The organism is Corynebacterium sp. MSK071 (assembly GCF_030232125.1).
Taxonomy (GTDB): Bacteria; Actinomycetota; Actinomycetes; order Mycobacteriales; family Mycobacteriaceae; genus Corynebacterium; species Corynebacterium kefirresidentii.
This window is the reverse complement of sequence record NZ_JASPJA010000003.1, coordinates 209648-254555: the sequence shown is the minus strand read 5'-3', so window position 1 is coordinate 254555 and position 44908 is coordinate 209648. Positions and strand designations below refer to the sequence as shown.

33 protein-coding genes (1 of these 33 only partly in view) are annotated in these 44908 nt (G+C 56.4%); 18 read left to right on the top strand and 15 right to left on the bottom strand.

The features are described from left to right. Positions 1 to 156 precede the first annotated feature (156 nt). Positions 157 to 2589, bottom strand: a complete 2433-nt coding sequence (locus QP990_RS03820; RefSeq protein ID WP_200288982.1) for an AAA family ATPase — start codon at positions 2587 to 2589, stop codon at positions 157 to 159. A 669-nt stretch (positions 2590 to 3258) separates the two neighbouring features. Between QP990_RS03820 and QP990_RS03815 the strand changes: the two genes are divergently transcribed. Next, entirely contained in the window at positions 3259 to 8283 is a 5025-nt protein-coding gene (locus QP990_RS03815) for a DEAD/DEAH box helicase (protein ID WP_284798491.1), read from the top strand. A gap of 240 nt (positions 8284 to 8523) precedes the next feature. Then, entirely contained in the window at positions 8524 to 8763 is a 240-nt protein-coding gene (locus QP990_RS03810; RefSeq protein ID WP_200288979.1) for a hypothetical protein, read from the top strand. Positions 8764 to 9044: 281 nt separating this feature from the next. On the opposite strand, the gene QP990_RS03805 is transcribed toward QP990_RS03810, so the two are convergent. The 8 genes from QP990_RS03805 to QP990_RS03770 form a co-directional block, all read right to left on the bottom strand. Beyond that, complete coding sequence (locus QP990_RS03805) at positions 9045 to 10304, bottom strand: DUF1524 domain-containing protein (protein WP_284798490.1); 1260 nt, start codon at positions 10302 to 10304, stop codon at positions 9045 to 9047. Beyond that, positions 10252 to 10791: a DUF262 domain-containing protein gene (locus QP990_RS03800; protein WP_284798489.1), complete on the bottom strand. Its 540-nt coding sequence runs from the start codon at positions 10789 to 10791 to the stop codon at positions 10252 to 10254. The genes QP990_RS03805 and QP990_RS03800 overlap by 53 nt, the downstream gene beginning before the upstream one ends. A 551-nt stretch (positions 10792 to 11342) precedes the next feature. Beyond that, entirely contained in the window at positions 11343 to 12521 is a 1179-nt protein-coding gene (locus QP990_RS03795; protein WP_204608747.1) for a pyridoxal phosphate-dependent aminotransferase family protein, read from the bottom strand. After that, positions 12518 to 13255, bottom strand: a complete 738-nt coding sequence (locus QP990_RS03790) for a 6-carboxyhexanoate--CoA ligase (RefSeq protein WP_234288184.1) — start codon at positions 13253 to 13255, stop codon at positions 12518 to 12520. Before QP990_RS03790 ends, QP990_RS03795 begins: the two co-directional genes overlap by 4 nt. A gap of 208 nt (positions 13256 to 13463) precedes the next feature. Beyond that, positions 13464 to 14054, bottom strand: coding sequence for a hypothetical protein (locus QP990_RS03785; protein ID WP_284798488.1), 591 nt, complete (start codon positions 14052 to 14054; stop codon positions 13464 to 13466). 124 nt (positions 14055 to 14178) lie between these two features. Next, the gene (locus QP990_RS03780) at positions 14179 to 14757 is read right to left on the bottom strand and encodes a hypothetical protein (protein ID WP_200288975.1); all 579 of its coding nucleotides are present in this window, start codon (positions 14755 to 14757) and stop codon (positions 14179 to 14181) included. 266 nt (positions 14758 to 15023) lie between these two features. Further along, complete coding sequence (locus QP990_RS03775) at positions 15024 to 16790, bottom strand: DEAD/DEAH box helicase (protein WP_284798487.1); 1767 nt, start codon at positions 16788 to 16790, stop codon at positions 15024 to 15026. Further along, the gene (locus QP990_RS03770) at positions 16787 to 17071 is read right to left on the bottom strand and encodes a DUF3039 domain-containing protein (protein WP_049361236.1); all 285 of its coding nucleotides are present in this window, start codon (positions 17069 to 17071) and stop codon (positions 16787 to 16789) included. The genes QP990_RS03775 and QP990_RS03770 overlap by 4 nt, the downstream gene beginning before the upstream one ends. 104 nt (positions 17072 to 17175) lie before the next feature. Between QP990_RS03770 and QP990_RS03765 the strand changes: the two genes are divergently transcribed. From QP990_RS03765 to galE, 9 genes are all read left to right on the top strand, one after another. Further along, on the top strand, positions 17176 to 17550 hold the full coding sequence (locus QP990_RS03765; protein WP_284798486.1) for a DUF3099 domain-containing protein: 375 nt from the start codon (positions 17176 to 17178) through the stop codon (positions 17548 to 17550). 15 nt (positions 17551 to 17565) lie between these two features. Next, complete coding sequence (locus QP990_RS03760) at positions 17566 to 19137, top strand: class I SAM-dependent methyltransferase (RefSeq protein ID WP_284798485.1); 1572 nt, start codon at positions 17566 to 17568, stop codon at positions 19135 to 19137. A 43-nt stretch (positions 19138 to 19180) separates the two neighbouring features. Further along, the gene (gene dtd, locus QP990_RS03755) at positions 19181 to 19624 is read left to right on the top strand and encodes a D-aminoacyl-tRNA deacylase (RefSeq protein WP_239204147.1); all 444 of its coding nucleotides are present in this window, start codon (positions 19181 to 19183) and stop codon (positions 19622 to 19624) included. A gap of 355 nt (positions 19625 to 19979) precedes the next feature. Then, the gene (locus tag QP990_RS03750; protein ID WP_284798484.1) at positions 19980 to 21368 is read left to right on the top strand and encodes an HAAAP family serine/threonine permease; all 1389 of its coding nucleotides are present in this window, start codon (positions 19980 to 19982) and stop codon (positions 21366 to 21368) included. A 46-nt stretch (positions 21369 to 21414) separates the two neighbouring features. Continuing rightward, complete coding sequence (locus QP990_RS03745; protein ID WP_284798483.1) at positions 21415 to 22788, top strand: L-serine ammonia-lyase; 1374 nt, start codon at positions 21415 to 21417, stop codon at positions 22786 to 22788. Positions 22789 to 22934: 146 nt separating this feature from the next. Further along, complete coding sequence (locus QP990_RS03740; RefSeq protein ID WP_023021393.1) at positions 22935 to 23726, top strand: transcriptional regulator; 792 nt, start codon at positions 22935 to 22937, stop codon at positions 23724 to 23726. Between the two features lie 181 nt (positions 23727 to 23907). Continuing rightward, positions 23908 to 24921: a sigma-70 family RNA polymerase sigma factor gene (locus tag QP990_RS03735; RefSeq protein ID WP_023021392.1), complete on the top strand. Its 1014-nt coding sequence runs from the start codon at positions 23908 to 23910 to the stop codon at positions 24919 to 24921. A gap of 223 nt (positions 24922 to 25144) precedes the next feature. Further along, positions 25145 to 25822, top strand: coding sequence for a metal-dependent transcriptional regulator (locus QP990_RS03730; protein WP_239207617.1), 678 nt, complete (start codon positions 25145 to 25147; stop codon positions 25820 to 25822). A 2-nt stretch (positions 25823 to 25824) separates the two neighbouring features. After that, entirely contained in the window at positions 25825 to 26811 is a 987-nt protein-coding gene (galE, locus tag QP990_RS03725; RefSeq protein ID WP_023021390.1) for a UDP-glucose 4-epimerase GalE, read from the top strand. On the opposite strand, the gene QP990_RS03720 is transcribed toward galE, so the two are convergent. Beyond that, positions 26808 to 27908 (bottom strand): DUF4192 domain-containing protein, encoded by a 1101-nt coding sequence (locus QP990_RS03720; RefSeq protein ID WP_284798482.1) that lies wholly within the window; start codon positions 27906 to 27908, stop codon positions 26808 to 26810. The two genes, galE and QP990_RS03720, sit on opposite strands and share 4 nt — an antisense overlap. A 242-nt stretch (positions 27909 to 28150) precedes the next feature. Between QP990_RS03720 and QP990_RS03715 the strand changes: the two genes are divergently transcribed. Both QP990_RS03715 and QP990_RS03710 read left to right on the top strand, forming a co-directional pair. Then, complete coding sequence (locus tag QP990_RS03715; protein WP_239207615.1) at positions 28151 to 29215, top strand: proteasome assembly chaperone family protein; 1065 nt, start codon at positions 28151 to 28153, stop codon at positions 29213 to 29215. Positions 29216 to 29249: 34 nt separating this feature from the next. Further along, positions 29250 to 31793 carry an RNA helicase gene (locus tag QP990_RS03710; RefSeq protein ID WP_284798481.1) on the top strand — a complete coding sequence of 848 codons (2544 nt, stop codon included), beginning with the start codon at positions 29250 to 29252 and terminating at the stop codon, positions 31791 to 31793. Between the two features lie 88 nt (positions 31794 to 31881). Here the strand turns inward: QP990_RS03710 and QP990_RS03705 are convergent, their stop codons facing one another. Both QP990_RS03705 and QP990_RS03700 read right to left on the bottom strand, forming a co-directional pair. Then, positions 31882 to 32406, bottom strand: coding sequence for a carboxymuconolactone decarboxylase family protein (locus QP990_RS03705; protein WP_049361224.1), 525 nt, complete (start codon positions 32404 to 32406; stop codon positions 31882 to 31884). A 97-nt stretch (positions 32407 to 32503) separates the two neighbouring features. Beyond that, positions 32504 to 33097 (bottom strand): peroxiredoxin, encoded by a 594-nt coding sequence (locus QP990_RS03700; RefSeq protein WP_023021385.1) that lies wholly within the window; start codon positions 33095 to 33097, stop codon positions 32504 to 32506. A 160-nt stretch (positions 33098 to 33257) separates the two neighbouring features. On the opposite strand from QP990_RS03700, the gene QP990_RS03695 reads away from it, so the two are divergent. Beyond that, positions 33258 to 34202: a hydrogen peroxide-inducible genes activator gene (locus QP990_RS03695; RefSeq protein WP_200288966.1), complete on the top strand. Its 945-nt coding sequence runs from the start codon at positions 33258 to 33260 to the stop codon at positions 34200 to 34202. An 88-nt stretch (positions 34203 to 34290) separates the two neighbouring features. On the opposite strand, the gene QP990_RS03690 is transcribed toward QP990_RS03695, so the two are convergent. Next, complete coding sequence (locus QP990_RS03690; RefSeq protein WP_023021383.1) at positions 34291 to 35199, bottom strand: hypothetical protein; 909 nt, start codon at positions 35197 to 35199, stop codon at positions 34291 to 34293. A 105-nt stretch (positions 35200 to 35304) separates the two neighbouring features. On the opposite strand from QP990_RS03690, the gene hrpA reads away from it, so the two are divergent. Further along, positions 35305 to 39192, top strand: coding sequence for an ATP-dependent RNA helicase HrpA (hrpA, locus tag QP990_RS03685; RefSeq protein ID WP_284798480.1), 3888 nt, complete (start codon positions 35305 to 35307; stop codon positions 39190 to 39192). On the opposite strand, the gene nrdR is transcribed toward hrpA, so the two are convergent. Next, entirely contained in the window at positions 39189 to 39647 is a 459-nt protein-coding gene (gene nrdR, locus QP990_RS03680; RefSeq protein WP_049361220.1) for a transcriptional regulator NrdR, read from the bottom strand. The genes hrpA and nrdR overlap by 4 nt on opposite strands. 725 nt (positions 39648 to 40372) lie before the next feature. On the opposite strand from nrdR, the gene lexA reads away from it, so the two are divergent. Then, positions 40373 to 41077 carry a transcriptional repressor LexA gene (gene lexA / locus QP990_RS03675; RefSeq protein WP_284798479.1) on the top strand — a complete coding sequence of 235 codons (705 nt, stop codon included), beginning with the start codon at positions 40373 to 40375 and terminating at the stop codon, positions 41075 to 41077. Between the two features lie 355 nt (positions 41078 to 41432). Then, positions 41433 to 42215, top strand: coding sequence for a DeoR/GlpR family DNA-binding transcription regulator (locus QP990_RS03670; protein WP_023021379.1), 783 nt, complete (start codon positions 41433 to 41435; stop codon positions 42213 to 42215). Between the two features lie 21 nt (positions 42216 to 42236). Here QP990_RS03670 and ptsP read toward each other — a convergent pair whose 3' ends face one another. Then, on the bottom strand, positions 42237 to 43925 hold the full coding sequence (gene ptsP, locus QP990_RS03665; RefSeq protein ID WP_023021378.1) for a phosphoenolpyruvate--protein phosphotransferase: 1689 nt from the start codon (positions 43923 to 43925) through the stop codon (positions 42237 to 42239). Between the two features lie 194 nt (positions 43926 to 44119). On the opposite strand from ptsP, the gene QP990_RS03660 reads away from it, so the two are divergent. Beyond that, positions 44120 to 44908, top strand: partial view of a 1-phosphofructokinase family hexose kinase gene (locus QP990_RS03660; RefSeq protein WP_284798478.1) — the 5' portion only. 177 nt of this gene lie beyond the right edge of the window; the window shows 789 of its 966 coding nt (coding positions 1-789); its start codon is at positions 44120 to 44122; its stop codon lies beyond the right edge, outside the window.

Here is a 44908-nt window from a genome sequence, read left to right as displayed (position 1 = left end):
TCCTTAACATCCTTCGGAGTCCAACGCGTCACAACTACCTCCCGGTCGAAGTGGCGCATTCACCCCTTGACAGCACGACCCAGCTGGAGTTCTATGTCTCATTAGTGGATCACGACGGTCCCCGATAGTTGCTCGACGTCATCACAGCCGCATTATTCAACATTCGCCCGGAGCTGATGTTAAGGGCGCTCCAATTTCTGCGATGACCTCGTCATCAAGCAACTTCTTAATCTTGACAAAACCGGCTTCGCCGTTGCTCAGACGCCCAGGAATATGCGCAGGAGAAATGATATGAATCAGACACAGCATTTCCCTTACATATCGTCGAAAATCTGGCTCTGAAAGAGTCGGAAGCAGCATAAAATCAAAGTTGCGAAGCTGAAATTCCGAATGAGAATCCGGGTTTAGAAAATTTCTTCCAGCATAATGATCTAAGAACTGAACATATTGTTCGCCACGTGAAGCGAAATAACTACGCACTGCCGGTGATGCTGCCGCCGTGGTCAACCGCTCGCCCAAATGAAAAGTAGTAAAAGCTTCCCAGACTCGGCGGACTTCGTTGGAAGTGGGCAGCACAATGGAGTTTTCGCCACCGATTGTTGCATCAAACATTCCTCGCAACGACTTCTTATACTGATCGATTCTGTCAAAATGAACGCTTTTTAATGTTCCTTCTTCTAGAGTCCAGCTCAATACTCGATCGTCCACAATATCTTTGAAGCATTGTGACAGATCATTAGCAACCGCGATGTCATGCGTAAGAACCAATAGTTTGGCTTCACTCATCTTCTCGAACATCTTAGAACCAATCTGACGAATCAATGACAACGCGCCATACTTGTTCTTGGAATCGAAGCTCGAAATAGGATCATCGAGCACATATAAGGAGTTTTGTTTCAGATTATCGCCAAATCGGTTATGTCGAGCAGTGCTGACAAAGAAGTAACATAACGCGAGCAGATTTTGCTCACCAGTAGAGAGATTTCCGGGTTGGAGTTCTCGTGAGCGATTTGACACTACATACCCTCCACCAATAACAGACTCCAGTTTAATGGTGTCCTTTCCAAAAGCCAGCTGCAGAAGCGCATTGATCTCTGTTGCTGCGTCTTCCGTATTGCTCAGCTTATGACGAAGCGCACCTAGACTTTCAGCCAGCTCTCTCGTCTTACATTTTGCCGAGGTGTAAGTCTTAGATGCAGCTTCTCGGTCTTCATCGGCTTTCTCATAGGCAATAATTTCAGCAGCAGCCTCAGCTCGCGCAATCTGCATATTAAGCTCGGCCGCTTCTGCTTGAAGCTTAGCAATGTTGTTGAACTGCTTATTATGTCGTTCCACAAGCAGCCCTACAGTTTCCAGAGCTTCATTTCTCTTTTTCCATGCATCGGTGTATTCCAACTCACTGATTGAAAACACGGAGGCAGGGTTGTCGATTTTCGCATCAATCGCTTCATTTATGAGCCGTAACTGGTCCTGATACTGTTCGTGAGCAGCAGCCGCGGACTCCAGTTGTTCGTCACCCGCAGAGGCGATTTCGGGAAGCACTAGACTTTCAAGCTGTTCCTCAACTTTGAGACTCTTCAGCTTCTCAATCGACTTTTGTTGATCGATTCGCTCAACTTGGGCCATCAATGAGGTCGCTAATTGTTGGCGAAAGTCGGAGGAAATATCTTGGAAGCAGTGTGGGCAATGTTCTGCACTAGCCTCAACCAATTCTTCAAAGCGCGCAATTAGGGTTTGCTTTCCCAAACTTGCTTCAAAAACCTTGGCGTCAAGTGCTCTTGCATCGCAATCAAGCTCAGGAGCCGAGATTTCTGATGCTACATTTTCGATCTGTTTTATGTTGATCTGCGGAGGTGCCTGAGGTACTACCCATGAAATTCGGTCAGAGGAATACAGTTTGTTTAGCTGCTCTACGAGGTCGGAAAATTCAACCTCCAACTCCCCTTGAGTCTTACCTTCAGCTTTATCTTTCCCAATTATCTTTTTAATAACTTTTGAACGCAGCTGCGTCGATTTATTGTCCAGTGCGATTAGTGATGTTCGCCCTTGCCAGGACTTCTTTGGTTCCTCGCCTTTGCTTGCTTGAAGTACTTTCTTCAGTGCTTTATACGCCGCATCGCCTTCCTTTTCCTTCGAATTCCAGCTCTCTTCGGCAATCACTTCCGCTTGCCGCGCACGAGCCAAAGCTGCTTCCGTTTCATCGATTTCATCTTGCAGGTTTGCCTGCGGACCTAGGAGGATGATCGGCTCAAGCTGTTCAGTGTCTCTAAACCGGAAATTTCTCTGAATGAAAGCGTCATCGAATACGTAAACGTTCTCTGGTGATTCAACGTCCAATCGACTTCCGCTTTGATCGCAAAACGTAACGTCTGCTCCTGGGGTTGTTAATTTTCTAGCGATTGTTGACTTTCCGCTCCCGTTTTCTGCATAAACAATCGCAGCCCCAGATTTGAAGGTTGTTTTCTTCTTGTTCTTATCTTCTCGTGTGAATAGTGGAAGAAGGACTCGTTTTTCTGGAGCATAATCAAACGACAACGTCAAAGACGACAATTTTGTACAGTCGACTACTGTTTGGTTTACCTCGGCCACGGCAGTACTCCGTCCTACGCTACAAACACTTCTCATTGAATATAGTTAATTGACGAGTCGATGTCTCACTCAACATCACAGCCAATTACACCATGGCCGACCTCTACCACTGGTCCCTACTGCGTGTGGAAATGGCTCTGCTCCTCGTAGCCCGCAAAGTCATGGCCAGTGGCTCCTTCCTCCGGTGCTTCCCACGCGTCCTCACCAGGTTCGTCACCTGGACTGACGAAGTCGCAGGACGCCCCGCCCACATCCGAAGGCAGCTTAACGGATTCCCTTCTCCCCACTGAGGACACCAAACTCAGCGCCCTAGCCCACGCCAAGCCAAAGCAATTTAGCTCGACCAACGCCACAGCGGAGCGCGGCGTCGCCGCACTTCTAATCGCGGTCTCCGAGATCATCGCCGTGCCATTCGTAATCGCCCAGATCCAACGTGACTTCGATTTACGCACCAGCCCCCGCTCTCGCGTACCGATACCCTCCACAACTATCTTTACGATGCCGCCATCCTCTCCGGCCGCCCTTTGAGCACCTACCTCATCTCTCAAACACGGCAGAGCATGATGAGGAATGCAGGGCTCTACTAATGACTCAAGTCATCCACCCCGGCTGTACAACATCGCCACCATTTGGAAGTGGAGAACTCATGTGTAGTCCATAATGGACACCATGCCTGCTTTTGGTGAAGTCCTAACCCAGCTCCGTGAAAATCAGCCTCAAGGCTCGTACGGCATTAAGTTCGAGAAATTAATGGTCAACTACTTCCGAACCGATCCCGTCCTCCAGGAGCAGTTCTCGGAAGTCAGCCGTTGGAGCGATTGGGAGTTCAACGGCGGTATGCAAGACACCGGCATCGACCTCGTTGCCCGGCGCGCCGATGACGACGCGTGGGTTGCCATCCAGTGCAAGTTCTACAAGCCGGATACCTATATTCAGAAGCGTCACCTCGATTCCTTCTTTGAGGCATCCGGACACTCGTTTACTACAGACAAGGGCACAGAATCCTTCGCACAGCGGATCATCATCTCCACGTCGGAGCGATGGTCAAAGAATGCTGAAGCGATGCTGGAGCACCAGCTCATCCCGACCAACCGTATCGGCACGGCAGCGATTGCAGAATCCCCTATCAACTGGGATGTGACCTTCCCGGGTTCTGAGATCGAAATTAACCTCACCCGTCGCGAGGTTTTCTCCCCGCGTCCGCACCAGCAAGAAGCGATCTCGAAGGCTATCGCAGGCTTTGAAACACACGATCGTGGAAAGCTCATCATGGCGTGCGGTACGGGAAAGACGTTTACCGCCCTGCGTCTGGCGGAGCAGTATGCAGAAAACAACGGCGGGCGTGCCCGAGTCCTCTTCCTCGTTCCCTCCATCTCCTTGCTCTCGCAGACGTTAAAAGAATGGACCGCACAGAACCAGGAGCACCTGCCTCTGAAGTCCTACGCAGTCTGTTCGGATACGAAGGTCTCCAAGAAGGCTGAAGACATTGCCTCCTATGACTTGGAGGTTCCGGTCTCTACCAACGGCAAGGACATTGCCGAGCGCACCGCGCAGGGCAAGCGCCGAAAAGGCCTCAATGTCGTCTTCTCCACGTACCAGTCCATTAAAGCCATCCACGAGGCTCAAACGCTCGGCATGGACGACTTCGATCTCGTCATCTGCGATGAAGCTCACCGCACCACCGGCGTCACCCTCGCAGGCGAAGACGCCTCAAACTTCGTGAGAATTCACGACGCAGACTACATAAAGGCAAACAAGCGCCTTTACATGACGGCCACTCCCCGACTCTTTGACGACACCGTAAAGGGCAAAGCCGAAGAGCACTCCGCCGAGCTCGCCTCCATGGATGACGAGGCAGTCTACGGTCCAGAGTTCTACCGTCTCGGTTTCGGCGAAGCCGTGGACAAGGGTCTACTCACCGACTACAAGGTCCTCGTCATGACGGTCGAGGAAGACATCGCCGCCGACGTCCTAGCCGCCAACCCCACCAACGAAATCAACCTCACCACCGCCTCCGCCATGATTGGCGCCTGGAACGGCTTGGCCAAGCGCTCCGGCGCCGAGCAAGACACCAAGTCCGGCTTTGAAGCGAACGCCCACCCCATGCGCCGTACCGTCGCCTTCGCCAAGGACATCAAGGCTTCGAAGACCATCCAGGAGACCTTCCCCACGCTCATCCGCCAGTACCAAGAGCAGCTCAAGGACCACGCGGCGAGCAATGACGTAAGCATGCTTAACATCGATCTTCAGGTCGCCGTTGAGCACGTCGATGGCACTATGAACGCCCTCGAGCGCGGCAACAAGATCTCGTGGCTTGAGTCCTCCATCCCCGAGGACGAGACCCGCATCCTCACAAACGCACGCTGCCTGTCCGAGGGCGTGGACGTCCCCGCCCTCGATAGCGTCATCTTCTTCCACCCGCGCAATTCCATGGTCGACGTCGTCCAGTCCGTCGGCCGCGTCATGCGCAAAGCCGAAAGCAAGGACTACGGCTACATCATCCTGCCCGTCGCCATTCCGCCGGGAGTCTCCCCGTCCCAGGCCCTCAACAACAACACGCGCTTCCGCGTGGTCTGGCAGATCCTCAACGCCTTGCGCGCCCACGATGACCGCTTCAATGCGAAGGTCAACTCGATTGCGCTCAACGAGAAGGTCGAGCTTCCCATCGATGTTCAGCCCGTGCCGAACCCGAAGCCAGATGACAAGCCTGCCGACGACGATCCGGCCACAACCAAGAAGAAGCTCAATGCTTCCGATGACTCCCCAACCGGCCAGTCCGAAAATTCCAGCGAGCAGGAACTCACCGCGGAGCAAATGACGCTGTTCTCCCTCGAGGCCTGGCAAGAGGCCATGTACGTCAAGCTGGTCGACAAGGTCGGCACGCGTACCTACTGGGAAGACTGGGCTGACGATGTCGCCACTATCGCCGAAGCACAAATCGCTCGCATCAAGGCACTCATCAATGCTGCGGACGACACCATCCGCAAGGAATTCGAGGTCTTCATCGAGGGACTACGCGGTAACCTCAACGACTCCATCACCGAGGACGAAGCCATCAGCATGCTCTCACAGCACCTCATCACCGCCCCGGTCTTCAACGCTCTCTTCACCGAGCACGACTTCGCCGCGCACAACCCGGTCGCCCGCGTCATGCAGCGCATGGTCGACGCACTCTCGGACGCCAAGCTCGAATCCGAGACCGAATCCCTCACCAAGTTCTACGAGTCCGTGCGCGTGCGCGCCTCCGAGGTATCCTCCGCATCCGGCAAGCAACAAGTCATCAAGGACCTCTACGAACGATTCTTCCGCAAAGCCTTCAAGAAACAGTCCGAGGCCCTCGGCATCGTTTACACTCCAGTCGAAATCGTCGACTTCATCCTCCGCTCCGCCGATCAAATCTCCCGCTGGCACTTCGGCAAGGGCCTTACCGACAAAGGCGTCCACATCCTCGACCCCTTCACCGGCACCGGCACGTTCATGGTCCGTCTCCTCCAGTCGGGTCTCATCGAACCCGACGACCTCGCCCGCAAGTACGCGACCGAGCTCCACGCCACTGAGATCATGCTACTCGCCTACTACGTCGCCGCAGTCAACATCGAAACGACGTATAACGCACTCCAAGCAGAGCGTGCCCAGCGCAACGAAGAACGAGATCCCGACTACATCCCGTTCGACGGCATCGCACTCGCGGACACTTTCCAGATCCACGAAGAAGGCGACATTCTCGACCTCAAGGTCTTCAAGGAAAATAACGCAGCCATCCAGCGGCAGATTGATGCGCCAATTAACATCATCATCGGCAACCCGCCCTACTCCGTAGGCCAGACGAGCGCGAACGATAACAACGCGAACCTGAAGTACCCGACGCTCGACAAGCGCATCGAGGAAACATTTGCCCGGAACTCCTCAGCCACGAACAAGAACTCTCTCTACGACTCCTATCTTCGTGCATTCCGCTGGTCCATCGACCGAATCGGTACACACGGCGTCATGGCATTCGTGTCCAACGGCGGATGGATCGATGGCAACACCGCCGACGGCGTGCGTCTTTCGCTAGACGACGAACTCAGCGACATTTACGTGTACAACCTTCGCGGTAATGCTCGTACTGCAGGCGACGTTCGCCGACAAGAAGCAGGCAACGTCTTCCGTGACGGCGGACGCACAACTATCGCGATCATCATTGCAGTCAAGCGGGAAATCCCCGACGATGTCTGTATCCACTACCGCGATATTGGCGACTACCTCAGTGCAGACGAAAAACTTGCGATTGTTGATCGCTCCACATTCGACAACATCGATTGGCAAATTATTGACCCCAATATTTACGGAGACTGGCTCAATCAGCGCGATGAAGACTTCGAGACGTGGCCTGTCCTAGGCGACAAGAACTCAGATGACATTCCAGCAATCTTCAAAAATTTCTCTGCAGGTTTAAAGACTGCCCGTGATTCGTGGTGCTATGGGTCAACGCCTTCAGCTGTCACCAGCCAAATGCAGACTTTAATAACGACCTACGATGCTGCGCGCGGCGAGTTTAGGGACTGGATTCAAAGCGCAAGAATTACCAAACCCCGCGAGACTGACGTCAATGCATTCCTTGCCAAACGTCCAGAATATGCTGACCTATCCAAGATCTCCTGGAATCGCAGTCTTAAACAACAGCTGGCGGGCAATAAGATCATCAGCTTTGATGCGAGCCGCATCATGAAATCGCTGTATCGACCTTTCCATGTTCAATTCGCCTATTTCCACCAACCCGTAAATGACATGGTCTATCAACTGCCGCATCTGTTTCCGACTCCTACAAATAGCAATTTTGGCTTCTACATTGTTAATCCCGGCAGCGCAAAACCTTTTTCGGTACTCGCAACCGATAAACTCTTCGACCTATCCATGTGGGGCTCCAATGCAGGCCAATTCTTCCCTCGCTGGACCTGGGAACCCATCGAGGCGCCGGAGGATGAGCTGGACTTTGGGATGGCGGCATCGGAAGGCTCGGAGCCCGGTACGGAAGGAGAAGTCCTCGATGGATACCGACGCGTGGACAACATCACGGACGAGATTCTTGGGATTTACCGCGAGGCGCTGGGCTCGGAGGTGACGAAAGACGACATCTTCTACTTCGTCTACGGACAGCTGCACGACCCCGGGTACCGAGAGAAGTACGCCGCGGACCTGAAGAAGATGCTGCCGCATATCGAAACGCCGACGTCGCGGGCGCGGTTCGACCAGCTGGCTGCCGCCGGCCGGGAGCTCATGGATCTGCACGTGAACTACGAGGACGTGGAGCCGTGGCCGGTCACGGTGGAGGTGAAGGCATCGGCGGACGAGAACGACCGCGAGACCTGGCGCGTGCAGAAGATGAAGTGGGCGAAGAAGAAAGCCCCAGAGACGGGTAAAAACGTCAACGACGTTACGACTCTCGTCTACAACAAGTCCGTGACCGTACGCGATATCCCGGCGGAGACGGACGAGTACATGCTCGGCTCGCGGTCCGCGCTGGCGTGGATTATCGACCGGTACAAGGTAAAGAAGGACAAGGCATCGGGAATCATCAACGACCCCAACGACTGGGCTGACGAGGTGGGAAATCCGCGGTACATCGTGGACCTCATTGCGAAGGTCACGCGTGTGGCGGTGGAGACTGTACGAATCGTGCAAGGAATCAGGGAGGTTGGCGAAGATAAGTAGCCCTGGGGGACGTGCCATCGATTTAACCGGGGTTGAGCCTGCGCCTCAGTACAGCGCGGGCGCTTCCTCTTTTAGTCTCTGAAAGAATCATTTCAAGGCCACCAAATCTGCTCGGCGAGACAGCGTATGTCTCGCACACGCAGGTGGCTGGCCGAGGCTAGCTGTATGTCGTAATGCCAGATAAAATAAGTTCTAACTTTTGACTCAGACCTTCGCCGATTAGGAAAGGTGGACAGAGCCATGAATCGTAAAGATGCAGCACGTAAGCGTCTTCTTGAAAACGCTCAAAAGTCTGCCGCCTCTGTCGAAGGACTTAGCGACAACGAACTTGCTACAGCAGCCTACCGTCGGCTTCTCCGCACAATCGATGCTCAATCTGAGCCCCTTGATCCCGATGCTGCGGAAGCGTTTGCTCATGAAGAATTCGCCACTATGCGAATGGAAAAGAGGATCCGTACCGCCTTGGGAGCAGGTAAGTGACCGAAGAGCTTCAGCAGATAGCAGCACACAGAAAGCTGCATCTGGTTGTTGATACTAACCTCTTCATATCGTCTTTGCTGTCACCTCGCGGCTCCGAGCGCGCACACCTTTCGTCACTTTTGTGACTCCTCCGGAAGAGCCCCTAAACAACGACCACCCCGCCTGACCACATCGGTGGTAAAGACCGAGGGCTCTTACTGGCGGGGCGGAACCTTTGAATTAAGGATACCCAATGGGGTTCTTCACGGATGACCTTGACGAGGTCGTCGAGCGCGATTGTCCTAGTTCTCGATCAAATTCCACTGGTCGAGGTAATCGATGAGCCCATTTATAATGGCGCTCTTTCGCTCGACGATGTTTTCCTCGGTGAAATCTTCCTGCTGGCTTGCGATCGATTGAAGCTCCTGATTCTTCGTTCCGGCCTTCTCGACGCCATTCGCTGTGGTGTAGCCGGTGTAGTAGCGAGTCTTGTCCTCAAAACGGTAGTCAGAAGCCCGAATATTGATATTCTTTTCGAGGAAGGCTTTATTGCCCAGCGACTCAAGCAATCCCTTCGACGAAAGGGAATTCTCCTTATTTGCTCGGGCCCGAGAGTAGATGTGTTCAATCTCGAGCTTCGTATCATTGTCCAGCACGGTCTGACTGGGCTGTTCAAACGCCCACCACAGGACCATGGACTTAGTGATCGGGCGATTGTTGCTGAACGTGAAGGAATTCAACTGCTCAATCAACTGCTGGCGATCAAAGCGATAATTTTCGAAAGTTACCTTTTCGTCGTTAACGATTGAAATCATCGCGGGGAACAGAGGCGTTCGAAGTGCGTTGACACCGGGGCGGTGAACGGCATAAGCAAATATGAAGCCAGTTATAAGAGCAAGGAAGTCGAAGAATTTTTCTTCTTCGAGATTCCCATTCTCGTCACGGTTCTTGAGGAAGTACACGGAGACGATATAGGTCCACATGCTGTTCGGGGCGTAGCTCAAGACATACAGGCGTTTATTGACGCGTTCCGAAAACTCTTCTTGCTGGTCGACTCTGTCCCAGAAGGCAACGAGGGATTCAAGGTCTTCAAGCGATTCTTCTTTCTTCAACAACGCATAGGAATCACGTTCATAGAAGTCACGCAGGCCTTCCGTTGTAGTTGTCCTGATTCCCTTCAATGCTCGCTGGTAATACATGTACCGCGTAAAAAGCTCATCCATGGGATTGTTATTTCCACGGGTATGCGAGAACACACGTGTAGCGGTCTCTTCAAGCGCTTTCCACCGCTCGATAAATCCCTCTTTCTCGTTCTTTGCGGTGAAGTACTTATAGAATTGCGACTTAAAAATATCAGCGTCTGCCAGTGGCAGGCCGCGATCATTCAGTGTCGAGAAAATCCGAAGAGCCGTGTCTTGTGACTCGGCCTCGATGGGCAGAAGAATAACTTTCTTGAGAATTCGGTTAGCCAACCGCGCTGTGTATGACGGATATTCGTTGATGAACCGATCAACACGCCACTCGAAATAGGAGTAGCTTTTTCGCATACGCGCTGTGCGCACCGTCGGGAATTTTCCCCTCGTTGAGGATAAAACGGAATTCATCCTTATCGTCATCAGAAGCTACTTCTGAATCAATGCGCAGCTGATCAGGAATGCGATCACCAAACTCAGTAGTACGCCAAATGCATTGAGCAATCTCGCGGAAGGTGGTTTTCGAGTTCGGATCTTGCATGTACTGGAACTTCTCGTAGAACGCACGCAGCAAAAGCATAAGCGTCGTTAGACGCTGCTGACCATCAATGACTTCCAATTGCCCTGCATCATTGCGGAAAGTAACAATCGGCCCCAGAAAATATTCATCGCTGGGGTCAAACGCGTCTGCGTTACCCTCCGGAATGCAAAACGCTTCAATGTCGTCCCACAACGTTGCGCATTCGTCTTCAGTCCATGCATACGGGCGTTGGTAATCCGGAATGAGAAAGCTCGTCGTAGTGGTTTGATTAATAAGTGCCGAAACGGACTTCTGATCGACGCTGAGTTTAGACATCTAGGTTCCTCTGTGAATTAGATAGCGAAAAGGGAACTTACAGGGCAGAGAAAGTGGTCGCCTGTACTGGACTAAATATAACTTGTCACGGCTACGCCAGGGCGTGACCCCTGCAAAGTAGACAAGGTGAGGGCAGTTATGCCGCCTTGGTCAGTGTAATAGATTGGGCTTCAAAGACATCGGGCGATATCTGTCCGCACCATGAGTGCCGGAGCTGTGTGTTGTATCTGATGCACCACCGAAATACCTCCTGCCGGCATTGCAGCGGATAGGAGAAGACTTTGCGTCGTGCTTTTCGGGCACCGTCCCTCTCGTGAAATCCATGGTGCGTGAGCGCAAGACGCCAGGCTTCACGCAGTTTTCCATCCTCTTCCACGCCGTCTGCGCCATCGCTTTGCCGTAATAGTCGTAGCGCTGCTAACCAAAGAGTTTCTCAACATCTTTACCGCCCCAGGGTTTAGTGCCTCCGGCCATCACATCATCTGGCAGGCAGCACTGATGGAACTAACTCTCATCGTCATGGTTACTTTGTGGTGAGCGCCGCGGTCACACTATTGAGGCGCGGGGCCTACGGCATCGACAATGAGCGCAATATCACCCTCGGAGTAGTCGGCATGAGCTGTAAGTCTTAGCAAAGCCTGTCCGAGCGGTACCGACGGATAGCGGATCGGAGAAACAATTACTCCCCTTTCAGCCGCCTGTGCCGCACGTTCCATAGCTGCGTTCTCAGCGCCTACCGGCAAGACGATAATAGGCGCGGGCGAGTCCACCACTTTCCATCCGTTCGCCCGCAGACGCTGCCGAAGGTTGTGTACGACGCGGGCAAGCCGTTGCACTCGCGAAGGAACGAGAGCTAACGCCGCGCTAATAGCAGCCGCTTGCGATGGCGGCATGGACGTTGAGAAGATATAGCTACGGCAGCGTTGGCGGCATAGCTCGATAAGTGGCTCACTGCCCGCGACGAAAGCGCCCGCCACCCCTAAGGCTTTGCTCGCGGTACCGATATAGATATCCGGCAAGGGCAAATCGAAATGCTCACAAACGCCGCGTCCATTTCTGCCAAGTGTGCCGATCCCGTGCGCATCATCGATCATCAACCAGGCGTTGTAATCCTGAGCAAGTTCCTGAAGCGCATGGAGATTCGCAAGCTCGCCGGACATGGAAAATACGCCGTCACTCACAATCAATCGGCGCTCCGATGCATCGGCAGCAAGCTGCTCTTCTAAGGTTTTCACGTCGAGGTGCGGATAAACAGATGACCGGACCCCTTGGTAGCTCGACTTGGCCAGCCGGATGCCGTCGATGATGCTCGCATGATTATCAGCGTCAGAGAAAATAGAAAGTCTCTCGCCACAATCTCGCGCAGCTGCAGCAAGCGCAGGGATTACTCCCATGTTGGCGTGGTAACCCGAACCGAACACGAGCGCTGCTGGCGCACCGACAAACCCAGCCAGATCACGCTCGAGCGCGACGTGATAGTCACTCGTACCCGTAGTAAGACGCGATCCTCCTGACCCCACCCCGGCACGCAGCGTTGCTTCGTGGGCCGCGTCGGCAAGCGCGCGATTCGTCCCGAGCCCCAGGTAATCAGACGATCCCGCAAGCAGCGTTTCACGTCCATCGACCACGGTGCGCGGACTTTGACTACCGCTAATGACCCTTTCGGTTCTTTCCAGACTACGCTCACACCACGAAGCATTGGAACTGAATGCCCAGTCTTCCAGGCTCATTGCCAAGAACCTTCCACAAGGACAGGCTTTTCACGCAGCCACTGCTCTGTCTCCGGAAGTGCACTAAGTGCGCCTGAATAGAACAAGACACGTCCACCTTGTTTCCCGCCTTCAGCCTTGACGTTGCGCAAAGCCGTATAGGAACCTTCGACCGCGACATAACCGGTGGTGTAGCTCGGGTCATCGGAAATACAGACTTCCGCGACAATGCCCGGCGCAGCAAGAGCCTTGGATGCTAAAGCAACGGCATCAGCCCGATGGTTCTTCGACTCTGCATGAGGGGAATCAGCCCAATCAAATGTTCCCACCCGAACACCACGTTGCCCATGAGTGTCTAGACGCTCACCGGTTTCAGCGCAGACGATGCTCGCACCGCGCATATCGCGGGTGCGGTACAGAAGCTCGATACCTCGGCGGGCTGCGCTCTCGGAAACTCGGTTGTCCTTAGCGAGCACGTCCATCATCACCGTTTGTGCAGACTCCGGGTTCTCACAGTCCCGTGTACTAACCTTCAAGGCACTTACATGAGCAATGTCACTTACTGCAACCACCCTCGTAGCAATGTTGATGGAATCCGGCACGCCCTTCTCGTGCCGCAACGCACGAGTGGCAAGCTCTGAGCTCACGCGAGGAACAAGGTGTGGTTCCACGATGCGTTCAGCACCCGAGATATGCCTGCCCTCAAGGCTTGCACGCATCTTAATGCTCATCAGCACAGTCAAGGTTTCTGCCATACAGGTATCGTAGCCCAGCATCTTGAACACCGTTCAATAATTATCAAAACAGGGTTAATCCCCTCTCCTAGTTCCGCTTGGAAACGCCATTACCGATTCCAAGTGACAGTGCGACTTCCACGTGACACTAAGAACCCCACGTACCTTCCAACCACATATGTGGTCGGGGCTCGTGGGGGTTGCTTAGTGCAGTGTGTTGGGATTTCCCCTACTGCTGTGGTGCGGTGCCCAGGGTGTCCTCCATGCAGGCCTGCTGCTGGGCAGGGTCCTGCATGTTCAGGCACTTGTCGGCGCCAGTGTCACCGAGGATCTTCACGCCGAAGGCCATGATGGCGATGGTGCCGGCCAAGGCGAAGATAGAGGTAACCAGGCCGACGACGGACATCCAGGTGCGGCGCAGCTCCTTCGGGCGCTTGCGGCCGACAACCAGCGCGATGATGGAGACGATGATGCCGATTGGGCCAAGCAGCAGCGGCGGAACAATCAGCAGCAGGGACAGCAGCGCGATGATGCCGATGACCATCGCCCAGATAGCAACTGCGTTCTTCTTTGCCGGCTGGCTGTCGACACCAGCGTAGGCCGGGTAGTCGGCGCCAGCGGCGGTTGCGTTCGTGCCGTAAGCACCGTAGGAGGCGTGGTCGTGAGCGGTGTTGTCTACGCCGTAGTTGTTTGCGTCGTGGGTGTGCTCCTCGTTGGCCTTGGAGGTTGCCTCACCGTAGAAGGGCAGCTTGCCGGTGCTGTCGCTGCTAAATGGGTTATTCGCGTTGTCCGGGTTCTCTGGGTTGTTCGGGGTGGTCATGTGGTTGGCCTCCTTGAGGCAGCCCAAATTGCGTGCTCTTTATCGAATATGTGCGTCTAATAACTTATGCGTTTGTAATCGCTTTCGGCCAGGTTACTTACGGAACCTGTGAAATCACTGGCAACTACCGAGTGGCCGAGTTTGTGGGCGGTCGGGCCGCGGCAAGTCTTGCGCACCTCCACATGGATGGTGCCATGGGTGGACAGATGCGATATTCGGCGTTTGGGAAACGCCTAGTTTGAGTAGAACCGTTCAAGGAATCTTCCATGCAGGCTTGCTTTTGCGCTGGGTCCTCGATGGTCGCGCACATTTCAGGGTCAGGCGTCATCGTCCAACCAATGTGCGTATACAAGTAAATTAAGAAAGCAACGGACAAGATTAAAGCGATAATTGAGGTAATCAAGCCGGCGATGGACATCCAGGCGCGGCGCAGCTCTTTTGGTCGCTTCTTGCCTTTTAGCAATGCGATGATGGAGACGATGATGCCAATCGGCCCCAGCAGCAGCGGTGGAACAACTAGGAGCAAAGACACCAGCGCAATGATGCCGATAACGAGAGCCCACACCGCAATCACGCTTTTCTTTTCGGCCGGGGAATAGCCGTATCCGTCACCGCCACCGGCAAAGGCCGGGTATACCGCGCCTTCGGTACTGTCGGGATTCCTTCCGTTGCTCGGGGTGTGAGGATCGTTCGGGGTGGTCATACGATTGGCCTCCTTGAGTGCAGCCCAAAAGCCTTAATCGTGTTATTGCTAATCGTTCTATTGCTTTTAACTACGTTACCCACGCTGGCTGCGCATTGTACGGCGATCGCTTTCTGGTAGAGCGCAGAAAAGGCCGGGCTGGGTGCACTCCGCGCTAGGAGCGCACCGGGCTAGGAATGCACCGCACGAAAGGTACTGGAGTACTGTCCCAATCCGGCCTTGCTTGACCTTGACTTTGACCATGACCGTCTACCACGTCGCGACACCTACCACTTGCGCAGGTATTCTATGCGCTCGCGTAGCTGGTCGGCGTTGCACAGCGCGGTGGGCGGTCCACCGCAGGCCTTACGGACCTCGGTGTGAATCGCACCGTGCGGGCGCCCTGAGCGCTGCGCGGCAATGGAAACCACCGTGTTGAGCTCCTTGCGCAGCTGGCCTAGCTCGTCGACGACTCCGGTATCGCTTGACTCAGCCTCCGCAGCCTTCTTCCGCGGAGCTGGGGCATACTCCATGCCATAAAGCTTGCGACGGTGAGCTTCCTCGGCCTCAGCGGCGCGTCGCGCCTTTTCCTCCGCTTCGCGGCGGTCCATTTCCTCAGATTGTTTCTTGCGCAGCAGATCCTTGACCTGGTCCGCATCGAGCAGCCCGGGAATACCAAGGAAGTCGGCTTCCTCATCGGTGGTCATATCCCCGGTATTGAACTGAGAACCGTTATACAGCAGGCCCGAGAACTCTGCCTCGGCACCAAGCGACTCATAAGACTTCTCCAGCATGTCCGGTTCGGTCTTCTTCTGATTCGCTTGCTCTAGCAGCTCATCGTCCCAGCCCTCCTTGTCCGGCTTTTCCTCACCCAAAACGTGATCGCGGGACTTTTCCATATTTTCGGCCAAGCCCAGCAAGACAGGCACCGAGGGAAGGAAAACGGACGCCGTCTCACCCGGCATGCGCGAGCGCACGAAACGGCCAATGGCTTGGGCGAAAAATAGTGGGGTCGATGCGGACGTCGCATACACGCCCACTGCTAGGCGCGGGACGTCCACTCCCTCGGACACCATGCGCACAGCCACCATCCACTCATCGGTGGACTCAGAAAACTCCTGAATGCGATCAGAGGAGCCGGGATCATCAGACAAAATCACCGACACCGGAGTATTGGACAGCTGTTTGAGGATCTTGGCGTACGCGCGTGCGGTCGTCGTATCCGACGCCAACACGAGGCCACCGGCATCCGGCATATTGCGCCTCATTTGCATGAGCCGGGTATGCGCTGCCTGCAGCACTGCAGGGATCCATTCGCCCTTGGGGTCCAACGCGGTGCGCCACGCACGGGCGGTTTGCTCCGCATTCATAATGTCACCCAAGCGCGCGGCATGTTCCTCGCCAGCCGAATCCCGCCAGCGGGCCTCGCCGGAGTAAGAGAGGAAGACAACGGGGCGCACGACGCCGTCGGCAAGCGCATCGCCATAGCCATAGGTATGGTCCGAGCGAGAGACCTTGTGTCCCTCCCCGTCATCTACATACTGAACAAAGGGAATGGGCGAGTCATCGGAACGAAACGGCGTACCCGTCAGCGCCAAGCGATGGTTAACGTCATCGTAGGCCTCCTTGACACCATCACCCCAGCTCTTGGCATCACCGGCGTGGTGAATCTCATCCAGGATCACCAAGGTGCGCCGGGCAGAGGCCACCGCGCGGTGCTTGAAGGGGTGCATTCCTACCTGCGCATAGGTCACCACAATGCCATCCATCGAGGGATTGACAGCAGAAGAATTGCTAAACGCAGGATCCAACGCTAAACCTACTCGCGCGGCAGCGCTAGACCACTGGGTCTTGAGGTGTTCGGTAGGCACCACCACGATAACGCGTTCGACCGTGCGGTCCTCCATAAGCTCGGTTGCGATGCGCAGCGCGAAGGTAGTTTTGCCGGCGCCCGGAGTCGCCACCGCCATAAAATCCTGCGGCTTAGTGGCGAGGAATTTATCAAGGGCGGATTGCTGCCAAGCGCGAAGGTTAGTCTTTTTAAAAGTCCTCACTTGCGGCGCAGACCCTTATACACACGCTCACAATCGGGGCACACCGGAGAACCCGGCTTTGCCTGCTTGGTCACCGGGAAGGTCTCGCCGCACAAGGCAACGACATACTTGCCGTTGACCGCGGAATCGAGGATGTGATCCTTTTTGACGTAATGGAAGAACTTCGGCGTGTCATTATCCGTCGTCGAAGTGTCTTCACGAATATCTGGCCGTTCAATTGTCTTCGTAGTCGTAGTCACGCCCTCTATTTTGCCGCATCGGCATCGAACTTTGCGAGTCATGCGTCTACCCTTGGAGAACATGGACACCTCATGCACGCCAGCCACTGCGCCCCTTTCCCCATATCGAGGGATGACTACCGCGCGCGAGGGGAGCCGAGTTTAGGTTGTTTGGCAAAAAAGAGCGCTACCTCATCACAGATGCCAAGCTCACGCCTGGCCAGGACCGTAAGCGCCGCGAAATTCAGTACGGAATCTTCCAGTTCTTGCGCGTTCCTTCCTTGCTCATCGCCGGCTTTTTCCTCTATATGCATTGGTGGCTGCTAGCCGCAATCGTTGTGGGCGTGACTTTTCCCCTCCCGTGGATCGCCGTGGTAATTGGCAACGGCCGGGGAGAAAAGAAAGACAAGCGCGAAAAGAACGTGTACAAGCCAGCCATGAACCGGCAGCTTTATAGCCAAGCCCACGCCCCACAGATATCCGGCGGCACCGCCCGGCCCATTGAGGCACACCACGACATCATCGATCACGAAGAAGAGTAAAGGATTCCTGCCCACATGACGACCGCTTTTGGCCCCGACTTTGATGCCCCCGCGCTAGCCAAGCTGGCCCCTGAGCTTTCCGACGTCTTTACCGCCGCAGGTTTTACTACCGATGGCGTAGCCGGGCACCTAGGTCCGGAGGTTACCGAGGCCCTCTTCCGCGGCGAACCCGCACCAGTTGCGCTCGCCGCGCACAGCGAATCTCAGATGGACTTGTTGATCCGCTTTTTCCTCCTGCATCAACACCTGCCGGCCACGCTTTTGGGCGAGGCGGTAGGCGCGCGCCTGGCTACTCAGTTGCTGGATGCCAATGTTGCGCTTGCCGACGCCCATGGCAAGGCCTACATTGCCCTCGATATCCGCCCCCACACCATCGTTGGCGCCAACCGTCTCATCTTCTCCGACGTCGACGCCTCCTTGGTCGACCACGTACCTGGTCCAGACCATGTGCTTGGCGTTGGCGCGGCAAGCCTCTCCCTGCTGCAATCCACGCCAGTAAGCCCAGTGGGCAGCGTTTTAGATCTAGGCACTGGCTCGGGCGTCCAATTGCTGGGGCAGCTCGATTGCGCTGAAAAGATTACCGCCACCGACGTGCATGAGCGTGCGTTGGAATTGGCCGAGGCTACCATTGCCGCTACTGGCGATAGCGAGAAAGTGGAATTGCTCCCTGGGTCATGGTTTGAGCCCGTAGCTGGTCGCCGCTTTGACCGTCTAGTAGCTAACCCGCCTTTTGTTGTAGGCCTTCCCGAAGTGGGCCACGTCTACCGCGATTCCGGATTAAACCTCGACGGAGCCAGTGAATTGGTTGTCTCTCAAGCCACCGATCACCTGACGCCCGGCGGAACCGCTCACCTTCTGGCTGCATGGGTACACACCAGTGGCGAAACATGGCAGCAACGCGTTGCTTCCTGGTTGCCGGATAAAGGGATCGCCGCCTGGGTCATTCAGCGCGACGTTGCCGATCCCGCACTTTATGTGTCCACCTGGCTCGAAGATGAATCCCTCGATATTCGCTCCCCTGAGGGGCAAGAGCGCTCTCGCGCCTGGCTCGAACATTTCCAGGAACACGAAGTAAACGGCATTGGTTTTGGTTTCGTAGCTATTCAACGCATCGGTGACGATGAGCCTGCAGATATCTTGGCCGAAGAAATGCCGCAGGCCTTCAGCGATCCGCTTGGCCCCGAAGTGGAAGAATACTTTGCCCGTGTGGCGTGGCTGCGCGATCTTGTGCCGGGAGAACTGCAGGGAAAGCACTTCCAAGTAAGGCCCGGCTTGGCACGCGAAGATATCAGCACCCCAGATGAAGATTTGGGACAGGGATTCACCCGCGCCGCCTTGCGCCTAACCCGCACAGACGGCCCGCGTTGGAGCCACGAGGTAGATGAACACATTGCCGCAATTGTCGCTGGTCTCAACCCACAGGGTCTGAACCTAGAAGAGACAATTGGGCTGTATGCGGCGGCGCACGGATTCGATGAGGAAGAACTCACCGCCGCTGCCCTCCCCGCAGTCATCGATATGGTCCGCCACGGTCTGCTTATCCCAGCAGATCTCCTCTTGGACACCGGTTCAACGAACCTTAGCTGATACCGCATTTTCAACCCACTGGATAGATAAGGAGAAGTAAGCGGTGCGCGCAGTTTTGACTCGAGTTTCAGAGGCCACAGTAACCGTCGATGGAGAGACCGTCGGGGCCATTGATTGTCCCGATACCGGCGGTCTTCTCGCGCTCGTCGGCGTCTCGCGCGAGGATATGGATGATTGGCAGCCTCGAGCAGAGAAAATGGCGCGCAAAATTGCAGAACTGCGCATTCTTGACGGCGAGGTCTCGGTGATCGATGCCGCAGCTCCGGTACTAGTAGTGAGCCAATTTACTTTGTATGGTCGCACTGCCAAGGGGCGACGCCCTTCATGGGCGGATGCCGCGCCAGGTCCGGAAGCTGAGCCGGTTGTTTCAACGATTATCAACCACCTCAAGGAACGCGGCGTGTCAGTAGAAACAGGCCAATTCGGGGCTAAAATGCGCGTCTCTTCTGTAAATGAAGGCCCTTTCACCGTTTTAGTTGAGACGTAATTTGCGCGCCCTTCTCCCGCCCCAACGATCCTCAAAACGTATTAAGCAGGACTTTCATTAGAGCACTTGTGACTGGTGCCACTCTCGGTGAAATTATATGGAACAAGCCATAAAGAACGGCAGATTGCAAATTTTTCGAGAGTGATAAATGCCCTACCTGTAGTGCAATAATTTATTATCATCCTGCAAGTTTCTGTTCTATACTGAAGGCACAGCGAAGCAAAAGGGCTGGACAAGCAGGATGAGAGAACTTTTCTCAAGGTCCTACTAACGCAAAGTTGAATGAGAATTTTTTCTCAGTCACGGTTGCAGAAGCCCAAACGCTTCGGCCGACCAACTAGATGTAGGAAAGAAAATGTCCCACTCACTCAAGCGGCGCAATTCAGCCCAGCACCCAGAAAACAGGGCAGAAATGCCCGAAACCCCCAAGACAGCCGCACCGGCTCCTGGCATCGACACCCCCTTCGATGGCCAGAAGGGCGCACCGAAGTGGAATAAGGAAGACACCGTATGGATGCTCTCCCTGTTCGGCACCGCCATCGGCGCCGGTGTCCTCTTCCTCCCCATCAACGCCGGTATCGGCGGTATCATCCCGCTGCTCATCATGACGGTCGTAGCACTGCCTATGACCTACTGGGCTCACCGCGGAATGACCCGCTTGGTACTGTCCAGCTCCAAGCCAGACGGTGACCTCACGGACGTCGTCGAAGAGCACTTTGGCAAGAAGGCCGGTGTTCTCATGAACATCCTGTACTTCCTGTCGGTCTACCCCATCCTGCTGGTTTACTCAGTCACCATCACCAACACGGTCAACTCCTTCCTGGAGCACCAGCTCGGCGTTACCCCGCCGTACCGCTGGCTAACCTCTCTCTTGCTCGTTGGTGGACTCATCTTGATTGTCCGCATGGGCAAGGACGTCGTGGTTCACGTCATGTCCTACCTGGTATACCCGTTCATCGGCATCCTGGTTCTCCTTTCCCTTTACCTCATCCCGAAGTGGAACACCGCACTCTTCGATTCCTTTGACCTAAACGTTGCTCGCGAAGCCTCTGGTCACGGCATGGGCGTTACCCTGATGCTCTTGGTTCCGGTTATGGTCTTCTCCTTCAACCACTCCCCGATGATTTCTTCCTTCGCCGTTGACCGCCGCCAGACCTACGGCAAGTTCGCAGAAGCCAAGTCCCGCAAGACCCTGCTCCGCGCTGAGATCCTCATGGTCGTCGTGGTTATGTTCTTCGTCTTCTCCTGCGCCCTGAGCCTCTCCCCGGCTGATATGGCAGAAGCTAAGGCACAAAACATCACCATCTTGTCCTACCTGGCCAACCACTTCGATACCCCACTTATCCAGTGGATTGCTCCTATCATCGCCATGATTGCAGTTGCTAAGTCCTTCCTTGGCCACTACCTCGGCGCAGCCGAAGGCTTCGAGGGCCTCATCGTCAAGGGCAGCAAGAACGCAAGCAAGGATGACGCACAGTCTGCTCACAAGCTCGACACCATCACCCTCATCTTCATGCTGGTTACCGCTTGGCTTGTCGCTTGGGCTGACCCGTCCATCCTGGGCATGATTGAAACCCTGTGTGGTCCAACGATTGCCATCATGCTCTTCATCATCCCGATGGTCGCTATCCACAAGGTTCCTGCTCTCCAGCGCTACAAGGGCAAGGCTTCCAACTACTTCGTCTTCTTCATGGGCCTCGTCGCCCTAGCAACCATCATCTACTCCATCGTCCACGCCTTCTAAGCACCGCCGTAGACGAGAAATTCGCAGAGGATTCAAGGAAAGAACAATGTTCATCAGCATCTTCGATATGTTCAAGATTGGTATCGGCCCCTCAAGCTCACACACCCTAGGGCCAATGAAGGCCGGCAAGGCTTTCGTAGACGAGCTCAAGGAAAAAGACCTCTTTGACAAGGTCACTCGAGTGCAGGCAAATGTCTACGGTTCCCTTTCCCTCACGGGTATCGGCCACTCCACCGACAAGGCCATCCTCCTCGGCTTGGCCGGTGAAGAGCCAGAGACCGTTGATATCGACGGCATCTCCGAATTCATGAAGAACGTCCGCAGCAGCGAGAAGCTCATGCTGGGCGGCACCCACGAGGTAGAATTCCCCAAGGACGGCGGCTTCTTCTTCCACGACGAATACCTCCCGATGCACGAAAATGGTATGTGTCTTATCGCCTTCGCCGGCGAAGAGGACATCCTGCACAAGACCTACTACTCGGTCGGCGGCGGTTTCATCGTCAAGCAGGAAGACTTTGCAAAGCGGCAGGACGTCAAGGTTGATATCCCCTTCCCATATGCCAGCGCTGCAGAAATGCTCGAACTGTGTGAAAAGAACGATATGACCCTCCCCGAGCTGGGCTTGGCCAACGAATTGGCACTGCGCTCTGAAGAGGAGGTCAATGAGCACCTGCGCAAGGTTCGCGATGTCATGTACACCGGCATCAAGCGTGGTTCCTCCACCGATGGTCCGCTGCCTGGTTCCCTGCTCGTTCCGCGTCGCGCGGCTGCCCTTAAGCGTCGTCTTGAGCAGTCCGAACCGCACGATGGTTTGAACATCCTCAGCTGGGTAAACATGTTTGCACTGGCTATCTCCGAAGAGAATGCAGCCTGCGGCCGCGTTGTTACCGCTCCTACGAACGGCGCCTGTGGTGTCGTCCCCGCAGTCCTGGCTTACTACGACAAGTTTGTCGAGCCAGTTACCACGGAGATGTTCGCTGACTACATCTTCGCCTGCAACCAGATTGCTTCCCTGTACAAGATGAACGCTTCCATCTCTGGCGCTGAGGTCGGCTGCCAGGGTGAAGTTGGTGTGGCGTGCTCCATGGCTGCCGGCGGACTCGCCCAGCTCATGGGCGCTACCCCAGAGCAGGTATGCATCGCAGCTGAGATTGGCATGGAACACAAGCTTGGCTTGACCTGTGACCCAGTCCTCGGACAGGTTCAGGTACCCTGCATTGAGCGTAACGCCGTTGCTGCGGTCGACTCCATCACCAGTGCTCGCATGGCGTTAGAGCGTGAGAGCAAGCCGTGTGTTTCTTTGGACGAAGTCATCTGGACCATGTACAAGACTGGTAAGGATATGAATGCCAAGTACAGGGAGACCTCACAAGGTGGTCTGGCCCTAGCAGTTCACCCACCAGTCCCGGTGTGTGGATAAAGACCACCCTGTAATGAAGCGATGAGCCGGGTGAGCACAGCGCTAAGCCGCTAGTGTTCACCCGGCTTTCTTCGGACTATTCCCTTTCTTCCACCGAGTCGCTTCCGTGTGGTACCTTCGCTATAACCTGACAGGAATTAAAGGACATGCTTCAGCTAATGAATTTTCCTAGCGGCAGTGCCTCCGAAGAAAACTTCCTCGAGCAGTATATTCCCCTCGTCGAATTCCTCGGTAAGGCAATGGGCCCCAACACCGAAATCGTGCTCCACGATCTCGACGTTCCCGATAAATCCATCATGGCCATCGCCAATGGGCACATCTCCGGCCGGCAACTTGGCGGCCCGGTGACCGACTTCGCTCTATGGTTTATGAAACAGGGCGATGCCGCAGCAATCCCCATGATGACCGGCTACCGCGCCGTCAATGCGGAAGGCAAGATTTGCCGCTCCTCTAGCTACTTCATCCGAGACGACTCCGGGCATATGCGCGGCATGCTGTGCATCAATGTTGATGTATCCGAATTGGTACACATTCGCGATGCGGCCGCAGCACTCATCGGCAAGGCCGATGATCCCGCATTCGATAAGTCAAAGGCTTTCGGCGGCTACCCAGGTGAAACTGAGCTACCCAACCGCCCCGTTGCAGTACCAGACCCAGTTCCAGATAAGGAACCGGTAGAGGAAGAAGCGGACAAGGAAGGAGTCAGCGAGTCTTTGCGTTCCAACGTGGAACACCTTCTGGACTCGATGTTGGATTCCGCCATTTCTAACCAAAACACCCCTGCCCCTCGCATGCAGCGCGAGGAGCGCCTCGAGGTGGTCTCAGATTTGGAGGATGCAGGATTCTTCCTTCTTAAGGGAGGAATTGCCGCAGCAGCAGAGCGGCTAGGTGTTTCCGAACCCACCATCTACCGCTATCTCGTACAGGTACGCGGATAGTACTTCTACGTACCTGCCCCATCGCAGAGCGCGGCGTTCTCCGTGGCACATCTCCCCCGAAAAGGTGGAGTCGTACCACGGGGAACGCCGCGTTTTATCAATTCTTTCCACATTGGGAACTAAATCTCTAAAGACTCCGTTGTACTTTGTGAAACCGGCGACAAATTCAGGAGGCTTCACTATGACGAAGACATCTGCCACCACCGCCAAGGGCGCTTCAGCTGCCACTACTAATGAAGAACAGGAAGTAGATCGCGGATCTCGCCGCAACCAAACCAACGACAACCCCTCTGCCGACCTCGTTCGTGTTTATCTCAACGGCATTGGCAAGACCGCACTGCTCAGCGCGGAAGATGAGGTAGAACTCGCTCAGGCCATCGAAGTTGGACTGTACGCGGAGTACAAGCTCAATAACGCTGAAAAGCTCACCCGTGCAGAAAAGCGTGATCTTAAAATCCTCGCCCGCGAAGGCAAAAAGGCACGCTCCCACCTGCTTGAAGCCAATCTGCGCCTCGTGGTTTCGCTTGCAAAGCGCTACACCGGCCGCGGTATGCCATTGCTGGATCTCATCCAAGAGGGAAACCTCGGCCTCATCCGCGCGATGGAAAAGTTCGATTACGCCAAGGGCTTTAAATTCTCCACCTATGCCACGTGGTGGATCCGCCAGGCAATTACCCGCGGCATGGCTGACCAGTCTCGCACCATTCGCCTCCCAGTCCACTTGGTAGAACAGGTCAACAAGCTGTCCCGCATTAAGCGCGAGATGTATCAATCCCTGGGCCGTGAAGCTACCAATGAAGAGCTTTCGGAAGAATCAGGCATTGACGAAAACAAGATTGAGATGCTGCTGCGTCAGTCACGCGACCCAGTCTCTCTCGATATGCCGGTAGGTACCGATGAAGAAGCTCCTTTGGGTGACTTCATTGAAGACGCCGAAGCTACCGATGCAGAAACCGCGGTCGTAGCCTCCATGCGTCATTCCGATATTCGCGGAGTGATTGACACCTTGGAAAAGCGCGAGCAGGACGTAATTCGCCTGCGCTACGGCCTCGATGATGGTGTTCCGCGCACCTTGGATCAGATTGGCCGCCGCTTCGGTCTTTCGCGCGAACGTGTACGCCAAATTGAGCGCGAAGTTATGGCAAAGCTGCGCGATGGCAACCGCGCCGATCGCCTGCGCGAGTACGCTCTTTAATCTGGGCTGGCAGCGCTCCGCGCCCAGTCCCCCTCCCCGAGTCCATTCGGCACAATACTGCCACGGGCTCGGGGTTTGGCGTTAGAAAGGCAGCGGCTTAGTTCGACGCGGCGAGCAAGGGCTTAGGTAGGCTAATCTGGACTGCAGAGTCTAGAAAGCGCTTTCCCGTCCTTGGTCGGGAGATTAGCCGCGAAACTGTATTCACACAGAAAGGTATGCCCACGTGAGGGACCTAGTTGATACAACGGAGATGTATCTACGCACCATCTACGAGCTAGAGGAAGAAGGTATTACTCCCCTTCGCGCCCGCATCGCGGAGCGTTTGGAGCAGTCTGGGCCTACGGTTTCTCAAACTGTAGCTCGCATGGAACGCGACGGCCTTTTGCACGTGCGTACCGACCGCAGTTTGGATCTCACGGACAAGGGCCGCGACCTGGCTACCGCAGTCATGCGCAAGCACCGTTTGGCAGAGCGTTTGCTTACCGACGTCCTCGGGCTCGACATCGCAAAAGTTCACGACGAGGCCTGCCGTTGGGAGCATGTGATGAGCGAAGAAGTAGAAAAACGCATGGTCGCGGTTCTCGATGATCCAACCCGGTCACCATTCGGCAACCCTATCCCGGCGCTGTCTGCACTGGGCTTCGATGCTCCGCAGCCGGACCAGGGCACCCGCGCAGTCGATCTCCCCAATGGTGATGAGGTCTCCGCCACCGTCATCCAGGTCAATGAGATTTTGCAGGTTGATGATGGCACCTTCCAGGAACTCACCGCTGCCGGAATCCGCGTGGGAGCAAAGGTATCGGTAGTCAATAACAGCGGCACGATTACGTTGTCGACACCGGATGGCGGCAGCGTCGTGCTTTCCGACGACTTGGCGCACGCAGTGCGCGTGGAGGTATAACCATGAAACTTCTTGTCACCGGTGGCGCCGGCTATGTCGGCAGCGTGTGCGCCGCTGTATTGGTCGAACAAGGCCATGATGTAACCATCATTGACAATTTCTCCACCGGAAACCGCGAAGCCGTTCCAGAAACAGCCCGCGTCGTCGAGGGCGACGTGGCGGATAAGGCCGCCGAGGTCCTGGGAGAAGGTGGTTTCGAGGGTGTCATCCACTTCGCGGCGCGCTCGTTGGTGGGCGAATCCGTGGAAAAGCCCGATGAGTATTGGCAGCACAATGTCGTTACTACCCTGACGCTGCTCAATGCCATGCGGGATAACGAGGTCAAAAATCTCGTCTTCTCCTCCACCGCTGCAACCTACGGTGAGCCGGACCAAGTGCCGATTACAGAGGATATGCCAACCCAGCCCACCAATCCCTATGGTGCAACCAAGCTTGCCATCGACTACATGATCACCTCTTTCGCCCACGCCTATGGATTGGGGGCGACCTCCCTGCGCTACTTCAATGTGGCTGGAGCCTACGGAAACATCGGTGAGAACCGCGAGGTAGAAACCCACCTCATCCCCATCGTGTTGCAGGTGGCCTTGGGCCACCGCGATAAGATCTTCATGTTCGGTGATGACTGGGATACCGCAGACGGCACCCCAGTGCGTGACTATATCCATATCCGTGATCTGGCCGATGCCCATGTGCTTGCTCTCGAATCCAATGAATCTGGTAGTCACCGCATTTACAACCTGGGTTCTGGTGATGGCTACTCCGTCAAGCAGGTCATTGAGATGTGCCGCAAGGTCACCGGCCACGACATTCCTGCTGAGGTGGCTCCGCGCCGCGCAGGCGACCCCGCCACCCTCATCGCTTCCTCAGAGAAGATCAAGCGGGAGCTCGGATGGAACCCCACCCGCACGGATCTGGAAACGATCGTTACCGATGCATGGAATTTCACCCGCCAACTAGGTGATAAGGCACATTCAGCGAAGCGGGCCTAGCCTCCGAAGCTACTTTGCGGGGCATCAGCGCCAAGCCCCGCCGCTTCGCGGGCTAACTCACAGCCATGGCAGAGGCTCGTGACCAACCGCCTTCCCATGCCGCTGCGATACCCCTGCGCTATGAGGCGCCCCAAATTATGATGGGGCGCCTCTTCTACTAGTACAGAAAGCGCCGGACCCGCATAAATTCCGAATTCATGGGATACCTGGCTAGCTGCGTATAAGGCTAGGGCGTTATAGCGGATGGACCCCTGGAATGTACGTGCCACCGCTAGGAGGAGGTCCCCTGCTTCCCACGGCGCAGACACCAGCTCTGTGATGACTAGGTCACGGGTCCACGTGGTAGACATCCACATGGCTGCTGCACACAGCAATTCCTCATTTTCCAAAGTCTCCTCCAGCGATTCCACCTCACTGAGCACGAAGCGGACATCAGCGATAAGGCGCTTGACCACCTGCACTGGATCTGAAGTTTGGTAACCGCGCCCGGCGCGCAGTTGGCGGGCGATTTCTCTGCAGCATCGCTCCATTGCGCTAATTTCTTCTTTCCCAAAGTATGGGTTGTGGTCCTTAAAACGCTGAACCAAATCATTGCGGCTGAGTTCAGGAAGCATGCCATTATTCACGCACGCACGCATGGAGTGGCTCGTCGATATGGCGGGAATGGTTCCTTCCATCCAATTCTGCAGCGGGCCCTCGCCGTCCTCGGACGCGTGGCCAAAAATGAGGTCGTAGGCGGTATCAGTAGATAGCTCTTCGGCCAGCCAGCAAGCGTCAATGCCCACACCAGAGCGATCCTGAAAGCGGTAGAGGGAGTGCAAGATATCCCATAAATCTTCTTCTTGGCGTTGAGAGAGAACGAAACCAAAGATGCTTTCGGGGTTGCCGCAGTGAAATGCATCCATCACTTCTTGCAAGGCGGCAGGGACATCGTTCAGATTGAGGCGGGCTACCGGCCCCATACTGTATCCGCGTGGGCTGGGCTGGATGGAGATGAGGATGACTGATTCGGAGGGGAAGAATCCGAGAATTCCTGGGATATTGGCGAGGATATCGCCGGGCGTACGAATGGGCTGAGTTGGTGTTGAGATGTTCATGGCCCCAGCTTCAGCCACGCGCGCAACCATGTATAGGACAAGCATCGAGAAGTGGTAAGAATCTGGGGATAGGCGGGGTGAGGGGGCGTCGGCAGGCGGCTTGTCCACACCCCGCCCGGGATTGCGCTGGCAATGTGCGGCGATTTGGGGCACAATCAGTTATTTAACCTCCCAGTGCGCGCGGGAATACTGAGCCCGCCTGCGGCGTTGGGGTAGGTAAGAAAGCAAGGAGGTAACACAACATGCACGAAGAAGATCGCCGCATGTATGAGCTGGAGTATCCAGCCCCGGTGATTAGGGATGATTCCGGTGACGGACAAGGCCCCACCATGATTGTTGCCATGCACGGCTATGCAGACGCCGGCCAGGCCATCGAGGCTAGTGCGGACCATTTGAAGGCAGCTTTGGAAGGCCGCCAACTGGCCTCGTTTAACTCTGATGAGCTGATTGATTACCGCTCGCGCCGGCCAGCCGTCACCATCGATAAGGATCGGGCGCTAGAAATTGAATCGATGGACCTGGGTATCAAGGTCCTGCGCGATAATTCCGGCAAAACCTTCCTACTACTGTCTGGCCCAGAGCCCGACATGCGCTGGGAGGCTTTTACCACTGCTGTGGTCAAGCTGGTGGAAAAGTTCAATATCAATGACACCATCATGCTCTATGCCGCACCTATGCCAGTTCCACACACCCGCCCCACGGTGGTCACGGCGCATGGCACTTCCTCCCGTCTGACTGAGCATATGTTGTCGATGGATTCCACCATGATGGTCCCCGGCTCTGCTGCACTGTATCTGGAAAAAGCACTGGCGGATAAGCAGCGCACCGTAGCCGGATATACCGTCCACGTGCCGCATTATCTTGCGGCTTCGCCCTACCCGCAAGCCACGTTCCAGTTATTGGATTCGGTAGCTCGGGCCGCGCACCTCAATATTCCTTTGGGCAGCATCGAGGCTGATATTTCCCGCGTAGAAAACCAACTGGAAGAACAAGTTGGTGGCTCGGATGAGATAGAAAGCGTGGTTCAGCAACTCGAGCAGCAGTATGACGCCTATATGGAGCGCTACCGCAAGGAACACCCGCAGGCTATCATGCCCGGCGAGGAAGCTGTGCCTACCGGCGAGGAAATCAGCGAGGAGTTCCAAGCCTTCTTGGCTTCTTTGGATAAGGAAGAAAGCCAGCAGATCATTAACTCTGACATAGATGAACGCGAAGATTCCGCCGATGGCGAGGACCCTCAAGCCGATAGAGGCAAGGATGATCCAGATTCCGCTCAGGGCGATGGCGACTTAGGTGACGATATCTAACTAACCCACCCTCATCACCGCTAAGGTGGTGGGGGTGAACTTATCTCAGCTGCTGCCAGATTTATCGGAAGTGCCCGAGTCCCTCGTAGATGAGGCGATCTGGGATACCTTTACCTCGTGGACCACCGGCCGGGGCATTAATTTGTATCCAGCGCAGGAGGAGGCCTCGCTGGGGATCTTGGCCGGCGATAATGTCATCCTCGCTACCCCGACTGGCTCCGGAAAGTCCATGGTGGCCAATGCCGCACACTTTATCGCCTTGGCCCGTGGCCAGCGCAGTTTTTATACGGCACCCATCAAGGCTCTAGTAAGTGAGAAGTTCTTTGCTCTCTGCGATATCTTTGGCGCGGAAAATGTGGGCATGATGACTGGTGACGCCACCGTCAACGGCAATGCCCCCATCATCGCCGCTACGGCTGAGATTGTGGCTAATATTGCGCTTCGCGATGGCGCCGAGGCCAATATCGACCAGGTGGTGATGGACGAGTTCCACTACTACTCCGAACCGGACCGCGGCTGGGCCTGGCAGGTGCCGCTGCTGGAATTGTCCAACGCGCAGTTCTTGCTTATGTCCGCCACCCTGGGCGATACCACATGGTTGGAAGAAGACCTTAGCCGTCGTACCGGCCGCGCTACCGACCTGGTTGCTGGTACCACGCGCCCCGTGCCGCTGGATTTTTCCTATGTCTTTAGTGCGGTACACGAGACCATCGAAGAGCTCTTGGCCGATAAGAAGGCCCCCATCTACGTGGTGCACTTCTCGCAGCGTGAAGCGGCCGAGCGCGCCCAGGCGCTCACCTCTCTTTCGGGGATCATCACTAAGGAAGAAAAGGAAGCGATTGCCCAGGAAATCGGTGGGTTCCGCTTCACCACTGCCTTTGGCAAGGATTTATCCAAGCTGCTGCGCAAGGGCATCGGCATCCACCACGCGGGCATGCTGCCCAAATACCGCCGTTTAGTAGAGCGCCTGGCACAAAAGGGTCTGCTTAAGGTCATTTGCGGCACCGATACCCTGGGGGTGGGCATTAACGTGCCCATCCGTACCGTACTGATGACGGGGCTGGCTAAGTTCGATGGACAGCGCCAACGCATCCTCAAGTCGCGCGAATTCCACCAGATTGCTGGGCGTGCCGGCCGCGCCGGCTATGACACCGAGGGCACCGTGGTGGTCGAGGCCCCCGAGCACGAGATCGAAAACGCTAAGGAACGCCGCCGCATCGGTGATGACCCCAAGCGCTTGAAGAAGCTAAAGAAAAAGTCCGCTCGAGAGGGCGAGGTTTCGTGGTCCGAAAAGACCTTTGCGCGCCTTACTGAGGCTGAGCCTGAGCAGCTGACGTCTCAATTCCGCGTCTCTAACTCGATGCTGCTTAATCTATTGGCGCGGCATGGCAACGGCTATGAACACATGCGCCATCTGCTGCGGGACAATCACGATAATCGCAGCAAGCAGAATAAGGACATTCTCACAGCCCTCGACCTTTTCCGCGGGCTGGTGGATTCTGGCGTAGTGCAAAAATCCACCAAGGGCTTGGATATCTACGGCCGACCCTATCATTTAGTGCGAGAACTCCCCCGCGATTTCGCGCTTAACCAACCGCTGGGACCATTCGCCCTAGCCGCGCTCTCACTGCTGGATCCGGAGGCGGAAAACTATAACTTGGACGTTATTTCCGTATTCGAGTCCATCCTGGATGACCCGCGCCAGGTGCTCATCGCCCAGCAGAAACAGCGCCGTGGTGAGGAAATTGCCGCGCTGAAGGCGGACGGGGTGGACTACACCGACCGCATGAATATCGTGGAGGATATCACTTGGCCGAAGCCGCTCGAGGAGCTATTGGAGCAGGCCTACGACACTTTCGCTGAGACCAATGCGTGGGTCAAGGAGTTTGAGCTGCGACCCAAGTCCGTAGTCCGGGACATGCTCGAAAATGCAATGACCTTCTCGGACTTGGTGGCCACCTACGGCTTAGCCCGCTCCGAGGGCGTGATTTTGCGTTACTTGACCGATGCCTGGCGTACCCTCAAGCAATCCATCCCCGATGAGTACAACACCCCGGAGCTCGAGGACATCGTCATCTGGCTGGGTGAGCTTATCCGCCAGGTGGATTCCTCGCTTGTCGACGAATGGGCGCAGATGGCCGGCGAAGACTCCCCCATCGACCAAGACACCGTGGACCGCGAGCTTGCCTTCGGCGTGGAGGACCCCACCGCTCTTACGGCCAATCGCCGCGCCTTTACCATTATGGTGCGCAATTACATGTTCCGTTTGGTGCAGCTTTTCGCGCTAGAAAAAGAAGACCGCTTGGCGGAGCTGCTCGATTACCTGGACGAGGTGCCGGGCTTCGGCGCTATCCTAGATGATTACTTCGATGAGTATGATGACATCGATTCCGGCCCCGAGGCCCGCGGCCCGGAGTTTTTCCGCCTAGGCGATACTGACTCGCGTGCGTGGTCCGTGCGCCAGATCATCAAGGACCCAGACGGCGACCACGCCTACCAGTTCGTCGCTACGGTAGATCTCGATGCCTCCGATGAGGCTGGCGAAGTCCGACTGTCGGACCTGCGCGTGGAGTACTAGCCAGCCAAAACGACAAAGCCGCCCTAGCTGCCACGCCCCGAGTGAGGGGGACGTCGGCAAGCGCGAGGGCGGCTAAAGGCCGGCTATTTTAGCGTGCGGCCTCAATCTGGACAGCCTGTGCCACAGCCTGAACCACGGCAGCGACCTTGACGGCCTCCCAGACCTGCTCCTTGCTCAGACCAGCCTCGTTGAGCTCGTGAGCGTGAGCACCCAGGCAGTGCTCGCAGCCATTGATGGCGGAGACTGCGGTATTCCACAGCTCGAAGTTGGCCTTGTCCACGCCTGGCTTGGAGATGATGTTCATGCGCAGGCCAAACTTTACCTGTGCGTAGTCATCGCCCAACCAGCCCTTGGCGCGGTAAGCAACGTTATTCATCGCCATGACGGTGGCTGCGCCGTAGGCTGCTTCGATAGCCTCCTCGGAGAGGTGCTCTTTTGCTTCCTCAGCGATTTCTGCCAGCACGGTGTCATTGCGGGTTGCTGCGGCCGATGCCAGCAGGCAGCCCCACAGCTGCTCTTCGTCCAAGTCCTTGGAACGGGTCAGCGCACCGAGGTTGAGCTTCTGGTCCTTGGCGTACTCCGGCAGTGCAGACTTCAGATTATCAATAGACATAGCTTTTCTCCTTTTAGGTTTTGATAGGAATTTACTGCGCTGGATTTAAAAGGAAACCCCGCCACGAAAGCGGGGTTAACCTGCATCTCAGTGAGATTTAGAGCGCGGACTGAACGACGTCCATCTTGTTGATGTTCTTGGTGGGGTCGTTCTTCTCCCAGTTGCAAGCGCAGACCTCTTCGGACTGCAGGGCGTCGAGCACGCGCAGAACCTCGTCTACGTTTCGGCCGACAGCATCCGGGGTAACGGAGACGAACTGGATAACACCATCCGGGTCGATGATGAAGGTAGCGCGGTCAGCAACACCATCAGCGTTTTCTACGCCCAGTGCGCGGATGAGGTCGTGGCGCACGTCAGAGAACATTGGGAATGGAACTTCCTTCAGCTCCGGGTGGGTTGCGCGCCAGTTGAAGTGAGCGAACTCGTTATCGGTGGAGCCGCCGAGGATCTGGGTATCGCGGTCCTGGAACTCCTCGTCCAGCTTGCCAAAGGCAGCGATCTCGGTCGGGCAGACGAAGGTGAAGTCCTTCGGGTAGAAGAAGACGACCTTCCACTTGCCCTCGTACTTGTCCAGGGATACCTGCTCGAAGTAGTCCTCCGGCTGGTTAGCGTTGACGTCGTGCAGATCGCCACCGGTCAGGGCAGTGAGGTTGAACTCTGGGAACTTCTCGCCGACGGTCAAAATAGGCATAGTCTTCAACTCCTTTAGCAAAGGCTTTTCCTCTAAGTTTCCTGCCGCTTGGCGTACAAGCAGCGGGGCCGGACCGTGTCCGGCCCAACACGATCAGTTATACCATCTTTTCGGCTCGCGTCAATAGCAAATCCTATAGGTGAGTGTTAGAGTGATAGGCATGCATAATAAAGAGTATCGCCCTACACTTGCTCAGCTGCGTACCTTCGTCACCGTTGCGGAAAACAAGCACTTTGGTACCGCAGCCGCCAAGCTCGAAATTTCCCAGCCCTCCCTCTCCCAGGGCCTCGTTGCCCTCGAGCAGGGCTTGGGCCTGCAGCTTATTGAGCGCTCCACCCGCAAGGTCATCGTCACCTCGGCTGGTGAGACCCTCCTCCCCTACGCCAAGGCAACGCTTGAAGCAGCCGATACCTTCCTCGCCCACGCTCGCGGCGCCAACGGCACCCTTGCCGGCCCACTAACGATCGGCGTTATCCCCACCATCGCCCCCTACATCCTCCCCGATCTGCTCTCCATGCTTGCCGAGGCCTACCCGGATCTCCAGCCGCGCTTCGTCGAGGAGCAAACCCAACACCTCATCACCCGCCTGCGCAACGGCAACCTGGACCTAGCCATCATGGCCCTTCCTTCCGAGGCCACCGGCATGGTCGATAGCCCGCTCTACACCGAGAAATTCTCCATTGTCTGCCCGCCCGATCACCCCATCGCCGGCCGTGAGGACGTCGAGCTTGCGGAACTCAAGGACCTGGATTTGCTGCTGCTTGACGACGGCCACTGCTTGCGCGACCAGGTAGTCGACCTTTGCCGCCACGCCAATATCAACCCGGCCGAGGCCACCAATTCGGTCACCCGCGCCTCCTCCCTGACCACCATCATGCAGCTGGTCATGGGCGGGCTGGGCTGCACCCTCGTCCCAGAATCCGCCCTGGCAACCGAATGCCACGGCAAGGATGTAGCCGTAGCCCACTTCGCCCCCGACGTCACAGCCGAACGCGAGGTCGGCCTCGTATTCCGCTCCTCCGCTGCCCGCGCCGAGGAATTCCGCGAATTCGGCACGCTCATCACCGCCGCCTATAACAAGGCGATTGAGCGCTCCCGGCAGTAATCGTTCACGGCAAGCCCCACGGGGGCGTCGCCAAGCACACCAAAGGCCACCGCCCCTAACTGGAACGGTGGCCTTTAACTGTGGTGCGCTACGCCTGCGGGAGAGTATTGCGCCCCGCGCACTGGCGGAACATGTGCGCCTGTGCCAAGAGCGTAACCGGATACGCCACGATAAGGCCGATGCCCAAAAGCAAGAAGCCGGCAACAATGATGAAAAAGTTCAAAATGGCAAGCAGCAACATCTGGCCATAGTTGTCCTTGCCTGCCTTAAAGCCATTCTTTACTGCTTCGCCAACGCCATCGCCGTCAGCCGCAAACCACTGCATCAGTGAGAAAAGTGGTTGAATAAAGAAACTAATCACCAAAAGTACGCCCATGATGCCCATGACGCTTAATACTGCCGCAACTGCTTCTTCCTCCGTGAGATTCTCGGCGTCACCAAGCAGCCCAGTGACGGTTCCACCTACTACAGAGAATACAATGAACATCGACACCGCCCCGATGACGAGCATGATGACCAGCGGCTGCCACCAACGCACGTTCTTAAACAGGTAGCCCCAACCGGTGCGAGAGTCATCAATCTGGAAAAGCGCCAGGCGCATAACTACCAGCGACAAAACAAGGCTTAGGACAGTCGAAATGAGTTGAGAGACCAAAGAGCCTGCGGTTGCCTGACCCGCGCCGGAGTCGCCCGCAGCATTGATGCCAGCTGCAATAACAACAAAAACAATGCCTAGCGCAAAAAGCGCTAGAGATCCCAAAATCCACAGCTTCCAATTGCTAAAGACGGTCCTAAACGCCCAAGAAACGGCGTCTACGGCAGAGACCTTGCCGGTATATGGGCGCTGGCCTGCTTGGTAGCCCACATAGCCCTGGGTGTTTTCTTCATGGCTTCCGCCATAGGACGGAAGCTGTCCGTAGTTTGGTCGGTCCTCGGGGTGATCGGTCGGTTCGTAGCGCGGAAAATCATCATTTCCACCCGAATACGGGTTCGTCATAACCGGGGTTCCTCCTTAAGGAATGCGAATCAGTGCATGGATAAGTATTTTCACTTTAACAACTTTTCCTCATTTCAGGCGGGCAGGTAAACTCTGTGCCTAGTCATGACTATGAATGAAACCCCTTCCCGCGACGAGCTTTTCGCCGCACTCGAAAATGTCACCTTGGCCGAAGCCCGCTCCTTCCGCCGCCGCCTGAAAAAGGCCCGTGCCCCGAAAGCGCTCCAAGAAATCGGCGCTGAAATCCACGCTGCGGCTGAGCGCGTCGCGCTTACCGACGCCGCCGTCCCCACCATCACCTACCCCGACGCCCTCCCCGTCACAGCCCGTAGAGACGACATTGCCGAGGCCATCCGGGATAACCAGGTAGTCATCATTGCCGGCGAGACCGGCTCCGGTAAGACCACACAGATCCCAAAAATCTGTCTTGATCTGGGCCGCGGCCGCCGCGGACTAATCGGACATACCCAGCCACGCCGCATTGCAGCACGCACCGTGGCCGAACGCATCGCCTCAGAACTGGACCAAAAGATTGGCGAATCCGTCGGCTACGCCATCCGCTTTGATGATCGCGTCTCTGAGACCACCGCGGTGAAACTCATGACCGATGGCATCCTACTCGCCGAGATGCAGCGTGACCGCTTCCTCAACAAGTACGACACCATCATCATCGATGAGGCCCACGAGCGCTCCCTCAACATCGACTTTTTATTGGGCTATCTCAAGCGTCTTTTGCCCAAGCGCCCCGATCTCAAGGTCATCATTACCTCCGCAACCATCGATCCGGAAAGCTTCGCTGCCCATTTTGCCGACGCCGACGGAAACCCTGCCCCCATTATCGAGGTCTCCGGCCGCACCTACCCGGTAGAAATCCGTTACCGGCCCCTCGAGTTCGAGGCCGGCGGAAAGGTGGTGGACCAAGACCCGCTCGACGGTTTGACCGAGGCAATCGAAGAGCTGATGCACGAAGGCGACGGCGATATCCTTTGCTTCTTCCCTGGCGAACGCGATATCCGCGATGCCATGGAGGCCATCGAAGGCAAGAAGTGGAAAAACGTCGAGGTCACTCCCCTCTTTGGCCGCTTATCTAATCAAGAACAGCATCGCGTTTTCAGCGAACACCGTGGCCGCCGCATCGTGCTGGCCACGAATATTGCAGAAACCTCGCTTACTGTGCCCGGCATCCGCTATGTGGTTGATACCGGCACCGCCCGTATCTCGCGCTATTCCACGCGCACCAAAGTCCAGCGCCTGCCTATCGAGCCTATCTCGCAGGCCTCCGCCAACCAGCGCTCCGGCCGCTGCGGCCGCGTTGCCGATGGCATCGCCATTCGCCTCTATAGCGAACAGGACTTTGAAAGCCGCTCCGAATTCACCGACCCAGAAATTCTGCGCACCAACCTCGCCAGCGTCATCTTGCAGATGGTCTCGCTCAAGCTAGGCGACATCGAACAATTCCCGTTCATCCAACCGCCCGAGCACAAGGCCATCCGCGATGGCCTTAACCTCCTGCACGAGCTCGGCGCTCTCCACGACAAGCAGGATAAGCCCACGCTGACCGCCACTGGCCGCGACCTAGCGCGCATCCCGCTAGATCCCCGTATGGCACGCATGCTCATTGAGGCCAATACCAACGGATGCCTCGATGATGTCATGGTCATCGTCGCCGCCATGACCATCCAGGACGTTCGCGAACGCCCCCTTGATTTCCAGGCCCAGGCCGACCAAGCCCACGCCCGCTTCAAGGACAAGTCCTCGGATTTCTTGTCCATGCTTAAGCTCTGGGATTACATTAAACAAACCCGCAACGAGCAATCCGGCAATAAATTCCGCAAACGCATGAAGCAGGAGTTTCTCCATTACATGCGCATTCGCGAGTGGTTTGACCTGGTGCGCCAGCTCAAGGACGTCGCCAAGCAGCTGGGCTGGACATACCAGGAAGGTACCGAGCGCCGCGCCGATGATATCCACATGTCACTCCTGTCAGGCTTGCTATCCAATATCGGCGCCCGCGATGGCAACTCCAAAGAATTCCAAGGCGCGCGCAACACCCGATTCCTGGTATTTCCTGGCTCCGCCTTGGCCAAAAAGCCGCCGGAGTTCCTCATGGCCGCCGAGCTGGTGGAAACTTCCCGCCTCTGGGCACGCGACGTCGCCACCATCGATCCCGCCTGGGTAGAAAAGCTGGGCGCAGACCTGCTCAAGCACAACTATTCCGAGCCCACCTGGTCCCGCAAACGCGCCGCCGCCATCGCTCACCAGAAGTCCACACTCTACGGTGTACCCATTGTGGCCGACCGCACCGTGCCCTACCACCGCGTCGATCCCACCGCCGCGCGCGATATGTTCATCCGCAACGCGCTCGTTGCCGGCGACTGGAATACCCACCACGCCTTCTTCAAAACCAATGCCCAAGCGCTTGACGACGCCGCCGCATACGAAGAAAAAGCCCGCCGCCGCGGCCTCATCGTAGACGAAGACACCCTCTTCGACTTTTATGACCAGCGCATCCCAGCAAAGGTAACAACCGGCCGTCATTTCGACTCGTGGTGGAAAAAAGAACGCCGTCGCAACCCTGAATTGCTGGATTTCGATCCGGCAAAGCTCATCGATGACTCCCACGAGGTCACCGAAGAATCCTTCCCCGACCACTGGAGAAAGGGTTCCATCGACTACGAACTAACCTATAAATTTGAACCCGGCGATCCACTCGATGGCGTTACCGTGATGGTGCCCATCCCCATGCTCGCCGGCTTAGATACCGAAGGCTTCGATTGGCTCGTCCCTGGCCTGCGTCTCGAGCTCGTAACCGAACTCATCCGCAGCCTGCCCAAGGCCCTGCGCCGCACTGTTGTTCCCGCACCCGAATTCGCTGAGCGCGCCATCGACCGCCTCGTCCCTTATGAAGGCACCATCACCCAGCAGCTTGCCGACGTCCTCCATGAACTCGGCGGCCAAGGCATCAACGCCACCGATTTCCAGCCCGGCAAGCTGCCGATGCACCTGAGGATGAACTACGGTGCCATCGACAAGCGCGGCAAGATCGTCGACTCCGACCGCGACCTCGCAGCGCTTATCCGCCGCCAGTCCGGGCATATCAAATCCTCTGTGTCCCGTGTCTCTCGCACCGCTGAGTCCACCGCTGTCAGCGAGTGGACCGACGATACTCTAGGTGCCATCGATGACACGGTTACCACCAACGTCGACGACCACGAAGTCACGGCTTACCCCGCCCTCGTCGCCACAAAGGACGGCGTTGAACTCAAGGTACATCCCACCAAGGCCGCAGCCGATGCCGCTATGGTTACCACCACCCTTACCCTGCTTATGCGCGACATTGCGGTCAATACTGCACAAATGGTCAAGGGCCTGCCGCTGCAACAACGCGTCGCCGTCGACTCCTATCCCCACGGCGGCGCCGATGGCCTGGTCAACGACGCCCGCGTCGCTGCCATACGCGACCTGATGCTAGAGGCCGGCGGACCCGTCCGCACTCCTTCCGCTTTCCAGAAGCTCAAAGACACCATCAAGCCCCAGGTTCCGGGCCGTGTGCGTCAAGCGGTGGTGGCTATCGCCCCAGGACTCGCCGAGTATTCCAACCTGCAAGCCGAACTCGCCCACTGGGACGGTGCGGCCATCGATGACATGCGAGAGCAATTGGAGTTCCTCCTACCCCGTAATGCCATCACAATCCATGGCATGTCCCACCTGCGTCATCTACCGCGCTATATCCAAGCCATGCGCATTCGCTTAGAGGACATGAACCTTGACCCTGACCGCGACGCGGACCGCCAGGCCGAGGTCGATAACGCCAAGGCCTACCTAGCCAACCGGCTGCGCAGCCTACCACCTGGCCGCGAAAAGACGCGCGAAGTCAAGGACATTCGCTGGATGGTGGAGGAACTTCGCGTTTCACTATTCGCCCAACGCCTCGGCACAGCTCACGCCGTGTCGCTCCGCCGCATCCAGAAGGCCGTTGACAAACTGCGCTAGAAATCCTCTCGGTCGCGCCTACGCATGAGACGAATTTCAGATTCGAAATCATCAGCGCTTTCAAAGGACTTGTAGACCGAGGCAAAGCGCAGATAAGCCACCTCATCAAGATCGCGAAGCGGTTCCAAGATGGCCAGGCCAATCTCATTCGCGTTGACCTGAGAGGAACCATGCCCGCGTACGGTCTCTTCCACTTCTTGCGCCAGTTTTTTCAGGGCATCGTCACCCACATCTCGCCCCTGACAGGCGCGCCGTACGCCGCGAATCAGTTTATCTCGACTAAAAGGTTCCGCGAGTCCGTTCCGCTTGACCACCAACAACACGGCCTTTTCGACCGTGGTAAAACGCCCCTTACACGAAGCACACTCACGCCGGCGCCGAATCGACGCTCCAGCATCGACGACGCGGGAGTCAATGACACGGGATTGCTCATTATGGCAGAAGGGGCAATACACAGAGGTCCTTTCACTGACGTTGTTACCCCAGTAGTTTACTCGCCCAGCAGTCCGCCCAACTACCGAGCATAAGGCCACCGCCTCACTAATGCACTACAGCAGCCTCGACCTGTTGAATGTCTGAGGTCGGCGGTTGCGGTGCACTACTTCCTTCCGCCCCTGCCAATCCGCCTAGGAGCGTGCCCAAAAAGACCGCGATTCCAAACACGCCACCTAAAACGTAGTTACCTGTGTTCGACTTCACCGCGCTACGTTGAGCTCTCTGTGAAAGACCGTCGCCCCCGCCAGATTTCACTCGATTCGAACGATATGTCGTTCGATCTTCTACGCGGAGAGTTCGAACATACCGCGAATCACCGCTCCCTCGCGCCGCGCGAGGGGCATATCGATCCACGTCCCATACAGATGCGGGAGAAACCACTAGAACGTCTGCAGAATTACGCTTTGCCAGGTCATTTCGAGAATTAATAAGTAGAGACATGTTTTTCCTTTCGACGACCGAACTCACCATAGGCATCCCACTGGACACTTAATTTGAAACAGTCGCCATAATGTTCGATTTAGTTGGTACGTTCGATTTATAGCACCGCTTCGAATACTTGTCCACCCGTGGACACAAATCTCGAACATCTGTACTTTTCGTGCTACAAATGACTTGTGGCACTCTAAATCCGCCCACTAATAGACCGACAACGAAGTCACCCGACCCTACGTAGGAGCCAGCAATGGGCCGCAAGCCAAAAAAGTCCGCCGAGAAGACCGATTACGCATCCCTATCCGACCGTCAACGACGAATCCTCAATGTCATTAGTGACGCCGTCATGCTGCGTGGCTACCCACCAAGCATTCGCGAAATCGGCGATGCAGCAGGCCTGCAGTCCACATCCTCAGTTGCCTATCAGCTGAAGCAATTGGAAGAAAAGGGATTTCTCCGGCGCGACCCAAATAAGCCGCGTGCCGTAGATGTTCGCCATCTCAACACAGACGAAGGCACCAAGAAGCCTGGCCGCAAGCCCGCTAAGCCCGAACAGCAGGTTCCCGAGGACGCAGGCGCTGTGTCTTATATTCCTGTGGTCGGTCGCATCGCTGCGGGAGCACCCATTACCGCTGAGGAAAACGTCGACACGTACTTCCCCATGCCTGACGAGGTTGTCGGCAGCGGCGACCTATATATACTGCAGGTAGTCGGCGATTCAATGAAGGATGCAGGGATTCTCGACGGTGACTGGGTGATTATTCGCTCCCAGTCAGTTGCTGAGGAAGGCGAATTTGTCGCAGCGCTGCTGGACGGTTCCGAGGCCACCGTTAAGGAATTCCACCGCGATTCCTCGGGCGTATGGCTACTTCCCCACAACGATGCTTACTCGCCCATTAATGGCGATGATGCAGAAATTATGGGCAAGGTTGTATCCGTGTTCCGCAAACTTTAAACACTCACCCAGCATCACTCCGCCCCGCAACGGCCGCCCCAGGCCGTGCGGGGCTTATTTGTGCGCATTTCTCATTAATATAGCCTCTCCGCCAGCCACCCCCATTTTGGCGCCATTTTGGACCCAGACAGCAAAGGAGACGAAAATCCCACTTTCCCACTTTTTGCCGTGACCAGCTATTTTCGTACTTCGTAGCGCGGTGATAGCTGTGCAAATTTTTGCTTTAGTCCGGTTATTCCCGATTTTTGAGACAATGGACTAAGAAAAACAACATCGCGGGACTTTCCTATCCACAAAATCCGGGAATTTTTACCCCCGCTACTCCCCGCGGTGTGCTTAAGTCCAAGGAGGAATAATGTACGCAGAAGAGCGGCGCCGCCAGATAGCGTCTCTCACCGCCGTTGAAGGTCGCGTCAACGTCACTGAGCTATCCGAGCGCTTCGAAGTCACGGCCGAAACCATTCGACGCGATCTAGCGGTGCTGGATAGAGAGGGCGTCGTCCATCGCGTGCATGGCGGCGCGGTAGCATCCCAGTCCTTTCAAACTGCGGAACTTACCCTAGACACCCGGCAGCGTTCCGCCTCCGGCGCGAAAGCCGCCATCGCCCGAGCTGCGCTGGATTTTCTTCCCCACGGCGGCGGCAGCATTTTCCTCGACGCGGGAACTACGATTAATGCATTTGCTGAGCTGATAGGACAGCAATACCCCCAAGGCCAGTTCAACATCGTCTCCAATAGTCTGCCCATCGCCTTGTCCTTAGCAGGCAGCGGAGTACCGGACGTCCAGCTGCTTGGCGGCACGGTTCGCGCGATCACCCAAGCTGTCGTCGGCGACACCGCCCTGCGCACGCTAGCGCTCATGCGCGCCGACGTCGCCTTCATCGGAACCAATGCCCTGACCCTGGATCACGGGCTTTCCACGGCCGATCCCCAAGAAGCAGCCATCAAGTCTGCCTTTGTCACCAACGCCCACAAGGTCGTAGTGATGTGCGATTCCAGCAAACTGGGCAATGACTACTTGGTAAGCTTCGCCCCCGCCGCTGATATCGATGTCGTCATCACTGACGCCGCAGCCCCCGATTCCTTTGTGGAGGCGCTGCGCGAGCACGAAATTGAAGTCGTACTCGCCAGCGAATAAATCCCGCTCCTTCGCCTCAAGCTAGGCGAAGGATGCCATGGTTTCTACCACTGCAGTACGGGCGGCATCAGGGCTTTCCGCATCCAATGCCACCTCAGCGAGCTGTTGGCACTGTTCCAAGGTAATTTCTGCCAACTGTGCGCCTACGCCTGCTACTGCAGTAGACGCTGCGGACAGCGAATTCACGCCCAAGCCCGTAAGCACGCAGGCCAGCATGGGGTCGGCCGCTGCTTCTCCGCATACGCCTACCGCAACGTTATTGGCCTGGCCCACAATGCAGGTGTGCTGGATAAGTCGCAGCACGGCCGGCTGCCACGGGTCGGTCAGGTAGGCCAACTGCGGGGACAGACGGTCTGCAGCCATCGTGTACTGAGTCAGGTCATTGGTGCCGATGGATACGAAGTCGAGGTGCGGCATGATTTTATCCGCCATAAGCGCTGCGGCGGGAACCTCAATCATAGCGCCAGCAGTCAGGCCGCGTTCACGACACAAGTTGGCAAACCACTGCGCTTCGGTAGAAGTGGCAACCATGGGAGCCATCACCCACGTAGAGGCTTTATCATCACGGGCTTCGGCAGCCTGCGCAATTGCATCAAGCTGGCGGGTCAGCAAAGCTTCATTATCGCGGGCGATACGCAGACCGCGAACGCCCAATGCCGGGTTTTCCTCAGAGCTTAGCGTGGCATAAGAAATTGGCTTATCGGAGCCTGCGTCCAATGTGCGCACAACAACCTTGGATTCGGGGAAGGCCTTGAAAACCTTTCCGTAGATCTTTGCTTGTTCCTCCACGCTGGGCTCTTCGCTGGCCGAAAGGAAGGACAACTCCGTGCGATACAGGCCGATGCCTTCTGCCTGAGACTCCGAAGCGATGCGGGCGGCATTGCCATCAGCAACATTTGCCAGCAGCTGCACGCTGTGACCGTCCTTGGTCTTAGCTGGTCCGCGCCACTGAGCAACGCGTGCTGCACGCTCACGGTATTCAGCAACGGCCTTGGTGGAGGTCTCCGCATCAGCACCACAAGTCACGGTTCCTACTGCGCCATCGACAAATACCAGCGTGCCGCTTTCAATGTCGCCAAGCGAAGCGCCCACCGCCACGATGCACGGAATGTCCAATTGGCGCGCGATGATGGCCGTATGGCTAGTGGGGCCACCGAGCTCCGTAACAAGGGCTTTAATGTGTTTGGTATCTAGCGTTGCGGTATCGGCCGGGGCCAAATCATCTGCAAACAAGACGGCCTCGCCATCTACCAAAGGGAGGCCTGGCTCATCCTCACCACGTAGCTCAGCGATGACGCGGTCGCGTACGTCCTTCAAGTCGGTCGTGCGCTCGGCCATCACGCCACCAGCGGCTTCGAACATGGTGACAAACTTGTCAGTCGCGCCAACAGTGGCAAATTCCGCATTCCTACCGGTGCGGATATTCTTGCGCACTGTTTTGTGCCAGCCACGGTCCTTGACCATACCGGCGGTTGCAGTGAGAACCTCGGCCGCTTGGCCCTCTGCGGCTGCCGCGCGCTTCTCCAATCGATTAGCAACCGTATCTACGGCCGCAAGAAAGCGGTTGTACTCGGATTCACTCGCTTGCTCTGGGTCAATGCTTCCCTCGGTAGGCAGGGCCGGGCGAGGGCGGACCCACACGGCTTCGGCGTAGGCGACTCCGGCAACGACACCGGTGCCTTTGATTGTGGACTGAGACGCGTTTTCCATGAGCATACTTCCTTCGAAGATAGCGGTTATTGACTTCCAGAACACCACAAAACGGATAGAAAAGCAATGTATACCACAGTTTTCTGTTGACTTTCGGACACATTCGGACAAGAATCAACATTAAGGGCGGGCCATTCCCAAAGGTTCTCTCCAGCGGCGTTCGGCCCCAATATATAACCTGCGAAAGGGACAACTTGATTCTCACGCTGACCCCCAATCCCAGTATCGACGCCACCCTCGTACTCAGCGGGCCTTTAACTTCCGGTGGTGTCCACCGTGCCAGCGAGGTCACACAGGTTGCAGGCGGCAAGGGCGTAAACGTCACCCATGCCGTGCACCTAGCCGGCGAGCAAACCCTGGCACTTTTTCCGTCCCACGACTCCGATTCCTTCCTGAATCTCATCCACGCGGCCGGATTGCCTTCTTCGGCTACTGCTATGGATGGCTCCATTCGCGTCAACACCACCATCACCGAGCCCGACGGCACCACCACCAAGGTCAACGGCCCAGGCCCCGTGCTTTCCGACGCCGATGCCCAAGCCATTACCTCCACCCTCACCGCCCGCGCCCTCGCGGCCGACTGGGTGGTGCTGGCAGGTTCCTTACCGCGCGGCGTGGACACCGATTGGTATTGCGAGCTCATCTCCGCTGTCCGTGCGGCCGCACCACAGGCCCGCATCGCGGTAGATACCTCCGATGCTCCGATGCTGGCCATCGGGAAAAATCTCGAGTCTTCGGCACCCGATCTTATAAAGCCCAATGGTCTAGAGCTCGGCCAACTCACCGGCACCGACGGCCGCGAGCTGGAAGCACAAGCTGCACGCGGTGACTATTCGGGAGTGGTTAGCGCGGCACGCGACGTCGTCAAGCGAGGCATCGCAGAAGTGCTCGTCACCCTCGGTGGCGCCGGTGCCGTACTGGTTACGGCTGAAGGAGCATGGGCTGCCACTCCCCCTCCAGCCACCGTGAAATCCACCGTAGGT

Coding starts and splice junctions, on each gene's coding strand:
- QP990_RS03815 (WP_284798491.1), top strand. CDS start 3,259: ATGCCTGCTTTTGGTGAAGTCCTAACCCAGCTCCGTGAAAATCAGCCT.
- QP990_RS03810 (WP_200288979.1), top strand. CDS start 8,524: ATGAATCGTAAAGATGCAGCACGTAAGCGTCTTCTTGAAAACGCTCAA.
- QP990_RS03800 (WP_284798489.1), bottom strand. CDS start 10,791: ATGTCTAAACTCAGCGTCGATCAGAAGTCCGTTTCGGCACTTATTAAT.
- QP990_RS03795 (WP_204608747.1), bottom strand. CDS start 12,521: ATGAGCCTGGAAGACTGGGCATTCAGTTCCAATGCTTCGTGGTGTGAG.
- QP990_RS03790 (WP_234288184.1), bottom strand. CDS start 13,255: ATGGCAGAAACCTTGACTGTGCTGATGAGCATTAAGATGCGTGCAAGC.
- QP990_RS03785 (WP_284798488.1), bottom strand. CDS start 14,054: ATGACCACCCCGAACAACCCAGAGAACCCGGACAACGCGAATAACCCA.
- QP990_RS03780 (WP_200288975.1), bottom strand. CDS start 14,757: ATGACCACCCCGAACGATCCTCACACCCCGAGCAACGGAAGGAATCCC.
- QP990_RS03770 (WP_049361236.1), bottom strand. CDS start 17,071: ATGACTCGCAAAGTTCGATGCCGATGCGGCAAAATAGAGGGCGTGACT.
- QP990_RS03760 (WP_284798485.1), top strand. CDS start 17,566: ATGACGACCGCTTTTGGCCCCGACTTTGATGCCCCCGCGCTAGCCAAG.
- QP990_RS03750 (WP_284798484.1), top strand. CDS start 19,980: ATGTCCCACTCACTCAAGCGGCGCAATTCAGCCCAGCACCCAGAAAAC.
- QP990_RS03745 (WP_284798483.1), top strand. CDS start 21,415: ATGTTCATCAGCATCTTCGATATGTTCAAGATTGGTATCGGCCCCTCA.
- QP990_RS03740 (WP_023021393.1), top strand. CDS start 22,935: ATGCTTCAGCTAATGAATTTTCCTAGCGGCAGTGCCTCCGAAGAAAAC.
- QP990_RS03735 (WP_023021392.1), top strand. CDS start 23,908: ATGACGAAGACATCTGCCACCACCGCCAAGGGCGCTTCAGCTGCCACT.
- galE (WP_023021390.1), top strand. CDS start 25,825: ATGAAACTTCTTGTCACCGGTGGCGCCGGCTATGTCGGCAGCGTGTGC.
- QP990_RS03720 (WP_284798482.1), bottom strand. CDS start 27,908: ATGAACATCTCAACACCAACTCAGCCCATTCGTACGCCCGGCGATATC.
- QP990_RS03715 (WP_239207615.1), top strand. CDS start 28,151: ATGCACGAAGAAGATCGCCGCATGTATGAGCTGGAGTATCCAGCCCCG.
- QP990_RS03705 (WP_049361224.1), bottom strand. CDS start 32,406: ATGTCTATTGATAATCTGAAGTCTGCACTGCCGGAGTACGCCAAGGAC.
- QP990_RS03700 (WP_023021385.1), bottom strand. CDS start 33,097: ATGCCTATTTTGACCGTCGGCGAGAAGTTCCCAGAGTTCAACCTCACT.
- QP990_RS03695 (WP_200288966.1), top strand. CDS start 33,258: ATGCATAATAAAGAGTATCGCCCTACACTTGCTCAGCTGCGTACCTTC.
- QP990_RS03690 (WP_023021383.1), bottom strand. CDS start 35,199: ATGACGAACCCGTATTCGGGTGGAAATGATGATTTTCCGCGCTACGAA.
- hrpA (WP_284798480.1), top strand. CDS start 35,305: ATGACTATGAATGAAACCCCTTCCCGCGACGAGCTTTTCGCCGCACTC.
- lexA (WP_284798479.1), top strand. CDS start 40,373: ATGGGCCGCAAGCCAAAAAAGTCCGCCGAGAAGACCGATTACGCATCC.
- QP990_RS03670 (WP_023021379.1), top strand. CDS start 41,433: ATGTACGCAGAAGAGCGGCGCCGCCAGATAGCGTCTCTCACCGCCGTT.
- ptsP (WP_023021378.1), bottom strand. CDS start 43,925: ATGGAAAACGCGTCTCAGTCCACAATCAAAGGCACCGGTGTCGTTGCC.